We start from the raw sequence: 57671 nt of genomic DNA, 5'->3' as shown, positions 1-57671 counted from the left end.
CGCGGACTCCACCAGCGCCTCGGGGGTGGCCTTGCCGTACTTCTCCATGAGCCGCTTGTCCAGCGAACCGGCGTTGACGCCGATGCGGATCGGCACGCCGGCGTCGCCCGCGGCCTTGGCGATCTCGCCGACCTTGTCGTCGAACTTCTTGATGTTGCCCGGGTTCACGCGCACCGCGGCGCAGCCCGCGTCGATCGCCGCGAACACGTACTTGGGCTGGAAGTGGATGTCGGCGATGACCGGGATCTGCGACTTCTTCGCGATGATCGGCAGCGCCTCGGCGTCGTCGGCGCTGGGCACCGCGACGCGCACGATCTGGCAACCCGACGCGGTCAGCTCAGCGATCTGCTGGAGCGTGGCGTTGACGTCGGCGGTCAGCGTCGTGGTCATCGACTGGACGGACACCGGGGCGTCCCCGCCGACGGGGACGTTGCCGACCATGATCTGCCGCGATTTGCGCCGCCGCGCCAGCGGACGCGGTGGGGCAGCGGGCATTCCAAGATCGACGGACACGCGGTTTCACCTCGCCGGCCGCCGGGGTCGGCCGGCGGCGTCGTTTCGGGGTCAGAAGGACCAGGCGGCCACGCCGGGGCGCGGCGCCGTAACGGCGACGCGGGAGCTCGCCTCTGCGTCATCCGTTCGACTGCAAGGCTACCCGCTGCCGCCGGGAATCCGTGCCGGGATGACCAGGTTCAGGGCTTTACGGCCTGGAGGCTCCCGGCGGCACGCCGCGGTCACTGGATCAGCCGCACCGGGTTGAAGATGTCGGCGACCAGCAACATCAGGCTGAAGCACAGGAAGCACACCACGACGACGTAAGCGAAGGGCATCAACTGGGCGACGTCGAAGGGACCGGGATCGGGCCGTTTGAACAACTTGGCCCAGCCGCGGCGGACCCACTCCCACAGCGCGCCGAAGATGTGCCCGCCGTCGAGCGGCAGCAGCGGCAGCATGTTGAAGGCGAAGAGGAAGAGGTTGACGCTGGCCAGCATGTTCACCATGAACGCGATCCGGTCCATGACCGGGATGGGCTGGGCCAGGATCTCGCCCCCGATGCGGGAGGCCCCCACGATGCCCACCGGGGAGTCGACCTCGCGTTCGGCGCCGAGGAAGGCCGCCTGGAAGACGTCGGGCACCTTCGAGGGAAGCGTGATGATCGCCTCTCCGACGCCGATCGCCATGTCCCCCATGCGCGTGGCGGTCTGGGCCAGGCTGAGCGACTGGCGCTCGCTGGTGGGCTCGAACCCGAGGAACCCGGCCGGGACGGTCTCGGGTACGGCGCGCCCCTGCTCGTCGAGGACGGGGTCGCCGTTCTCGTCGAGCTTGAGGATCGTGTCACCGTTGGCGTCGCGGGCCACCACCCGGTTCTCGATGAGGTTGGCCGACAGGTCGATCCGCTCGCCGTCGCGCTCGACGGTGATGGTGGCCGGGCCGATGGTGTCGCGGATCTCGGAGCTGACGGCCTGCCAGGTGGGGGTCTCCTGGCCGTCGATCGCGACGATGCGGTCGCCGGGCAGCAGGCCGGCCTGCGCGGCGGGGGTGGGCTCGGCACCCTCGGCGCAGTCGCGTTCGGCGCTGTCGGCGGCCACCACGCACTCCTGGACCGCGCCGACGACGTTGGTCGGCTGCTGCACGCCGATGCCCATCATGGCGATGCAGAACAGCACGACCGCCAGGATCAGGTTCATCCCCGGGCCGGCCGCCATGACGATGAGCCGCTTCCAGGGGGCGCGCTGGTAGAACTGGCGGTTCTCGTCGCCCGGTTCCATCTCGACGTAGGACGCCTCGCGGGCGTCCTCGATCATGGCCCGCCAGCGCGACATCGGCTTGGCGGGGACGGCGTCGCCCTCCATCGCATCGGCGGTGGCCTCGACCCGCTTACGCGGCGGGATCATCCCCACCATGCGGACATATCCGCCCAGGGGAACGAGTTTGATCCCGTACTCGGTGTCCCCCCACTTCCGCGACCACAGCGTCTTGCCGAACCCGACCATGTACTGGGTGCAGCGGATGCCGAACATCTTGGCCGTGGCCAGGTGGCCTAGTTCGTGCCAGGCGATGGACAGCAGCAGCCCGAGGGCGAACACCACGATCCCGAGTGTGGTCAGTAAGGCGACCATGCGCGACTCCTCAAGCGGACTGAGCGATCAGCTCCCTGGCCCGGACCCGCGCCCACTCATCGGCCGCGTAGACGTCCTCCAGGGTCGGGACCGGCGTGGCCCCCGCCTCCCGATGCTCCGAGACTACCCGGGCCACCGTGTCCACGATCGAGGGGAAAGCGAGCCGTCCGCCGAGGAACGCGGCGACCGCCTCCTCGTTGGCGGCGTTGTAGACCGCCGGCGCGGTCCCTCCGACGGCCCCGACCTGGCAGGCGAGCTCCACCGCGGGGAAGGCCGTGCCGTCCAGGGGTTCGAACGTCCAGGTCTGGGCCGTGGTCCAGTCGATGGCCGGGCCCGCGCCGGGCACCCGCCGGCCGTCGTCCAGCCCGTGGGCGATCGGGATGCGCATGTCGGGCGGCCCCGCCTGGGCCAGGGTGGAACCGTCGCTGTACTCCACCATCGAATGGATCATCGACTGCGGGTGGACGACGACCTCGATACGCTCGAACGGCACGTCGAACAGCAGGTGCGCCTCGATGACCTCCAGCCCCTTGTTGACCAGCGTCGCGGAGTTGACGGTGATGACCGGGCCCATGCTCCAGGTGGGATGGTTCAGCGCGTCGGCCGGCGTGACGGAGGCGAGCTCGGCGCGCGAGCGTCCACGGAACGGCCCGCCGCTGGCCGTGATGACCAGCCGGCGCACGTCCCCCAGGTCCGCCTCGACCCGCCCCTGGGCCAGGCTGGTCAGCTCGGCGTCGGGCACGCGCGGGAAGCACTGGGCCAGCGCGTAGTGCTCGGAGTCGACCGGGACGATCTGCCCGGGCCGGGCCGCCGCGCGGACCAGCGGGCCGCCGATGATGAGCGACTCCTTGTTGGCCAGCGCGAGCCGGCGTCCGGCCCGCAGCGCGGCCAGCGTCGACTCCAGGCCGAGGGCGCCGGTGATGCCGTTGAGGACGACGTCACACTCCCATGCGGCCAGCTCGGCCACGCCCTCGGGGCCGGCGAGGACCTTGGCGCCGCTGCCGTGATCGGCGAGGGCGCGGGCGACGGCGCCGACCGCCCGTGGGTCGGCGACGGCGACGGCCTCGACGCCCAGCGCGGCGGCCTGCTGGGCGAGCAGGTCGGGGCGTCCGCCGCCGGCGGCCAGGCCGACGACCCGGAAACGGCCGGGGTTGCGGGTGACGATGTCGACGGCCTGGGTGCCGATGGAGCCGGTGGAGCCCAGGATGACGATGTCGCGCGGGCGAGGGATGGTCATGTCGTCGTCGAGACGTTCGGCGGTATGCACGTCTCCCATTGTCGCCCACCCCGGGGTCCTTCCCCCTCCTCTCCGGTGAGAAGCGCCGGAGTATAGGGGAATCAGCCCTCGAAGTCACTGTTCAACGCGGCTGCGACCGGCCAGGCTGGAAAGGTGCCTCCTGCCCTGCGACGGTCCGCGAAGTCCCCCATCGGCCGGACGACGTTGGTGACGCTCGTCTGCGCGTTCCTCGTCGCGGGGACGGCCTCGCCCGCTGCGGCCCACGCCCCGGCGCCGGCGAGCAGCGATCTCCCCTGCCTGGAAAGCCCCATCGTCGTGGAGCTGCCGCCCGAGGTCATGGACGCCAGCTCCGAGCGGGTGCGCTCGGGGACGGCCGAACCCCGCCCGCGCGCCCTGGGCCCGTTGGGGGAGCTCCTCTTGTTCCTCTCGCCACGGGAGTGCGACACGCCTGGCTGAGCCGGGCGGCCATCCGGGATTCCCGGGCCGTCCCGAGAGCGCTCCCAGGGACGGGAAGGGGCCGGCGCGACATCCACGAACACGACAACACAAACACAGGGTGATCAATCGATCACGCAAAGTATGGCAGAATCGCGAGCCATGACTTCCACCCTCGCTTCCAAGGTCCTGGGCCCACTCGCGGGGGCCGTCCTCATCACCACCGGCGTCACCACCGGGGCGCCCGCCTCCGCGGCCGACGCCGTCCCGCCCGCCGAGGGCGTCGTCCACCAGACGGCCGCGGCCGAGCCCTCCGGTCGGCGGACGACACTCGCCTACTGGACACCCGAGCGCATGGCCGACGCCGTTCCCCTGGGAGAGGTGCTGAGCGGAGCCCTCGGCGGCGCGACGCCCGGACGTCACCCCGCCGCCGCCGCGGCCCAGTCCACCGGGACACCCTGGGAGGGGGGCGGCCTGGTCACCTCCACCACCGGCAAGGTGTTCTTGACGCTGGACGGCAGCGACTTCACCTGCTCGGCCTCCGTGGTGCGGGCCGACAACCGCGACACCGTCGTGACCGCCGGGCACTGCCTCAAGGACGGCACCGGCTCGTGGGCCCGCAACTGGGTCTTCGTGCCCGCCTATGACGACGGCGCCGAACCCCACGGCCGCTTCCCCGCGCGCGAACTCCTCGTGCCGCCCGAGTGGGCGCGGCAGGCCGACGACAGCTACGACTTCGGCATGGCCGTGCTCGGCCCCAACAGCGAGGGCGCCCACGTCGCCGATGAGACCGGCACCCAGCGCATCGCGTTCGGCACCGGCAACAGCGCCGAGGTCCACGCCTTCGGCTACCCCTCGGAACGCCCCTACGACGGCTCGCGCCTGCACTACTGCGCCGGCCCCACCCGGCCCGACCGGCAGGGCACGACCGCCGCGGGGATGGCCTGCCGGATGACCGAGGGCTCCAGCGGCGGCCCCTGGCTGTCGGACTTCGACAGCTCGACCGGCACCGGCACGATCACCTCGGTGATCAGCTTCAAGTACTCCGACGACGCCGGCACCCAGTACGGTCCCCGCCTGGACGACGCGGCCGAACGGCTCTACCACAAGGCCCAGTCCCTGTAGTCCGCGGACCCCGGACACGCGAGGACCCGGGAGGGGCGACTCCCGGGTCCCGCACCGTCCCCCGCGGGGAGATCGACGGCGCCCCTATCAGAGGGTGACGCCCGTCATGACCATGACGCGCTCGTAGGTGAGGTCGTCCATCGCGGCGCGGACGCCCTCCTTGCCGACGCCGGACTTCTTCACCCCGCCGTAGGGCATCTGGTCGGCGCGGAAGGACGGGACGTCGCCGATGATGACGCCGCCGACCTTGAGCTCGCGGTGGGCCCGGAAGGCCACCTGGAGGTCGCGGGTGAACACGCCCGCCTGAAGCCCGAAGTCGCTGTCGTTGACCAGCGAGAACGCCTCGTCCACGCCGGAGACGCGCTGGAGGACCAGGACCGGCCCGAAGATCTCCTCGCGCACCACCTTGGCGTCGCCGGGGACCTCGGCCAGGACCGTCGGCGCGACGGTCACCCCCTCGCGCGTGCCGCCGGTGAGCAGCCTGCCCCCGGCCCGCACGGCCTCCTCGACCCAGTCCGCGACGCGGATCGCGGCGGCCTCGTCGATGAGCGGGCCCACCTCGGTCGCCTCGTCGGCGGGGTCGCCGGTGGGCAGCGCCTCGACCCGCTCGACCAGCTTGGCGGTGAACTCGTCGTAGACGGACTCGTCCACGATGACCCGCTGCACGCCGATGCAGACCTGGCCGGCGGAGTTGTTGCCGAACAGGGCGACACGCTCGGCCGCCCAGTCCAGGTCGGCGTCGCCCAGGACGACGGCCGCCGCGTTGCCGCCCAGCTCCAGCGTCACGTGCTTGTGCGGGGCGCGCTTTTGCAGCTCCCAGCCGAACTGGCCGCCGGTGAAGGAGATGACCGGCAGCCGCTCGTCGGTGATCAGGGAGGAGGCGCGCTCGTTGGGCATCGGCAGGACCGAGACCATGCCGCGCGGCAGGTCCGTCTCGGCCAGGATCTCGCCGAGCACCAGCGCCGACACCGGCGTGGCCGGAGCGGGCTTGAGGATGATGGGCGCGCCCACCGCGATCGCCGGGGCGATCTTGTGCGCGACCAGGTTGAGCGGGAAGTTGAAGGGGGAGATGCCGAGCACGGCGCCCTTGGGGACCCGGCGGACCATCGCGATCCGGCCGGTGCCGGCGGCGTCGGTGTCGAGCCGCTGTAGCTCCCCGCTGTCGCGGCGGGCCTCCTCGGCCGCCCAGCGGAACACCGACACGGCGCGTCCGACCTCGCCCCGGGCCCACTTGATGGGCTTGCCGTTCTCGGCCGTGATGATCTGCGCGATCTCCTCGGTGCGTTCGGCCAGCCGCCGGGACACGTGCAGCAGCGCCTCGGCGCGCACGTAGGCGGGCAGCGCGGCGGCCTCGTCGAGGACCGCGTGGGCGGCCGCGACGGCCTCCTCGATCTGGGCCTCGGTGGGGACCGAGACCGTCGCCACGACCCGACCGTCGTAGGGGTGGGTCACCGTGATCTCACTGTCGCCGGTCGCGGCGGTGCCGGCCAGCCAAAACGGACGCGTAGACATGTCTGTGACGCTACTGCCCGCACCCACGGAGTCCTTTGTCCGGTTCGTCCCATCCGGGCGGGACGGCTACTCCATCCCGGCCAAAGGGCGGCCGCCGCGGGGACGGCCGCCCCGCCCTCACTCCGCCGTCGAGGCGGCGCGGACGCCACGCCACCACCGCAGGACCCGGCCGAGAAGGTCCACGGGCTCCTCCCCGCCGTCCACCTCGGCGTAGCCCCCCTCAGCGTCGTCCTCATCGGCCGCCGGCGACCGCGGCGGCGCCTCGACCGCGGGAAAGCGCACCGGGAGCGACACCAGGCCGCGCACGAACAACTCCTCGCGCCAGCGCAGCTCCTCGGCCGGGACCGCGAGCCGGACCCCGGGCAGCCGCTCCAACAGGCGCTCCACGCCGACGCGGACGATCCGCAGCGCCAGCGACTGGGCGGGACAGCGGTGCGTCCCCACCCCCCACATCAGGTGCGCGCTGTTGTGCCCGGGGGGCAGAGCGGACTCGGCCGGCACCGCGCCGGCCCCCAGGCGGGGGTCGGCGTGGGCCGCGGCGAAACCGATGATGAGCGGCTCGCCCTCGGCGACGAGGGTGCCGTCGATCTCGACGTCGCGCGTGGGAAAACGCGCGGCGAGCATCTGCAAGGGGGGCTCGCTCCAGGCCACATGGTCGATGACCTCGTCCAGCAGCAGACCACCCGAGGCGTGGTCGCGCCCGATGCGGGAATCGGCCAGCAGCGCGCGCAGGACGTTGCCGAGCAGGTTGGCCGTCGGCTCGTGGCCGGCGCCGGCGAGGACGATGAGCTGGTCGGCCATCTCCGCGTCGCTCAGGGCCGCCTCGTGGGCCATCATCCGGCTCGGCAGGTCGTCGCCGGGGCGGACGCGCTTGCGCTGCACGAGCCCGACGAAGTAGTCGCGCATCCGGGCCACCGCCTCGGCCCCGACCGTGCCGTCGCTGGCCCACAGGCTGGCGGACAGGTGGCCGAGGGCGTGACCGTAGACGTCGCCGAGGCCGAACAGGCGGTTGACCAGCAGCGCCGGCAGCGGGGTGGTGTAGTCCCTGACGAGATCGGCCTCGCCCCGCTCGCAGAAGGCGTCGATGAGGTGGTCGGCGATCTCGGTGATGTCGCGGCGCACGCGCGCCTCGGGCACCTGGGCCAGGGCGTCGGCGATGGGGGCGATCAGCCGGGCGTGCTCGGCCCCGTCGGCGTACAGCGCGCTGGAGCGGTAGGCCATGGTCGGGCGCAGACCCGAGCCGAGCTTGCGCCGGCCGTCACGGATCTCGTTCCAGCGGCGGGTGTCACGCGAGTAGGTGGCCCAGTCCCGCAGGACTTCCAGGTTCTCCTCGTAACCGAGGAGGAGCCAGGCGGTCAGGTCCGGCTCCAGGCGGATCGGCGCGATCTGCCCGTACCGGGAACGCAGGTCCGCCCACAGCCTCGCACGCTCGGCGCTGGACACCTCGTAGATGGGCACGGGGGAGGATTCCAGGGGGCAACCGGAGGGAGCGGAGGGATCAAGGCTCACGAGACACGTCCTGAGGCAACGGGAAGGGGACGACGCGGTGAGAGTGAGACTAGCCTCACTCCGGCGTCCATGAGGAGAAGACGCGGAGCAATCATCCCGTCACTCTTCGCAGACAAGCGGGGCGGAACCGGATAGGTTACCGATGCGCGAGATCTCTTTGTCGCTTCTTAAGTCGATAGGAGAGGTACGTCCATGCCGATCGCCTCCCGCCCTTCCGCCCCCCGCGGGGCGCTCCCCGTCTTCCTCGCCCTCCTCACCGCGATCGGGGTGGCCGGCCCGCTCGCCGCCCCCGCCCACGCCTCCCCCACCGCCCCGGCAGCGGCCCCCGCCACGCCCGCAGCCTTCCCCCCTCCCCCCGGCGGGGTCGCCGACCTGCGCGCCGACATCGACACACTGCTGCGCCACTCGTCCCTGGAGGGGGCCGACTCCGGGGTCGTCGTGCGCGGCCTGGGCCGCGACGACCTCCTCTACGCCCACGCGGCCCGATCCCCCCTCGTGCCCGCGTCCACCACCAAGCTGCTGACCGCCGCCGCGGCGCTGGAGGTGCTCGGCCCCGACCACCGGTTCACCACCACCGTGGAGGCCGGCACCGCCCCCTCACGCGGGGTCGTCAAGGGCGACCTGTACCTGGTCGGCACCGGAGACCCCACCCTGACCCCGGCCGCCTACGACGAACTCGCCGCCGACATCGCCGCGGCCGGCGTCCACGAGGTCACCGGCGACCTCGTCGCCGATGACACCCGCTTCGACGACCAACGGCTGGTCGACGACTGGGAGGCCGACGACGAGCCCTACTACTACGCCGCCCAGATCTCGGCGCTGACCGTGGCCGCCAACGAGGACTACGACACCGGCGTCACCGAGGTGACCGTACGCCCCGGCCCGGCCGAGGGCGCCCCGGTGGCCGTCGACGTCGGACCGGCCACCGGCTACCTCGACGTCGACTCCGACGCCCGCACCGGCGCCGCCGGAAGCCCCGACACGCTGGAGGTGACCCGCGCCCCCGGAACGAACACCCTGACCGTCACCGGCTCGCTGCCGGCCGACGGCGCGGCGTTCTCGGGCCTGCGCACCGTGCACGAGCCCACCGACTACGCCGCGCACGTGTTCGCCCAGGCCCTCGCCGACCACGGGGTCGAGGTCCACGGCACGATCACGCGAGGCACGGCCCCCGCGGCAACGGCCGAACTCGCCCGACGCGAGTCGATGGAGCTGGCGGACCTGCTCGTCCCCTTCATGAAGCTGTCCAACAACGGGCACGCCGAGATCCTGGTCAAGGCCATCGGCCACGAGGCGGCGGGAGAGGGGAGCTGGGCGGCCGGACTCGCCGAGGTCGAGGCCGCGGCCGCCGGGATCGGGGTCAAACCGCGCGGGCTGCACCTCAACGACGGATCCGGGCTGTCGCGTTCGAACCGCATGACCGCCGCCTTCGTGGTGGAGCTGCTCGCGCAGGCCCGTGACGAGCCGTGGTTCGACGTCTGGCGCGCCTCCCTGCCCGTCGCCGGACACCCCGACCGCATGACCGGCGGGACGCTGGCCGGCCGCATGCGCGGCACCGCCGCCGAGGGCAACGTCCGGGCCAAGACGGGCACGCTCACCGGGGTCAGCGCGCTGTCGGGCTACGTCACCGCCGCCAACGGCGAGGAGCTGGCCTTCGCGGTCGTCAACAACGGCTACCCGGGGGCCGCCCCGCGTGGCGTGCAGGACGCGATCGCCGTCCGCCTGGCCGAGTTCTCGCGCTCCGGCCCCGTCCCCTCGTCGCTGTTCCCGGTGCCGCCCCAGGGGCCGTGGGACGGTGGGCGCCACGCAACGGAGGACCTGGAGTGCTCCTGGGCCGGCGCCTGCTGACCCGCGGCGCCGGAGCCGTTCCCCTCCCGTGGGCGGGACCACGGGAGGTCACCAGGTCTCGGCGACCACTTCCACCCTGCGGTCGGCCGCGCGGTCGCGGGGGGCTCCGGGGCCGCCCGCGGGCTGGTCGGAGCCGTGCGCGCTCACCTCGAACGTGACGTCGGTCCTGGTGAGCGCGTCGCGCAGGAGCGATTCGACCGTGCGCGCCCGCTCCATGGAGACGGTCCGGTTCACCTCGTCGGGACCGGTGTTGTCGGCGTGCCCGGCGACGCGCACCAGGGAGGCCCCCTCGGCCGAGGCCCGGGCGGCGAACTCCCGCAGCTCGCGTCTTTGGTCCGCGGCGAGCGTGGTGTGGCCGCTGGCGAACCACACGGTGGTGTCGGCGGCGATCGCGGGACCCGCGACCGCCGCCACCGCGCTGGGAACCCGCTCGGCTTGCTCGGCCGGCACCGTGACGGTACGGGCCGGGGGCTCGGCGGCGACCGGCTCGGTCAAGGTGGCGGGCCCGATGGCCAGCACCAGATAGGTCGTGACGAGCATCCCGATCAGGGGCAGTGTCGGGGCGAAGGGCCACAGGGCGGGCTCGCTCCACAACGGGACCCCCGCCACCGCGTGGGAGGCGGATCGGGGCCGGTGGGCTCGCTGTCGTCTCTTCTTCTTCTCGCGTCCTGCCACGCGAGGAAGAATAGAAAGAACGACGACCTCTTCCGGCCACTTTCGTGAAAAGGTTGCGCCGTAATCGGAGTCAGTGTTTTACCGTTTTGCGAATTGTCGGAATTCCTCCGCCCCCAACGCGCTTTTCCGCTCCCGGCGTACCTTTTCGGTCCGACGCAAAGCGAGGATCGCTCACAGCGTCGCCCCCGCCCCTCGGCCTCCCAGCGCCTCGTTGACACAGCGCAGGACCGGCGGGGCGGCCACCCGCCGCGCGTCCAGCCCGCTCACCCCCTCCACCACGAACGTGTGGCTCTCGCCCGGCAGCAGGGTGACCAGCGCGTCGCTCACCCGCGCCGCGCCGTCCAGCCGATCCGCGAAGAGCGTGACGTCGCGGAGCAGGGAACGCGCCGTGACCGACACCCGCGTCACGCCGTCGCCCACCTCCGTCCCGACCTCGTAGTCCGGCTCGGGCAGGGCCAGCTCCACGTCCTCGGCAAAGAACCACCAGGCCCGGTCGGTCTCCTCCCCCGCCACGACATCGACGGTGACCAGCTCCCGCGCCGGATCCCCGGCCCGCGCCACCGCGTCGGGCACGGCCAGGCGCAGCACCCCGCGCGGACCGATCCGGAACCCGGCCTCGGCCTCGGCCACGACCGCGCCGTCCAGGCCGCGGCGGGCCATGCGCACCCGGCCCTCCCAGCGCAGGGCGGTGTCGTTGCACACCACCACGCTCAGTCCCGCGCGGCCCGGATCCGCCTGCACGGTGACCAGCCGGTCCCGGTAGGCCCGGCGCAGCGCGTACCACAGCGGCTTGGGCCGGCCCGCGCCGTCAACCGCCGACCAGGAGGTCACCGGCCAGCAGTCGTTGAGCTGCCAGACCACCGCGCCCGTGCACAGCGGCCACTGGGCCCGGAAGTGCTCCACCCCCAGGCTGATGGCCCTGGCCTGGTTGACCTGGGTGAGGTAGTGCCAGTCGTCGAACCCCTTGACGGCCCCGAAGTGGGGGGCCAGCCCGCGGGCGAGCTTGCCGTCGCCGTCCTCGGCCTTCTGGTGGTGGCGGACGCCGGGCGAATCGGGGGCCAGTGGGTCGTCGCCGACCGCGGCCCGCAACGTGGCGTGGGCCGGGGGCGCCTGGAAGCCGAACTCGGCCACGAAACGCGGCCGGTAGTCGAGGTAGCCGGTGTAGTCGCGCCGGTTCCACACGTCCCAGATGTGCATGGGGCCGTGGTCCGGGTCGTTGGGGTGCACGTCGGAGCGCCCCGAGTAGGGGCTGCCCGGCCAGTACGGCCGGGTCGGGTCCAGCTCGGCCACGATCCTCGGCAACAGGTCCAGGTAGTACCCCTCCCCCCAGCTGCGGCCCGCCAGTTCCTCCTTCCACCCCCAGTCCTCGTGACCCCAGATGTTCTCGTTGTTGCCGTTCCACAGGACCAGGGAGGGGTGGGCGGCCAGGCGGACCACCACCTCGCGCGCCTCGGCCTCGACCTCCCCGGCGATCGGCTCCTCCTCGGGATAGGCCGCGCAGGCGAACAGGAAGTCCTGCCAGACCAGCACCCCCCGCTCGTCGCACAGCTCGTAGAAGTCCGAGCTCTCGTAGCGGCCCCCGCCCCAGATCCGCAGCAGGTTCATGTTCGCCCCGACCGCCTGGTCGATCCGCTCGGCGTAGCGTTCGCGGGTGACCCGGGCGGGGAAGCAGTCGTCGGGGATCCAGTTGGCGCCCTTGACCAGGACCGTCTCACCGTTGATCCGGAACGCGAACGGGGTCCCGTGGGCGTCGGGGCGGGTGTCGAGCTCCACCGTGCGAAACCCGACGCGCCGCCGCCACGTGTCGAGCTCGCCGCCGTCCCCGCCCAGGGACAGTTCCAGGTCATACAGCGGCTGGTCGCCGTGGCCGCGCGGCCACCACAGCCGCGGGGCCGGCACCTCCACCTCGACCTCGGCCCGGTTCCTCCCCGGCGCGACGGCGACCTCGCGCTCCTGCCCCGCGATGCGCGCGGTCAGGGTCAGCGGCACCCCGCCCCCCGCGTCGCTGCGCTCCACCTCGACGTGCAGGCGCACCAACCCCACGGCGCGCCCGCCGGGGCGGGAGGCGACCGTGATCTCGGGGCGGACCCCGGCCAGGCGCGCGGTGCTCCAGGCGTGCAGGCCGATGGGCTGCCAGATCCCCGCGGTCACGAGGGTGGGCCCCCAGTCCCAGCCGAAGTTGCAGGCCATCTTGCGGATGAACTGGAAGGGTTCGGCGTAGGCGGCCGGCCGGTGCCCGAGCCGCTCGCGCAGCCCCTCGGCGTAGCGGTAGGCGGAGCCGAAGGTGACGGCCAGCTCGCGGGCGCCGGCGCGCACCCCGGCCGTGACGTCGAACCGGTAGGAGCGGTGCATGTTGGCGGTGCGGCCCACCAGCCGCCCGTCCAGGCGCAGTTCGGCGACCGTGTCGAGCCCCGCGCAGACGAGGTCGATCCGTTCGGCCCGCGCCAGGGCGGCGACGTCCTCGACCCCGGGCAGAACGGTCGTGTAACACCAGTCCGAGCGGCCGATCCAGCCGAGCCGGGTCTCGTTGTCGTCGAGGTAGGGGTCGTCGATGAGGCTCGCGGCGAGCAGGTCGGTGTGCACGCACCCGGGCACCGTCGCGGGGACACCGCCCGGCGCGGTCACCGCCGCGGCCAGCTCCTCGGGGGGATGCGCGGGCGCGACGGCCCGCACGGTCCAGTTCCGGTCGAGGGGGACGTGGTCTGCCATGGCACTCCAGACGTCGAAGACGGGCGGGAAGGGACGCCGCGCCCCGGGGGCGCGGGGCGCGACGTCACGGTCTGCTCCTCAGGCGCGGGGGTCGGGACGGCACGGGCCGCCCTCGCCGTCCCCCGCGCACCCCACGAAGTGGCCCGCCTCGACCTCCACCAGCGTCGCGGAGCCGTCACCGGCGCCGGCACGGCCGTGGACCGGGCAGCCGCCGTCGTCGGCGGGCAGTTCCGCGTCGGCCTGCGCCCACGTCCGGTGCAGCCGCGGGACAGAGGAGAGCAGGCGCCGCGTGTAGGGGTGCAGCGGGTTGGTGAAGACCCGGTCGGCCGGCCCCGACTCGGCGATCGCCCCCCGCCGCAGGATCACCGCCGTGTCGCTGACGTAGTTGCCCAGCGACAGGTCGTGGGTGACGAACAGGATCCCCATGCCGCGGGCCTTGAGGTCGGCCAGCAGGTTGAGCACGTCGATCCGGGTGGAGGCGTCGAGCATGCTGATGACCTCGTCGGCGACCAGCAGCCGGATGTCCAGGAGCAGCGCCCGGGCGATGAGGATCCGCTGGAGCTGCCCCCCGCTGAGCTGGTGCGGGTACTTGCCGAGGACCTGGGCCGGGTCCAGGCGGACGACCCGCAGGGACTCCTCGATCCGGCGCCGCCACTCGGCCTCGCCCACCTCCGGGAAGTACTCGGCCCTGATCAGGGCGAAGACCCGGTCGGCCGGGAAGACCGGGTTGAAGGAGCTGAACGGGTCCTGGAAGACGCCCTGCACCCGGCGGTAGTACTCCTTGTGCGCGCGATGCCCGCGCAGCCCCGCCACATCGGTGCCCTCGAAGGTGATCGCACCGCCGGTGATGGAGGTCAGGCCGAGCACCATCTTGCCGATCGTGCTCTTGCCGCTCCCGCTCTCGCCGATGAGCGCGACCACCTGGCCCGACCGCACCTCGAAACCGACGTCGCGGACGGCGTGCAGCCGCTCCCGGCCGAAGGAGCCGACCCGGTAGACCTTGGAGACCCGATCGAGCCTGAGCATCCGCCTCACCCCGCCTTCCAGCAGGCGGCCCAGTGGCCGCGGTCGACCTCGACGAACGGTGGTTCCTGGTCGCACTTGTCGAAGGCCAGAGGGCAGCGCTCCCGGAACCGGCACCCCCTCGGAGGGTCGAGCAGCCCCGGCGGGCTGCCCGGGATCCCCTCCAGCCGCCGCTCGGCGTGGGTGACGCCGACCTCGGGCAGCGAGGAGATGAGCATGCGGGTGTAGGGATGGCGGGGACCGTTCACGACCGCTTCGGCGGTCCCCTTCTCGACCGGTTTCCCGGCGTACATCACCATGATCGTGTCGGCGATCTGGTTGACCAGCGAGATGTCGTGGGACACGAAGATCATGCCGGCCAGGTAGCCGCGGTCCCGGAATTCCACCAGGGTCTGGGCGACCGCGCGCTGGGTGGACACGTCCAGCGCCGAGGTGACCTCGTCGGCGATCAGCAGCGACGGGTCGAGCAGGGTGGACAGCACCATGACCACGCGCTGCTTCATGCCGCCCGACAGCTCGATCGGGTAGCGCCGCAGCACCTGCCCGGACAGGCCGACCAGATCCAGGCGGCGGAGCAGTTCGGCCCGCACCGACGCGGGACGCACCCCGCGCGACTCCAGGAGCTCGTCGATCATCCGGCCGATCCTGCGGGTCGGGTTGAGCGCGCTCATCGCATACTGCGGGATCAGCGACACCCGGTGGTAGCGGAAAGGCGTCATCGCCGCCTGGTCGCCGATCGGCAGCTCCTCGCCGTCCAACCGGACGGTGCCACGGACGTGACGCATCCGCGAGTCCATGCGGATGAGGCTCTTGCCCAGGGTGGACTTGCCGCTGCCGGACTCGCCGACCAGGCCCATGATCTCGCCGTCGGCCATGGTGAACCCCACGCCCTCCAGGGCGTGGACGTCACCGCGCAACGTCCGGTAGTGGACGGTGAGGTCGGATACTTCGAGGCTCACGCCGCTCACGTCTCCCTCAGTCGCGGGTTGAAGACCTCGTCCAGGCCGACGTTCATGATGTACAGCGACCCGACGATGGCCGTGATGCCGAGGCCCGGCGGCACGAACCACCACCACATGCCCAATTGCAGGGCGCTCCAGCTCACCGCGCTGTGCATCATCAGGCCGAGCGAGACCCCCTGGGTCGGCCCCAGGCCGATGAAGTCCAGCCCCGCGGCGATGAGGATCGCCCCGCCGAACAGCAGGATGAAGGTCATGAACAGGTAGGAGCTCATGTTGGGCGCGATCTCCCGGAAGATGATCGCGTGCGCGCGCCGCCCGCTCAGCCTGGCCAGGTCGACGAAGTCTCGGGTGGCCAGCGAGAGGGTCTGGGCCCGGATGGCGCGGGCCGCCCACGGCCACGACGTCAAGCCGATGAACAGCGACTGCACCAGGATCCCGCGGGCCTCCAGGTAGGCGGCGGCGATGATCAGGACCACCATGGCCGGCAGCACCAGCACGATGTTGGTGATCATGTTGAGGACCTCGTCGACCAGCCCGCCCCGGTAACCGGCCACGAAGCCGACCACCATGCCCACAAGCGCCGCGATCCCGCCGCCGAGCAGGCCGACCAGGAAGGTCGAGCGCAGCCCGTGGACGAACTGGGCGAAGACGTCCTGGCCGAAGTTGGTGGTACCGAACCAGAACTCCGCGGAGGGCGGCTGGGCCTGGGGGCCGACATAGGCGTTGGGGCTGCCCCCCAGGAAGGGCGGGACCGCGAGGGCGGCGACCAGGAGCACCGCGACGACCACCGCCCCGGCCAGGAGCTTGGGGTTGCGCAGGGCGAAGTAGACGGTCTCGTTCCCGCGGCGCGGCGCCCCGACCGCGGCGGCCTCGCCCGGGCCGGCGCCCACGCCCTCTCCGGGCACCGGCCCGCCCGGGACCTGCTGCGCGCTCATGCGGCACCTCCCTGCATCTGGACCCGCACCCGCGGGTCCACCAGGACGTAGACGACGTCGATCACGAAGTTGGCGATCAGCACCCCGAGGACGATGAACAGGAAGGCGCCCTGGAGCAGGAAGAAGTCACGGTTGTTCAACGCCTCGAGGATGAGGTTGCCCAGTCCCGGATAGGAGAAGACGATCTCGGTGAGCAGGGCGCCGGCCACGATCGTGCCGAGCTGCAACGCCAGGCCGGTGAGCTGGGGCAGCAGCGCGTTACGGAAGGCGTAGCGGCGGACCAGGCGACGCGGCGCGCCCAGGGCCTCCAGATAGCTGGAGTAGTCCGCCTCCAACTCGTAGATGATCATGTTGCGCATTCCGATCGCCCACCCGCCGAACGCGACGAGGAACAGCGAGAGGAACGGCAGGAACCAGTGCAGCACCAGGCTGGAGACGAAGGCCCACGACAGCGACGGCTGCAACGCGAACCCGTAGGCCCCCGCGGTCGGGAAGATCCCCGCGACGATCCCCAGGCTCCAGGCGAGCAGGATCCCCAGCCACATGTAGGGCGTGGCGGTGAGGAGGTAGCCCACCGGCAGCACCGTGTTGTCCAGCCACCTGCTGCGCGCGGCGAACGCGCCGAACTTGTTGCCGGCGATCCAGCTCAGCAGGATCGCCGGGACGAGCAGCCCGAGGGTGTAGGGGACGGCCCCCAGGATCACCTCCGAGACCGGGGTGGGAAACAGCCACACGCTGGTGCCCAGGTCACCGCGGAGCAGGGAGCCCCAGAAGTTGAGGTACTGCTGCCACACGGGAAGGTCCAGGCCGAACAGCGAGGAGTAGTAGGCGCGCATCGCCTCCAGGGCCTCGGCGTTTCCCACCGACGCCCGGGCCAGCATGCTGCGCACGGGGTCCCCCGGCATGAACCGCGGGATCATCCAGTTGATCGTCACCGCCACGAAGAAGGTCAGGGCGTAGACGAAGAGCTTCCTGCCGAAGTAACGCCACACGGGGTCCTCCTGGAAACGCGGTCCACGGCCCCGCTCCCGTCCCCCGAGGGGGTGGGGGACGGGAGCGGAACGGGGCGGGCGCCCCGGCCGCGGCGACCGCGGCGGGTCAGGCCGCCGGCTCGATCTCGGTGAGGGTCAGGATCGCGCCGAGCTGGTTGTAACCGCGCCACGTGGTCGGCATGTGGTCGGGCGTGTCCTCGGCGGAGGAGGGCCAGTTGGTCCAGGTCCCGTTGTTGACCTGCGACCACAGGCCGTTGTACCAGAGGGGGATCGCCGGCATCTCGGTGAGCTGGATCTCCTGGAGCCGGGAGATGATCTCCCGCATCCCCTCGCGGTCCTCCACCGGTGTGCGGGCCAGTTCCTCCACCAGCTCCCACGCCTCCTCGTTCTCGTAGCGGCCGAAGTTGACCGTGGTCTGCCGTTCCTGGATCGGCAGGCGGAAGAGGTAGTCGTAGTAGACCCACGGGGTGTTGCTGATCTGGCGCTCGTTGTTGATGAGCATGTCGAAGTCGCCGCTCTCCCGGGCGTCCTGCAACGCCGCGTCGTCGGGGAAGTCGGCGTTGAGGTTGATGCCGACCTCCTTGGCGCCCTCGCTGATGATGCGGATCGCCTCCATCCAGTCGGTCCAGCCGGAGGGGACGATGATCGTCAGGTCGATCGGGTCGCCGTCGGGGGTCTCCACCATGCCGTCGCCGTCGGTGTCGGAGTAGCCGGCCTCCTCCAGGATGCTCCTGGCCTCGTCGGGGTCGTGGGAGAAGCCGTGCTCCTCGACGAGGGCGGTGTCGATGTAGTCGTCCCAGTTGGGGAGCAGGCCGGTGGGGTCGGCCGCCTCGACCAGGTTGCTGTAGGGCCCCTCGACGATGCGCTGCATGTCGATGGAGTGCGCCAGCGCCCGCCGGAACCGCGCGTCGTCCATCGGCGCGCGCTCCAGGTTCATCACCAGCCAGGCGGTGTTGGCCGCGAGCATGTAAGGGGGCTCGGGGTAGTAGCTGGTGATCTGCGGGTTGCCGGTGATGGTCCGGTCGACGCCGGGCAGGAAGTTGTTGCTGATGTCGATGTCGTTCTGGGTGAGCAGCCCCAGCGCGGTGTCGTTGCTGGAGTTGACGATGTCGACGATGTAGGTGGGCTTGACGTCGAGGTCGAGCAGGTCCCGGGCCCACCAGTTCTCGTTCTCGGCCCAGACCATGCGGTCCTCGTCATGGGTCTCGTAGAGGTAGGGGCCGGTGCCGACGGGGTTCTCGTTGGCCCCGGAGCTCACCTCCTCCTCGGACCTGTCGGCCCACAGGTGTTCGGGCACGATCGCGTTCATGTAGATCCAGTTGGCCCACTCCTGGTGGCGCGGCTCGGAGAAGGTGAGGCGGACGGTGTGGTCGTCGACGGCCTCGACCTCCTCCAGCCAGTTCCACAGGTTGCTGTAGGGGACCGAGTCCATCTGCCCGAGCTCGATGGTGAAGACGACGTCGTCGGCGGTGAACGCCTCGCCGTCGGACCATTGGACGCCTTCGCGCAACCGCAGTTCGTAGGTGTCCTCGCCGGTCCACTCCCCGCTCTCGGCCAGCCAGGGGATGTACTCGTCGGCGAGCGGGTCGTAGAGGAAGAGGGTCTCGTAGGCGTAGCCCACGGTGCCGGTGGCATACGTCCAGTTCATGATGGGGTTCCAGTTGGAGGGCGGCCCCCACTGGGTCCCGGTGGTGTAGAGGGTCTCGTTCCTGGGGTAGGCGCCGGCGCCTCCCCCGCCACCGCCGCCGCCGGTGCAGGCCGTGGCCGCCATGCCGACGGCCAGGAGCGCGGCCGCCAGTCTCGTCCGATTCAGCATTTCGGCTCTCCCTCCTCCGCGCCGGGGTGGGCGGGAGGTTCTTCAGGGGGCAGGAGACCGGCCCGTCCCCCGGTTCGACGCCGGCGTGCCTGCTCCCCAACCGCGGTCCGAGTTCGTGTGGTCACTCCGCCACCAACGTCTTGAGAGCGCTCCCATATGGTCGGTGGAACTTCGACTTAAGCGGATAAGTTGAAGTGAGTGAAACATGGGGCCGCAACCGCGTCAATGCACCCGCGGCCCCTCGTTACCCCTCTGTAACCCCCCTGGTCCGCGCGAGGGGCCCGGTGCTGCCGCGGGGGACGAACTCCGCCGCCGGAGTGGCCTGGTCGGCCACCCGCCGCCCGGCCACGGCCTCGATGATCATCCGGGCCGCCCGCCGGCCGTGTTCCGCGACGTCGCGGCCGACCGCCGTCAACGCGGGACGCACCAGCCGGCACAGCACCGAATCGTCCCAGGCGACAACGGACAGGTCGGCCGGGACCGCCACCCCCATCTCCTGGGCCACCCCGAGCCCGGCCACCGCCATCAGGTCGTTGTCGTAGACCAGCGCGGTGGGCCGCTCCCGGGCGGCCAGCAGCCTGCGGGTGGCCGTGGTCCCCCCCTCGCCGGTGTAGTCGGTGTGCACGATCTCGGCCGTCTCCACCCCGAACTCCGCCGCCGCCGCGACAAAGGCGGCGGAGCGCGACGCGGTGTGCGCGAACTCCGCGGGGCCGGCCACCCGGACGATCCGGCGGTGCCCGAGGGCCCTCAGGTACTGCACCACCTCGCGCATCGCGGCACCGTCGTCGGAGTACAGGCAGGCAAGCCCCCCGGCGCCCTCGGGGCCGCCGACCACGATCGCCGGCAACCCCAGCTCGGTGACGGCCGACACCCGCACGTCGTCCACGCGCAGGTCGAGGAGGAGCACCCCGTCCACCCTGCGCTCGGCCGACCAGCGGCGGTAGGTGGCGATCTCGGTGTCGATGTCCTCGCAGACCTGGAACAACAGGGCCGTGCCGCTCAAGGCGAGCTCGCTTTGCACACCGGAGATCAGCTGCATGAAGAACGGTTCGACGCCGAGGACCTGGGCCGGGCGGTCGACGATCAGGCCGATCGCGCCGACCCGCCCCTCCGAGAGGGCGCGCGCCGCCGTGCTGGGCGCCCACCCCATCTCGGCCGCGATGGCCAGGATGCGGGCGCGCGTGGGCGCGGAGACCCCGGGCCGCCCGTTGAGGGCGTAGGAGACCGCCCCCGTGGACACGCCGGCCGCCTTGGCGATGTCGACGATCGTTGGGCGCCGCGCCCTCACCATTGACGGACTCCGCTCAGTTAATCGTTTAAGTACATGTCCAGAGTAGCAAGTCCCGGTTCGTCCGGTTCCCCTCCACGCGGCCGGCCGGCGCCACCGCGTGGTGACGCCGGCCGGCCGCCCTCCCTCACACCTCGACGCGCACCCGCGCGCAGCCCTCGGCGACCTCGATGAGGACCCCCTCGGCGGTGGGGACCGCCCGGGCCTCGCCCTCGGTCACCCGCGCCGCCGCCACCCCCACCAGCACCGCCTTCCAGGCGGGCAGACGTTCGGCGTCAGCGCGGAGGGTCACGACACCGTTCCCGGCGTCGGTGTGGAAGACCGCGGCCACCCCGCCCCGGGCGTCGGGGATCACCGTGCGCCGCCGCGTCCCGGAGTCGGCCGCGCCGTAGACGCGCAGGGTCACCCCGTCGAGGTAGTCGTAGTCGGGCCGGTCCTGCACCGCCCCGACCGGCAGCACCGCCCCCGGGCGGACCAGCAGCGGCAGCGACCCGTGGTCGTGGGTCTCGCGCCGCCACGCCGGTCCCCGCACGGTCGCCCCGCTCATCAGGTGGGTCCACTCGCCCTCGGGGACGTAGTACTCCACCACCCCCTCCGCGTCGAACACGGGGGCGACCAGGAGGTCGTCACCGAGCATGTACTGGGTGTCGAGGTGGTGGCAGGTGGGATCGTCGGGGAACTCCAGCAGCATCGCCCGCATCATCGGCGTGCCCTGCTCGTGCGCCTGGACCGCCGCCCGGTACAGGTAGGGCATCAACCGGCACTTCAACCGGGTGAACGTCCGGGCCACCTCGACCGACTCCTCGTCGAAGGCCCACGGCACCCGGTAGGAGCGGCTCCCGTGCAGCCTGCTGTGCGAGGACAGCAGGCCGAAGGCGAGCCACCGCTTGAACAGGCCCGGGTCCGGGGTCCCCTCGAACCCGCCGATGTCGTGACTCCAGAACCCGAACCCCGACAGCCCCAGCGACAGCCCGCCGCGCAGGCTCTCGGCCATCGCCCCGTAGGTGGAGGCGCAGTCGCCACCCCAGTGGACCGGGAACCGCTGTCCCCCCGCCGTCGCCGAACGGGCGAACAGCACCGCCTCCCCCTCACCGCGCACCTCGCGCAGCAGCTCGAACACCGTCTCGTTGTAGAGGTGGGTGTAGCGGTTGTGCATGCCCTCGGGGTCGGAGCCGTCGGCCCAGCGCACGTCGGTGGGGATCCGCTCGCCGAAGTCGGTCTTGAAGGCGTCGACGCCCATGTCGAGCAGGACGCGCAGCTTGTCGGCGTACCAGCGGCGCGCCGGCGCGCTGGTGAAGTCCACCAGCGCCATCCCCGCCTGCCACATGTCCCACTGCCAGACGGTGCCGTCGGGTCTGCGCACGAGGTGCCCCAGCCGCGCCCCCTCCTCGAACAGGGCCGACCGCTGGGCGATGTAGGGATTGATCCACACGCACACGCGCAACCCGCGCTCCTTCAGGCGGGCCAGCATCCCCTCGGGGTCCGGGAAGACCTCGGGATCCCACACGAAGTCGCACCAGTGGAACTCGCGCATCCAGAAGCAGTCGAAGTGGAAGACGCTGAGCGGGATGTCGCGCTCGGCCATCCCGTCGACGAAGGAGTTGACGGTCGCCTCGTCGTAGGAGGTGGTGAACGAGGTGGACAGCCACAGCCCGAAGGACCACGGCGGCGGCAGGGCCGGCCGGCCGGTGAGCGCGGTGTAGCGGGCCAGCACCTCCTTGGGGGTCGCGCCGTGGATGACGTAGTAGCGCAGCGCCTGGTCCTCGACGCTGAACTGGACCCGGCCCACCGCCTCCGAGCCCACCTCGAAGGAGACCAGGCCGGGATGGTCGACGAAGACGCCGTAGCCGCGGTTGGACAGGTAGAAGGGGACGTTCTTGTAGGCCTGTTCGCTGCTGGTGCCGCCGTCGGCCTGCCAGATGTCGACGGTCTGACCGTTGCGGACGAGCGGGGTGAACCGCTCGCCCATGCCGTAGACGAGCTCGCGCACCCCCAGGGAGAGCTGGGCCAGCATGTGGTGGGCGCCGTCGGCGGTCTCCACGAACCCGGTTCCGCGCTCCTCGACACTGGTGAGCGTGCGCCCGCCCGCCCGGAATTCCAGCCGCCAGGGCCCCTCGGTGGCCACCCTGAGGGACAGCTCCCCGCTGTCCAGCTCGACCACGCCGTCCTCCCGGCGGACGCTCGGGGCCACGGCCGGATCGGCGGTCACGTCGAAGGCCGGATGGGGGCGCACCCCTCCGGCCAGGTGGACCACCTGCACCCCGATCACCCCGGGGGCCGGCGACCAGCAGTCGACGGTGAGCAGTGGCGCGTTGAGGGTGTCGCCGCGGTGGGTGACCGCGCGGACGGGAGCGTGGAGGGTGATCCTGTCGTCGAGGACGCGCACGTCGCGGACCTCGCGCGCGTAGTGCGCGCGCGTTCCCGCGCGCATCTGCCAGAACCCGTCGGTGAACTTCATCGGCCGCCTCCGTGGGGGTCGCGAATGGCGCCGCACGGGCGGGACGCCCGTGCGGCGGGACCGGTCGTTGCGATGGGTGGTGGACGCCTAGGGGGCCGTGGTGACCCCGTGCCGGGCCTTGTGGCGGGCGATGAGATCCCTGAACCAGTGGTAGCTGTCCTTGGGGACGCGCTCCAGGGTGTCGTAGTCGACCCGGATCAGGCCGAAACGCCGTTCGTAGCCGTAGGCCCACTCGAAGTTGTCCATGAGGGACCACACGAAGTGGCCCCGCACGTCCACCCCGGCCCGGATCGCCGCGGCGACGGCGTCGAGGTGGTCGCGGATGTAGTCGATGCGGTCGCTGTCGTGGACCCGGCCATCGGCCTCCACCCGGTCGTCCTCGGCCGAACCGTTCTCGGTGATGTAGATGGGGGGCAGGCCCGGGTAACGACGGTGCAGGTCGACGAGCAGGTCGGTGAACGACGAGGGGACCACGGGCCAGTCCATGGTGGTGTGGCGGGCCTCGGCGAAACGCACCTCCTCGACTCCGATGTCGGTCGCCGTGCGCAGGGCGGGGTCGGCCTCCTGGTGCGGGGCGTCGCGCAGCATGACCGGCCGGTAGAAGTTGACGCCGAGGAAGTCGAGCGGCTGGGAGATGGTCTCCAGGTCCCCCTCCACCCGGTAGGAGCCGTCGGCGAGCCGCCCCCACGTCTCGGCCTCGTTGACGGGGTAACGGGCGTTGAACAGGGGGTCCAGCCAGACCCGGTTGTGCAGGGTCTCGGCCCGGTCCACGGCCGCGTGGTCGGCGGGGGAGTCGCTGGCCGGGACGAGCCGGTCCAGGTTGAGGGTGATGCCGACCTCGACCGGCCGGCCGTGGACCTGGGCGGAGGCGCGCAGCTCCCGGACGGCCAGGCCGTGGGCGAGCAGGAGGTGGTGGGCCGTGGCCAGCGCCGGTGTCCCCTCCCGGGTTCCGGGGGCGTGGCGCCCCACGGCGTGGCCGACGAAGGAGGAGCAGAACGGCTCGTTCAGGGTGATCCAGCGCCGCACCCGGTCGCCGAGCCGGTCGGCGGTGGCCCGGGTGTAGGCGGCGAAGTGCTCGGCGGTCGGCCGGACCCGCCAGCCGCCCCGGTCCTCCAGCGCCTGTGGCAGGTCCCAGTGGTAGAGCGTGACGACGGGCTCGATGCCCGCCTCCAGCAGGGCGTCGACGAGCCGGTCGTAGAAGGCGAGCCCCTCGGGGTTGACGGGACCGTCGCCGCCGGGCACGACCCGCGGCCAGGCGACGGAGAACCGGTAGGCGTCCACGCCCAGCTCCCGCAGCAGCGCGACGTCCTCACGGTAACGGTGGTAGTGGTCGCAGGCGACGTCACCGGTCTCCCCCCGGGCCACCCTGCCGGGGATGCGGCAGTAGGTGTCCCAGATCGAGGGGCCGCGGCCGTCCTCCTTGACGGCCCCCTCGATCTGGTAGGAGGCGGTGGCCGTTCCGAAGAGGAAGTCGGCCGGCAGGTCGGGCAGGTCTGCTGTCATGTGTTGTCCTCGCTGTCTGTGCTGACTGGTACTGGGTCGGGGCCCGCGGTGCGGGGGAGGCGGCCCGGGTTCCGGTGCCGGGGCTACTTGATCGAGCCCCCGGAGATCCCGGCGGCCACGTACTTCTGCGCGACGACGAGCAGCACCGCCGCGGGGATCGAGGAGAGGGTCGCCACCGCCATCACCGCTCCCCAGTCGCCGACGTGGGCGCCGATGTACTCGTAGATGCCGAGCGTCACCGGCTTGACCGCGTCGGTGGTGTTGAGCGTCAGGGCGAACAGGAAGTCGCTCCAGGCGAACAGGAACGTGAACAGCCCGCCGGTGATCAGGGCGTTGCGGCTCATCGGCACGACGACGCGCAGCAGGGTGCGCATCCGCCCTGCCCCGTCGACCATCGCGGCCTCCACGACCTCGCCGGGGATGGAGACCATGAACGCGCGCAGCAGGACGATGGTGAAGGGGATGCCCAGGGAGGCGTCGGCGAGGATGAGGCCGAGGTAGGAGTTGACCAGGTTCAGTTCGACGTAGGCGTTGTACAGGGCGTTGGCCACGACGATGCCGGGCACCATCTGGGTGATGAGGGTGCCGAAGACGACGGTGCGGGTGCCTGGGAGCCGGAAGCGGGCCAGCGCGTAGGCCGCCGGTGTGGCGACGACCAGGCACACCGCGACCGCGCCCAGCGCCACCAGCAGGCTGGTGAGCAGGTTGCCGGCCTGCGACTCCCAGGCGCGGCGGAAGTTCCCCAGGTCCAGGGTCCGCGGAAACCAGCTCAGCTCCGCCGCCGAGGTCCCCGGTTGCAGGGCCGTGTTGACCATCCAGTACAGCGGGAACAGCAGGATCACCAGGATCACGGTGCCCAGGACGAGGCTGCCCGCCCCGGCGCGGTCGATCCCGCGCGTTCCCCCGCGGCGCCGCCGCCCGGGCCGTGCCGCCGTGAGCGCGCTCATCTCCGCTCCTCCAGTCCGTCGCGGTTGGCCCGCAGGTAGATCACCGCGAAGACCATGCTGATGAGGATCAGGACGTTGCCGACGACGGCGCCCTGGCCGAAGTCCAGTTGCAGGAAGGACAGCTGGTAGGTGTAGGTGCCCAGCGTCTCGGTGGCGTGGGCCGGTCCCCCGTTGGTGAGGGCCAGGATCAGGTCGAGGATCTTGACGGTGGACATGAAGCCCAGGACCAGCACCACGGTCACCACCGGCTTCATCATCGGCAGGATGACGCCGAAGAAGGCGCGGAAGGGGCCGGCGCCGTCCAGCAGCGCCGCCTCGCGCACCTCGCGCGGGATCTCCTGGAGCCCGCCGTAGAGGATCACCATGTTGAACGGGATCCCGATCCAGATGTTGACCAGGATCACCGAGATCAGCGCGTGGTCGGGGCTGCTCAGCCAGGGGATGGCCGAGGAGACCACGCCCAGCCCCTGAAGGGCCTCGTTGACCACGCCGGTCTCCTGGTCGAGGACGCGCCGCCACACCGTTCCGGCCACCACCATGGGGATCAGCCAGGGCAGCAGGAGCAGCGAGCGCATGACGCCCGAGAGCGGGAAGCGCCGGGAGAAGAACAGGGCCAGCGCCATGCCGATGGTGAACTGTCCGACCAGCGACCCCACCGTGAACAGCAGGGTGTGCCACAGGGAGGAGGCGAACAGCTCGTCGGTGAGGACCGCCCACCAGTTCTCCAGGCCGGTGAAGGGGGCCTCTCCGGTGAAGTAGGTGGCGGGCGTGTAGTCCTGGAAGCTCATCACGACGTTGCGGACGAGCGGGTAGCCGAAGAAGACCAGCATGTAGAGCACGGCCGGGGCGACGAAGAGCCACTGGGCGAGCCGTCCGCGCCGTCCGGGTCCGGCCCCCACCCCCTGGGAGCGCTCCCGCACAGCAGGTGCCGATGTCCTGTTGACCATCATCGTCATGACCGGCTCCTCAGCTCCGACTCGACCTGGGCCTGGGCCCGGGCGAGCGCGTCGGCCGGGGAGGCCTCACCGGTCAGGGCCGCCTGAAGGGCGGTGCCGATCGCCTGGGAGTAGACGTTCCAGTCGGTCCCCACGTTCTGGGTGCGGCTGCGCGCGGTCTGCACCTGGTCGACGAAGGCCGCCAGCTGGGGCACCTCCTCGCGGTAGCGCTCGGCGGCCTCGGCGTCGACCGGGACATTGCTGCCCTTGGTGGACCAGTCCAGCTGCGCCTCGGGGGTGGTCAGACAGGCCACGAGGCGGGCGGCCAGCTCCTCGCGTTCGGGGTTCTCGCTGTTGCGGGGGATGGTGTAGGTCTCTCCCCCGATGGGCGCCACCGGCGTGGCACCGGCCTCGGGGACCGGGATCTCCACCACGGCCCACTCCAGGTCGGGGTGCTCCCGCAGGACCGGCATCTGCCAGGGGCCGTTGACCATCATCGCCGCGTTGCCCGCGATGAACTGGTCGTTGACGTCGGCCTGGGTCCAGTTCACCGCCGAGCGCGACGCCAGACCGTCGTCCAGCAGCGACGTGACGAACTCCAGCGCCTCCACCGCCTCGGGGGCGTCGAGGTCGCGCTCGTCGCCCCCGTTGGACCACAGCCAGGGCAGGAACTGATAGACCCCGTCCTCGGTGGCCAGGGCGCTGATCGCCAGTCCGTAACGGTCGCCCTCGGTCAGCGCCGCCGCCGTCTCACGCAACTCGGCCCAGGTCCGCGGCGGTTCCACCCCGGCCTCCGCCAGGATGTCGACGTTGTAGAACAGGCCCAGGGAGTTCACCGAGCGGGCGGCACCGTAGTAGACGCCCTCGTGGCTGCCGAAGGAGATCGCGCCCTCCGACAGCGTCGCGGTGGACAGCCCCAGCTCCTCCAGGGGTACCAACCCTCCCGTCTCGGCGAACTGCGGCAGGTCGGAACCGTCGATGATGAGCACGTCGGGCAGCGACCCCGAGGAGGCCATGCGCAACGCCTTGGGGACCAACTGGTCGGCGGGGACGCTGAGCTGCTGCACCTGGACGCCGTTCTCGGCGCCGCACCGGTCCATGACCTCCTGGTCCCAGGAGTGGTAGGGCTCGTCGGTGCCGGAATTCATGATCGTGTAGACGCCGGGATCGCGCTCGGCCGCGCATCCCGTCGCGAGGAGGGTGAGCGCCACCGTCGCCGCCGTGAGAGGTAAGGCGGGGGGTGGCCGGTGGGGTAGGAGTCTCATGGTGGGTCTCCGTCATCGAACCGGGCGGGCGGCCGGAAGGCCACCCGCCCACCGGGACAGGGGGCGGCGGATCGTGGGAGAGCTGGATCGAGAAACGGGAAAAGGGGTCAGGGAGCCGGCGCGACCGTGCCACCCCGGATGAGGCGGGGCGGGATCAGTTCGCGTCCGGCGGTGGGCCGGGAGGCCGCCGGGTCGGCGGCCAGCTCGACGGCCAGACGGGTCACGGCCACCGACATCTCCCGGACGGGCAGCTCGACACGGGTGGCGTCGATCCCACCGAGGTCCTCGGGGAAGTTGCCGACGGCCACGAGCGAGACGTCGCGGGGAACCTGGATCCCCCACGCCGCCAGGTGACGCAGGATGCCGGGGATCGCCGCCGGATGCTGGACGGCCAGCGCCGTGGGCGGATCCTCGGCGTCGAACAGCGCGTCCAGCCGGCGCAGCAGCTCGGCGGGATCGCTGCTGGAGGGGCACACCGGGACCGGCACGCCGAGCTCGGCGGAGGCCCGGCGCACACCGTCGATGCCGCGCACCGAATAGCTGCGACGGTCACGGATGTCCTCCTCGACCGTCGCGAGGTAGTGGATGTCACGGTGCCCCGCCTCATACAGCGCGCGCACCGAGACCGCGGCCGCCTCCTCCCAGTCGAGGTCGGCCCACGCGACGGCGGACTCCTCGGCGGGACGGCCCAGGACCGCCACCGGGAAATCGAGCTCCCGCATGGCGTCGATGCGGGGGTCCTCCATCTCGACCCCCATGAGCACGGCGGCGTCGGCGAGCCTGCTGCGGGCGACCCGCTCCAGGCCGGCCCCGCCCGGACCGGCGTCGCGGCCGGTGATGAGCAGGACGTCGTAACCGTGCTCCCCCGCGGCCTCGCTGAGGCCGTACATGAACCGCCCGCCCACCGGGAGATACCCCCGGGAGGAGGACAGGGGCAGCGCCAGGGCGATGACGTTGGTCCGGGTGCTGCGCAGCGAACGCGCTCCGGCGTTGGGGTGGTAGCCGAGACGTTCGATGGCGGCGCGGACGGCCTCGCGGGTCTCCTCCGAGATCTTCCGGGAGCCGCTGAGCACGTAGGAAACCGTGCTCGGCGCCACCCCGGCGGCCCGGGCGACGTCCTTGATGGTGGCCATGGCTCCGCCTCCCCCTTGTCGAATCGATTCGACTCGATGCCGAGTTACGGCGTCGAATCGATTCACCATTGCGACGCATGTTAAGAACGGGTTTCCGCGCGGTCAATCCCCTCGCGGGCACGAGTTCGCTCCGGGTCCCCTCCGAACCCCTCCACTCGGCGGGCGCATACCCTGGAGGACGCCATGACCACCACCACCTCGACCCCCGCCCGCGGCGGGCAGCGCAGCGTTCTCGCCGAACACCAGTGGCGGCCCCTGGAGGAACGCCACCACGAGCGCGCGGACGCGCTGCTGGCGGGCCACCTCGACCGGCGCCGACGCGGCGTCGCCCACCCGGTCGAGGACTTCCTCTTCACCTACTACAGCCACAAGCCCGCGCACCTGCGCCGCTGGCACCCGGGACCCGGCGTCGTACTGCTGGGCGACGGCGCCCGCGACCGCCTCGACGGGCGCTGGTACCGCGAGGCCCCCGGCGGGGGAGTCGAACTCGACGTCGCCGCGTTCCGCGCCGCGCGGGCCACCCCGCTGCGGTTCGTCACCTCACTCCTGCGCGCGATCGACCGCCGCCCCGCCAACTTCGGCTGCTTCGGCCTGCACGAGTGGGCCATGGTCTACCGGCTCCCGCCCGAACAGGTACGGCACTCCGCCGTGCCGCTGCGCCTGGGGCCCGAGGGCACCGACCGCGTCGTCGAGGAGCACCGCATCCGCTGCTCCCACTTCGACGCCTTCCGCTTCTTCACCCCCGAGGCGCGGCCCCTCAACCAGCTGCACCCCACCCGCGACAGCCAGGTCGAACTGGACCAGCCGGGGTGCCTGCACGCCACCATGGACTACTACAAGTGGGCCTACAAGCTCGCCCCTGCGGTGCCGGGCGACCTCGTCCTGGACTGCTTCGAACTGGCCCGCGACGTGCGCGAACTCGACATGCGCGCCTCGCCCTACGACCTGTCCGCGCACGGCTACACCCCCGTCGCCATCGAGACACCCGAGGGCAAGGCCGAATACGTCACGGCGCAACGCTCATTCGCCGAACGCGGCGCCGCGCTACGCGCCCGGCTCCTCCAGATCTGCGAGACCCTGAACACGGCACCCGACCGGGACTGAGGCGTGCCGGGATCCCTCCAGGGATGATCAGCGGTTCGAGCCCCACCGCAACGATCGCGCGAACCTGTTGCTATCCCTCCAGGGATGATCAGCGACCGGCGGCCAGGCCGTCCAGCCAGGGGGAGGTGACGTTGCTATCCCTCCAAGGATGATCAGCAGCCAGTCCCGGCCGCTACACCCTGACCCCCATCACCGTGTTGCTATCCCTCCAGGGATGATCAGCGGCACCTGCCTGCGGCCCAGTGGGTGATCCACCCGGTGTTGCTATCCCTCCAGGGATGATCAGCGACTCGTGCCGTCCCTGAATGTCGGGGAGCCAGCCCAGTTGCTATCCCTCCAGGGATGATCAGCGGCCCGAGAGTAAAGTCCCAGGTCAGAGCCGCCTCGATGGTCACTTGGAGACCCATTTTCGCAGCGATCCGCCGGTAGTGCATCAGTGCAGGTGGAAGCGTTACGGTTCAGTCTTCCTCTCGCGATGTCGGCCCTCGCTCTCGACGAGAGCGCGCCGGCCGCGGACACCCCCGTCCCTCCCGGCGGGAGGCCCTCCGTCACCCGGCCGGGAGAGGCGTTGCGGAGCGGCATCGGAGGCGGCGGCCCCTGCTCCGGCGCGTCCGCGCGCTCAAAGGCGTCATCGCACCGTCCGGCCGGGCGAGGCCCTCGTCCGGACGGCCGTTCGGCGTCGTCGTTCACCGCTCGACGTCAGCGCTCACCGCGCCGGCCGGCGTCGCGTCCCCCCACCCCGCGGGGATGCGCTCCAGCACGCCGCCGCGGAACACGTCGTAGAGCCCGAGCGGCTCCAGGTGGACGTAGCCGATGTGGCAGTCGCACAGGGCCGCCGGGCACGATCGTGGGCGCAGCGCGGCGCGGAACGAGCCGTCGTAGAGGTTGCCCAGCTCCGTGGGGACGAAGTGGCAGCGGCGCACCCGCCCCTCGCCGTCCACCGACACGACGCTCTCCCCCGTCCGGCAGGGCAGGCCGCGCGATGCGTGGGCGTGCCTGCTGTGGTGGAACAGCGGGTCGATCCCCTGCCAGTCGGCGGCCTCGGCGTCGCTGTAGGCGTGGCCCTCGGCCGCGTTCACCCACACATAGACCTCGCCCGGCAGCTCGGCGCGCAGCCGGCGCGCGGCCTCCAGGTGCTCCGGCAGGCCCACGACGCCGACGCTGAAGCGGACCCCCAGGTCCAGCAGCTCCCGGCACTTGCCGAGGAACCGGTCGTGGGCGACCTGGCCGGGGTGGTAGGTGGTCCACAGCGCGGCCGTGGACCGGTCGCAGTCGGCCAGCCAGCCGGTGCGCCCGCTCAGGTTGGTCTGGATGGCCACCCGTTCCACGTGCGGCAGGTGGCTGAGGTCGACGATGGCGCGCCGGTACCACGACCGCACCAGCCCCTCGCCCCAGGGGGTGAACAGGACCGAGATGCGCGTGCCCGGCGCCGCGCGGCCCTGGTCGGCGACCCAGGCGGTGAAGCGTTCCAGCGCGGCCCGGTCGGCGCGCAACCGCTCCGGGGAGTCGCGCCGCTTGGCGAAGGGACAGTAGGGGCAGTCGTAGTCGCAGCTGGCCAACGGGCCGCGGTACAGGATCGTCAGGTGCTCGGGCAGGCTCATCGCGCGTCGTACCCCGCCATCGACGCGGTGACCCGCGGGGAGAAGAACAGGGGGCCGATCGCGTCGGAGTGGGCCAGTCCCTCGGCCGTGAGGAGCGGGCGCTCCCCCTCCGCGTCAGAGCCCGGGACCAGCCAGCCGCGCGCCGCCAGCTCCGCGAACTCCGCGGGGAAGTCCGCGGCGGGGTGGGAGGCGAACCTGTCGCGGTACAGGTCCGGGTCGACGCCTTCGGCGCGCAGCAGCGACTGGAGCAGGTGCCTGCGCCGGCGTTCCCCCTCGTCCAGCCGGAACCCGACCTCGGCCCGTTCGAACCCGGCGCGGTCCCGGGCGGTGTAGTCGGCCAGGATCGCCCGCACCGCGCCGACCCCCACCGCGTAGTCGAACGAGTAGTGCAGGTCCGCGGTGTAGGAGCGGGCGCCACAGCCCAGCCCCACCATCCCGTCGCTCTGGCAGCAGTAGTCGGGCCCCTGCGCGCGCGGCGCGTCCCCACGTTCGAACATCCGCATCGACACCTGGCGGTAGCCGTTGTCGAGCAGGTGGTCGCGCCCCTGCCGGTACAGGCTCAACCGGTGGTCGTCCCAGTCGCGGGCGCGACGGCCCAGGCCCGTCAGCGGCCGGACGTAGAGGGGGTAGAGGTAGAGCTCCTCGGGCTCGCGCTCCAGGGCCGTGTCCAGGGAGTAGCGCCAGGTCCGCGGGGTCTGGCCGTCGATGCCGTAGATGAGGTCGATGTTGAGCGCGGCGTCGGTGCGCGCGCGGATCGCGTCCAGGGCCCGGTCGACCTCGGCGCGGCGTTGGGGCCGCCCCGCCGCGTGGGCCTCGGCGTCGATGAAGCTCTGCACGCCGATGCTGACGCGGGACACGCCGTGCTCGGCGAGCACGTCGAGCCGGTCGGGGGTGGCCGTCGCGGGCGAGGTCTCCACCGAGGTGGGGATCGCCGCGAGGTCCGCGCCGAGCACCCGCCCGGCGATGTCGTACAGGCGGGCCAGCTCGTCGGCCGTCAGGTAGGTCGGCGTGCCGCCGCCCAGCGCGCCGCGCGCGTAGCGGGCGCCCGGGATCGCCTCGGCCACCGCCTCGGCCTGGCGTTCCAGGGCGTCGAGGTAGGCGGCGACCTGTTCGGCGGGCGGGGTGGAGCGGGTGAACAGGTTGCAGAACCCGCAGCGCATCTCGCAGAAGGGGACGTGCAGGTACAGCGAGAGCGCGTCGCGGGGCTCACCCGCCCACACCTCCCTCAGCCGCGGCCGGTCGGGCAGTGGCCGGTAGGCGGTCTTGTGCGGATAGGCGTAGACGTAGGAGCGGTAGGGGGAGTCCTCCCCGGGCTCGGAGGGGGCGAGGGGGGTGATGTCGAGCGAGGTCACGGGGCGGGGTCCTCCAGGGGGCGGTGGGGCAGCGTGAACTCGGCGTAGGGGACCGTCCAGACCGTCTCGTGGCCGATCCGGTGACCGGTGTGGCCGTCCTCGCCGTAGGCGGTGCCGTGGTCGGAGCACACGATGGCGAAGCAGTCTCGGCGCGAGGCCGCCGCGGCGAACAGCCGGGGGATGTGCCGGTCGACGTACTCCAGCGCCGCGGCGTGACTGGCCGGGGTGTCCCCGTCCGCCGCGGTCGCGCCGGGCAGGTGGAACCAGTTGGGCTGGTGCAGGGCCGCGACGTTGACCAGCAGGAACAGCCTGCGCTGAGCGGGGAGCGCGGTGACGACCTCCGCAGCGCGCGCCACCTGGTGCTCGAAGGAGCGCGGGTCGGCCACGCCGAAGGAGGGCTCCCAGTGGCTCTCGGCGAACATGTCCGGCAGCACCGAGCCCAGTGGGGAACGGCGGTTGAAGAAGCCCGTCCCGCCCACGCAGGCGGTGTGGTAGCCGGCCGCGGCCAGGCCCGAGACCAGGTCGGGGGCGTCGAACACCCAGGTGCGCTCCCCCGTGGTGGCGCTGCCGGGGAAGGCCGCGGCGAACAGGCGCGGGTGCGGGCCGGGAGCGGCCGGCGTGGGCAGGAACCCGGCCAGCATCGCCTGGTGGGAGGCGTAGGTGAAGCTCGCCGGGGCGTGCCGCCGCTCCCACCCCCCGCCGGGCAGCACCCTCGACAGGTTGGGGGTGCGCCCCTCCTCGGCCAGCCGTTGGGCCACGTCGTAGCGGAGCGTGTCCAACGTGACGAGCAGGATGTCGTGGGTGCCGACGATCGCGTTCATGTCGACGCTCGGCGTCACACCGGGCATGTCGCCTCCATCCGTTGCAGCGCGCGCACCTGCTCGGCGTAGGTGTCGCGGCCCTCGTGCAGCACCCCGGGCAGCAGGTCGCCGAAGGCGTTGACCTCGCACACCGCGAAGGACCGCAGCGACGGCGCCACCAGCAGGTCCACGCCGGCGTGCAGGGTGCCCGGGAAGCACGCGGCGGCCCGCTCGGCCACCGCCATCGCCCGCGCCCAGGCGTCCTCGCCCATCCGGGCGCGCAACGCGGTCAGGTCGCCCCGCGCGTTGCCCAGGTGCAGGTTGGTCATCGGGGAGCGCGACGCGCGGGCCACCACGTGGGTGGCCCGGCCCGCCACCACCAGCACCCGCAGGTCCACCGCGCGGCCCTGGTGGACGACCTTGGGCAGCCGGCGTTCGACGTGCACGCGCTCGGCGCACAGCGCGTCGACGAGTGTCGCGACGTCGGCCTCGGACTCGTAGGTGCGGATCACCAGGCTGTTGTACAGCTCCACCCCCGCCGCGGTGCGGACGAGGTCGGCGGAGGTGTCGGCGCGCACCCGGTCGCGTCCCGCCGTCAGGGCCACCACCCCCGACGCGGAGGAGCCGTGGGCGGGTTTGACGAACACCCGGCCCCACCCGCGCCGGGCCATGCCGGCGCGCAGGGCGGCGTAGTCCTCGACGGGACCGTCGAGCGCCGGCGGCACGGGGACGCCCGCGGCGGTGAGCAGCGCGTGGCAGCGCCGCTTGTCGGACATGGTGACGAGGTCGGCCGGGTCCTGGACCAGCCGGGCGCCGGGGGTGGCCGCCACCTCCGCGGCCAGCCGGTCCAGCGCGGCGCGAAAACCCGCGTGGAAGGCCGCCGACCCCTCGACGCGGTACAGGTCGGGCGGGTGCGGCAGGCCGCGCAGCAGCCGCGCCGTCTCGGGGTCCTCGCCCGGCGAGTCGACCCGCACCAGCGCTCCCGGCGGGACCTTCACCTCTCCGGCCGCCAGCCCCCGCCACGGCAGCACCACGGGGTCGGGGCGGCCCGCGGCGCGCAGCGCGGCGGTGAACAGGGCGAGCCGGCGCCCGCCGGGGACCGCGACCACCGCGACCGGGCGGGGCCGCGCAGAGGTCATTCGGTGACCTCCGGGTAGTAGTGGACCTGGCCGTCGTAGACGTCGGGCTGCTCGCGCTCGCTCAGGTCGATCTCGACCCCTGCCGCGGTGAACGCCTCCCGCAGCCTGTCCTCCATCTCCTCGGACAGGAAGTGGTGGTGCAGGTCGAGCCGCCGCAGTCCGCGGAAGACCGGCGCCTCCAGCAGGACGCGACCCCCGGTGTCGGTGAGCGTGCCCAGGGACAGGTCGAGGTCGGGCACCCGGCCGGTGACGGCCGCGTCGGCCAGCCGCGCCACCAGCTCGTCGGTCCACTCCGCGTTGCGCAGGCCCAGCCGCGACAGGCGGGGGAACGGCTCGGCGTCGAGCAGCGGGGCGAGGTCGGCGACGGTGCTGCTGCCGCCGTAGTACTCCGACCCGAACCACATCTCCAGGTGTTCCAGGGCCGGCAGGTCCGACCCCAGCACGCCCCGGACCACCTCGGCGGGCAGGCCGCCGGTCTGGAACACCAGGCTGCGCAGCTCGCCGTGGCGCGTGGCCGGGAACTCCAGGCTGGTGCTGCCGCGCACGACCAGTTCGCGCAGTCCGGGAAAGGCCGCGAGGAGCGGCGTGACGTCGGTCTGCTCGATCCAGGAGATCTCGGTCAGCTCCATGGTGAACTCGCCGAAGAACAGCGCCCGCAGCGCCGGGAAGCGCGCGGCGTGCTCGACCAGCAGGTCGCGGGGGACGCTCCCGGAGTCCTCGTACCCCTCCCCCCACGTGCCGATCACCAGCGCGGTGACCCTGGTGGTGTCCACGACCTCCAGGAAACGGGCGAAGTGCAAGGGGAATTTGGGATACCGGTCGTCCCACGGGTCGACGTCCAGGCGCCAGGCGACCGCGCCCGGATCCGCGACGGCCTCGGGCAGCGGTCCGTCCGGTGGGAGGTCGACCACCGGCAGGCCCCCGAACTCGGTGATCTTGTCGTAGATGTCCATGCGCCGCTCCTGGATCGCGAAATGTCCGGCCCGAGAAGACATATCAGTGGCACACGACATCTCCGCGCCCGCCGCGCGGGGCCCGCCGCGCCCCGCCGGGCGGACCGCCGGTTCCCGACCCTCTCCGCAGGTGGGAACATGGACGCCGGTGACGGCGCCGCCCTCACCCGCCGGAAGGCGACGAGGAGACGGGAGGGGACGGGTGGACGTCCAGGGGCTGGCCGGCCGGATCAGGGAGACGAGCTACGGGCCGGCGAGCGCGCAGGCGGTCGAACGTCAGGTCGCCGCCATCGCGCGGCGCCTCGGCGAGCTCGCCGCGGACTTCGGCTACGACGCCGACGACCTCACCCCGCCCCAGGCCGCGGCGTTGGAGGACAGCTACGTCGCCGAGCGGACCTTCCCGCACGTCGAGGCCGACGACATCCGCGAGATCCACGAGGCGCACGAGCCGGGCGCGATCCCGCACAACGACGACATCACCGTCTTGGCCGTCGATCCGGAGCTGTGGGAGGACTACGCGATCATGAGCGCCGGCGAGGCCCAGCGCCTCGGGTTCCGCGTGCTCTACCACGCCGCCCGGCTCGCCGAACGCCTCGACGGCGCCGAGCTCACCGACGACCTCGCCGAACGCATCGCCTGGGAGGTCACCAGCGAGGTCGCCCCGGGCTAGCCGCGCGGGACGGCACCGCGGCCGAGGGCCGGCGAGGGACGAACGTCATGTCGCGGGACGCAGCGGGGCGGCGTCGGCGGCGTCGCGGCCCGAGCGCCAGCCCGCGTGGTCGTGGACGCCGCGGACCCGGCTCGTCACCGTCTCCGGGAACATCGCGTCGGCGGCCTCGGCGACCGCGACGTCACGGGCGGCCAGCACCGGCAGCAGGTCCGCCTCCGGCGCCCGCTCCCGCGCCTCCTGGCACGCGGCGTCCGCGGCGGCGTCGAGCCGCTCGCCGATCCGCTGCGCGAAGGCCGCGAGGAACGACTGGCGGAAGGTCTTCGTGCGCTTGCGCCCGCCGGCGCGCTGGCGGGCCTCCGCGGCGACCATCGCGGTGTCGGCCTGCACCAGCAGCGAGGTGAACAGCAGCTCGACCGCCTCGACGTCCTCGGCGAACCCCACCACCGTGGACAGCCCCACCCCCTGGTCCCACACCGCGCGGCACCGGTTGGCGCCGGCCACCACGTCGAGCAGGACCGCCTTGGCGGTGTCGTAGGGGTCGTCGACCGGCAGGCGACGGCTCACCGGGCCCTCCCCCTGCGCGCCCTCCTCCACGGCCAGCAGCGCGTGGTCGATGCTGTGGCGGGCCATCAGCTCCTGGGCCCGCGCGGTCAGCGCCTCGGCCTCCTGCGGGAACTCCGTGGACTCGGCCTTGCGCAACAGGGCGCGCACCCGTTCCAGCATCCGGGAGGGCACCGCCGCGGCCCCGCGCGCCGCGGCCACCGGGGCCGGGCCGCGGCGTCCCCTGCCCGGCGGTGGGAGCAGCGTGGCCATCGCGGGAAGTCTCGACAGGGTGTGCAGGACCTCCAGGGCCGCTTCCACCCACTCGGCCCGGTAGGCGTTCTCCCGCGCGGCCCACCCGGCGACGTAGCCGTCGTCGTCCTCCCACCACACGGTCGCGCCCAGGGCCTCCAGCTGCGCGCTCCACCGCTCGTCCACGGTCGCGGGGTCATAGCGGCGCGCCTCGGCCGCGATCACGTCGGTGGCGAGACGGGCGTGGAGGGCGCCCTCGCCCCCGCCCTCCGTGTTCTCCCGGCGGACGTGGCGCACCAGCTCGGCCGGCTGCCAGCCGTTGGGCCAGGCGTAGGAGACGGTGCGGACCAGCCGGGTGAACAACGCGCGGTCGACGGCCCGGCACGCCGCCTCGTCGGGCCGGGCGACCAGCCGGTCGGACCGGCGGCGCGCGTCGTCGGAGTCACCGCGCGCCAGGGCGGCCAACGCGGCGGAGATCAGCTCGTCGGGGGAGGCGGCGTCCCCGTCGCGTTCCGCCCGCGGGGCCTCGCCCCCGGCACCGCCCCGGTTCCTGCCCGACCTGCCCACGTTCTCCTCCACGGCCCGCGACCGCCCCTCGTGACGGTCTGCTCCCGGTCCGGGCGCTCCCCGACCTGCTGCGGAGCGTACCCGGCCGTGGCGGTGGTCGGGGACGGTGTCCGTCCCAGCCCGCAGGACATCGAGGCGGTCATGTATAGCGGTTTCCAAACCGACCGTTATAGGGTCGGGGGACCAGTCTCACCCCTCCCCGCCGATCGTCACCCCTTTCCCTGCGACAGCACCAATACGAAATAAGGACAGAAGCACCGCACATTCCCCCCGCGTACACGAACGAGAATTGTGTATTCTCAGGCGGAGTTTTCACCTCCCCGTCGCGCGATTACTCCTCTCCGTAACCGGGAAATGAAACGAACACCGCACATCCAGACGGAGAAGAGGGAAGATGAAGCTGACCATGCTCTGCAAGGACCAGGGATCCGGCGGCGAGGGCTGCCCCAGCGTCTACCTTGCCGACACCGGGGAACTGGTGGTGCAGGGTGCGCAACTGTCCCACGACGACCTCTCCTCGCTGGAGAATCCACTTCCGGGCGAAACCGCCGTGCGTATCGCCCCCGAAATCGTCATCGAGGCCATCAGGCGGTACCAGGCTCGCGGATGACTGGAAATCACCATGGGACTGACATTCACCTCACTGGAGGAGAACAAATTCCAGCACCTGTTCGAGGAATTCTCCTACACCGCGTACCGGCTCGAGACGCTACAGACCTACGGCGTCCCCTATGAACTGGAGGAGTTCCGGCGTTTCCGCTCCGGCCAGTCACGCGGAGCGTTTCCGGGGATCTCACGCTGGATCGACCGCGTACGTAAGGGAGGCGGACAGGGAAAGGTCTTTCATCGCGTACACGTCGTATCCGAGCCGTTGTCGGATTACGTTCGCTTCGAATGCGCCTGGTCCTATCGGCACACGGTGCGCGCGGGAGAGGACGTGCGCATCCTCCCGGTCGACGCGACCGGATGGCCCGACGGCCTTCCCCGCAGCGACTATTGGCTCTTCGACTCCTCGGTCCTGGTGTGGATGGACTACGCCGCGGACGGAGCCTTCCGCTCCGCGGAGCTCGTCGACGACCCGGCCGCCGTCGTCCAGGCGAATCTCTGGCGTGACCGCGCCATACACCTGTCGATCCCTTTCACCCAGTACGAGCAGGGCTTCGACCCCATGTTCCTTCCCCGCTGACCTCGTCTCCGGAGCCATGGATGCCCCCCTCCCACGAAGAGGCGAACCGACTGACGATCAACGAGGCCGTGGGAGCCACAGGAGCGTCGATCCAGGCCGGGGTGGTCCACGGCGGCGTCCACGTGGAGCTCCCCAAAGGCTCCATCGCCGTGGCCCAGCGGCAGCTCCCCCTGGCCGTGTCCGTGTTCGTCGACCGCCGTTCCCACCTGGCGACGCTGGACTCCTTCACCAGCCCCCACGACGAGAAGGCCCCAAAAGTCACCGTGTCCGCCATCACGGGAGCCCCCGGGGTCGGCAAGACGGCGCTCGCGGTGCACTGGGCCCACCGGGCCCGGTCGCACTATGTGGACGGGGACCTCTACATCGACCTGCGGGGGTACGGCCCCGGCCCCCGGGTCGAACCGGGGCAGGCCCTCGGCGCGCTGCTCCTCTCCCTCCAGGTGCCCCCCGACCGGATCCCCCCCGACATCGACGGCCGGGCGGCGCTGTACCGCTCGGTCCTCACCGGTAAGAGGATGCTGATCCTGGTCGACAATGCCGCCAGCGCCGACCAGGTCCGTCCCCTCCTCCCCGGTTCGTCGGCCTGCCTGACGATCGTGACCAGTAGGAACGCCCTTCCCGGTCTTGTCGCCCGCGAAGGGGCCACACGAATGGTGCTCGAGGTGCTCTCCCTATCCGAATCTCTCGCCCTGCTCCGCCGCATCATCGGCGACGAGCGGATCGACTCCGACCCCGAGGCCGCGGAACGGCTTGTGGCGCTCTGCGCACACCTGCCCCTTGCCCTGCGCATCGCGGCCGAACGTGTCACCGGCCGCCCCCACGCCGGGCTGGCCGAGTTCGTGGCCGAACTCGAGAACGAGAGAGAGCGCCTGGACGCCCTGGAGGTCGAGGACGACGAGTTGAGCGACATACGGGCGGTCTTCGCAGCCTCCTACCACAACCTGGACCCCGCCGCCGCCCGTCTGTTCCGGCTGGCCGGATTGCATCCGGGACGCGAGATCGGGCTGCACGCCTGCGCCGCCCTGGCCGACCTCACGGTCCCGACCACGCGAAGGCTGCTGGAACGGCTCTCCCGAACCCACCTCCTCACCGTCACGGAGACCGGCCGGTACCGCTTTCACGACCTGCTCCGGCTCTACGCGCTGGAGCGCGCGGAACAGGACGAAGCAGAACAGGAACGCGAACTGGCGCTGCGCCGCCTGACGAACTGGTACCTCCACACGGCGGACAACGGTCACCGTGTCGTCCTCCCCTCCTTTCACACGGTTCCGCTGCCCGAGATGACGGGCGCCGGAGTCCCCTTGTCCTTCACCGGCGTGGACGAGGCGATGCGCTGGTTCGAGGACGAGCGGGGCAACCTGGTCGACGTTCTCCAGGCCGCGGTGGAGCGCGGCCAGCACGACCTGGCGTGGCGGCTCCCCGCCGTCATGTACGGGTTCTTCGAACTGCGCGGACATTGGACGCAATGGCGCGACATCCACCTGCTCGGGCTCAAGGCCGCCCGGGCGCTCGGAGACGACCTGGGCCAGGCGTGCAACCTGCTCGGCCTGGGAGACGCCAACTGGCTGCTCAAACGCTCCGACGAGGCGTGGGAGTGCTACCGAAGCGCCGTCGAGGTCGCGCGGCGCTGCGCAGACGGCTGGATCGAGGGGTTCGCCCTGCGTCAACTCGGTGTGCTCCTGATCGAGCGACAACGCCCGGACGAGGCGCTCGCCCTCACCGAACAGGCCCTCTCCGCGTTCCGGGCCGCCGGGGAACAGCGCGGCACCGGCATGGCGCTCCTCACCCTGGGCGACTCCCACCGCAAGCTGGGACAGTCCGCGCAGGCGATCCGCTGCCACCAGGACGCGGTGGAGGTGTTCCGCGGAATCGGGGACGAGTGGAGTACCGCCTGGGGACTGTGCGCGCTCGGCGAGACCGTCGCCGAAACGGGACGCTGGACGGAGTCACTCGACCACTACGCTCACGCCCTCGCCACCTTCCGCGCCTTCGGCAACCGGCGTAACGAGTTGCGGGCGCTCATCGGCCTGGCCGAGGCTCACGCCGCGCTGGGACGGATCGAGGAGTCCCGCGACCACTACCGTGTCGCCGCGGAGCTCATCGAAGAGCTCGGCGACGAGCAGACCGCCGACCTCAGAAGGCGCCTTCCCGGCCATGACGCTGACGGTCCGGCGCGGTCACCGCTCTCCCCTGGAGGGTCCGGGTGAGCCCCTCCCCCGACGTCGTGGTCGGCGCGGGCGACCTGGCCGCGCGCTACCACGCCGAAATCCGTCACCTCTACGACGAGGTGTTCCTCCGGCCTCCGTTCCTCTTTCAGGACGGCGCCGCCGAGGCGCACGAGGCGGAACTCCTCCGGCTACGGGCCGACGCCACGTTCACGGTCGCCGTGGGATCGGCCGGGGCGCGGATCGCCGGATTCGCCTACGGGCACCGCCTTCCCGTGGACCACCGCTGGTGGGGACGGTTCCCCACCCCACTGGACGAGGAGCTCACCCGCGAATGGGAGGGGCGTACGTTCGCGGTGGTCGATCTCGCGGTCCGTCCGGGCCTGCGCCGGCGCGGGTGGGCGACCCGCCTCCTCGGCGCCCTCCTCGCGAGCCGGGATGAGGAACGCGCCGTGCTCTCGGTGCAGCCCGACGCCACCGCCGCCCACGCGCTGTACCTGCGCACGGGGTGGCGGCTCGTCGGCCGGAAAGGGCCGATACCGGGAACCGTCCCGCCCTACTGGGACATCTACCTGAGGGAGCTCCCTCCCCCACGGCGCTGAGGAACCCGTGGCGGGTCGCCCGCCACGTCGCTCAGGGCAGCCTCCCCACGTGGGCCAGGGCCTGGCGCAGCAGCACGCCGTGCCCCCCGGTCATCTCCTGTTGGACGTCGGGGCCGGCCGCCTCCTCGGGAGTGAACCAGACCAGGTCGAGCGCGTCCTGGCGGGGCCGGCAGTCGCCGGCGACCGGGACGACGTAGGCCAGCGAGACGGCGTGCTGGCGGGGATCGTGGTAGGGGGTGATCCCGGGGGTGGGGAAGTACTCGGCGATCGTGAACGGCTGCGGCGAGGTGGGGATCCGCGGCAGCGCCATCGGCCCGAGATCCTTCTCCAGGTGACGTAGCAGCGCGTCGCGGATCCGCTCGTGGTAGAGGACGCGGCCCGAGACCAGGGCCCGGCTGATCGTGCCGTCCTCTCCGACACGCAACAGCAGACCGACGTGGGTCACCGTGCCGGTGTCGTCGACCCGCACCGGCACGGCGTCGACATAGAGGATCGGCATCCGATCGCGCGCCGCGTCCAGTTCCTCGCGGGAGAGCCAACCGGGCGTGGTGTCCGTTGCTTCGCTCATGTGGCCGTTCTACCGCATCGACCCTCCGCCGCACCTGAGACCCGCACCACGCCGTCCGGACATTCCCCTCTCCGAGGTCGACCGTCCCCGTCCCTGTGCGGCGCGCCCGAGAGCCGGACGCCCCTTCCCGCCGCTCACGGCCGAATTTCCCGTGTCCTCGGAAAGGAAATCAACAGGAAACGCGAAACGATTGATGGCGAAGTGCTCCTCCCAGCAGGATTTCAGTATGGCCTCACAGGAGAGATCGGCGCCTTGAAGCACCGGGGGTTCGTTCCATTCGCGGGCACCCTTCCGGGCCGGCCGAATCCCGCTATCGGCCCGAGGTGACCATGGCGCCGACGGTCGTGTCCACATACCACTTCCTGGTCCACCCCCGTCCCTGCGGCGCCTTCCCCACCAGGCCGGGCAGGCCTGCCGGAACACCGGTTCCGGCCTGCTGCCGGGCCTCACTCACAGGACCACACATGGCGCACGGCGCTGTCACCGCTCCGGCAAGGTCGGTGGGGGAGTCCGGTACCGCCTGTCGACGAGGACGGCACACCGCGGTCTCCTCAACTCTCCAAGGCCGCGACCGCCATTTCGGGGATCTTCGCAACGACCGCCTATTTCTTTTTCCTCCCCCAGCGAACCGGCCGTCCCACATCCGGGACGATCCACGGACCCGGAAACGGGAAGCGCCGGCCGGGTTCCGAAACGTCCCTGGGACCGGCCTCGTCGAGACGAAACCAATGGCTCCCCGCCCGGCCGGGGAGCCGGAACACTTGGGAGTGACATGACAGGGGACATCAGTACCTTCGGCTCCGAACTCCGCCGCCTGCGCAACGTCGCCGGCTGGACCCTTGGAGACCTCGCCGTGGCCGTCCACTACAGCAAGAGCCATCTGAGCAAGGTCGAGAACGGGCACAAGGCCCCGTCCGTGACGTTCGCGCGCGCCTGCGACAACGCGCTGGGGGCGAAGGGCGGCCTGGCCGCCCTGGTCCCCGCCCCCGCGCGCGCCGGCGTCGCGGCGGGCTCCCGTCCCCTGCCCGCCTCGGGTTCGCCGTCACTACCGACGGGTTTCCCCCCGGCCTCAGGTCAGGGCGCCTTCGACATCGGTTCGGCCGCGCTCCTCGGGTTGAGCCCCGCGGGCGCCCACCGCGAACCGCCGTTGCGCTCCCCCCGGGTCCTCGACACCTTCTCCGCCCTGTTCGACCAGCTCAGGCTGCTGGGGCAGCGCACCGGTCCGGCGCTCGTCCTGCCTTCCGTCCTCGCCCAGACGCACGCCCTCACGCAACTGGCGCGCAACGCCGAACCGGAGCTGCGCGTCGAGGCGCTCTTCCTCGCGTCCCGCTACGCCGAGTACGGCGGCTGGATGGCGCAGGAGTCCGGTGACGACCGTGCCGCGCTGTGGTGGACCGACCAGGCCGTGCAGATGGCGACCGCCGCCGGCGACCACGAGTTGCACTCCTACGCGCTGATCCGCCGCGCCTGCGTCACGATGTACGCCCACGACGGTCTCCAAACGGTCGAACTGGCGCAACGCGCCCGGTCCGAGGCCGTGTCGGCACGGGTCCGCGCCCTCGCCGCCGAACGTGAGGCCCAGGGTCACGCCCTCCTCGGCGACCATGACGACTGCATGAGGGCGCTGGACCTCGCCGCGTCCCTCGCCGACGGCGGCGGGACGACGGCCCCCGGCCGCCCGCCGCTCGGCACGTCGAGCGTGGAGGACCGTCTCCCCCTGGTCACCGGCTGGTGCCTGTACGACCTCGGTCTCGCGGCCGAGGCCGCCGCGACCCTGGACTCCGCGCTCGCCGGCGTCCCCGAAGGGGCGGTACGCGCCCGGGCCCGCTTCGGCGCTCGCCGGGCACTGGCCCACGCGAGCGCCGGGAACGTCGACCAGGCCTGTGCCCTGGCCACGGACCTGCTGGACGAGGTGGGCATGGTGGACTCGGCCACCATCGCCCATGACCTGCGCCAGCTGGCCCGCACCCTGACCCGCTGGCACGGTGATCCCGCGGTCCGCGACCTGTCCCCGCGGCTGGCCCTGGCCCTGCGCCGGCAACCGTTGTGAGGACGGGTGGGCCGGGCCGGCGGCCCGGCCCACCCGTCCGCTCACCAGAAGGGTGCAGGGCGTCCGACCCTCGGATCGCCGTCCTCGTCGTTTCCGTCGTCGGTGTGCCGCGGCGCCGCGCCCTCGTTCCTCCCCTGATCCGCGTCGAACCCGGGCAGGACGTCACCGGTGAGGTCGGGAACCCCGTGTTCGCGCCGGATCCGGTCGGCGGTCTCCTTATGGCCGTACTCGCGCAGCAGGGTCGCGAACCTGTCGACGAAGGACTCACGCTCCTCCGGCGGGACGGCCGCGATGAGGGCGTCCACCTCGTCCTCCGCACTCCGTCCGGGAGCGAGGAGGTCAGAGGGGGGTAGGTCCTCGGCCGACCAGCTCAGGCCGGAGACGGGTGCCGGCATCGCCCCCTCGTCGGGATCGTCTTCGCGGCCGGCCACCCTGGTCAGCCGGGTCAGCGGCTCGACCAGTTCCACCGCCTGGTGGATCGTGTCGGCGTCGCCGATCCTCTCGGCGTTGCGGGCCAGCCACCACACGAGGGCCCGGCCGGGGGTGGTGAAGACGTCGTCGCCGAAGTAGCGTCGCTGGTCGAGTTCGGCGCCGCGCTCCTGCTCCCGTATCTCCTGATCCTTGCGGATGGCGGAGAGCCGCCGCACGCGCTGCTCGTCCTCCTCGGGAAGGTTGATCGTGACGTTCTCGGCCCACACCTCCAGACCGCTGCCGGGGTCGTGCTCCGGCCGGCCGAGCGCGGCGGCCAGGCGGTGTCCCACCAGGCCGTGGTCGGCGGGGTCGTAGGCCCTGGTGAGCTCCCTGGCGCGACGCAACAGCAGATCGGCGGCCAGGGCCTCCTCGTTCGCGTGCTCCCCTCGTCCTCCGCCGCGCCGGCCCACCGTCGCGGAGAAGAGGAACAGGTAGTCGACCTTCGCGCTGGGCAACGGCACGTTCTCGATCGTGTGCCGCGGTATCTGATCGGGTGTCTCCACGGCTTCGGCCACCTCCCTGTCGTCGTCCACCGGTCCCAGCGGGAACGGGGCGGGGCTCAGCGTCCCCGAGACCACCGCGGCGCCTCCCAGCAGCAGGAGCAACAGCGGGCCCCACAGCAGCGTCCACCAGCCCAGATGGTGGATCATGGCCGCGATGACGACGACGGCGACCACCAGGACCGCCGGAATGCTCCAGGCCGCGCGCTTCGTCACGGCGTCCTCCACTCTTTCTCTCCCGGGCCGGTACCGCGCGGACGCAGGCCCTGGTACTCGTCGATCCTTCTGAAGAGCCCGAGCGCGATCTTGCGCTCGGGCGTTCCCTCTGCCGTGCGGAGGGTCCACTCACGGACGGCCGCATAGAGCCGATTGGACCGGCCCGTCCGGTGGGCGGCCTCGGCCAGGAGCTCCAGCAGGTCTCTCGGTGCCTCCCCCGCCGCGCAGGCGTCCAGCCAGCGCCGCGCGTGATGGCGGATCGTCTCCTCCCCCTTCTTCCCGAAGAGGGCGGCGAGGCCGGCGGTGAGATCGGCGCGCACCTGTGGGTCCGCGACGAACGGCCGGCCGCGGTAGGTCCCCTGTAAGCGGGCCGGATCGGCGACGGGGGTGAGGAGGGCGAGATCGGCCTTCCAGGTCCTCCTGCCGAGCCCGTCGACCACCCGGTTCAACAGCAGCCGCCGCGACCAGGGGCGGGAGGCGACCCGCAGGAGCTCCTCGGTGGCGTCCTCACGGACCCCGGGATCCTCGTGGCGCGCCAGGTGGTGCAGGCGCACCACCGCCTCGTCGGGCCAGCCGGAGGCGATGGCGTCGGCGGACACCATGATGAGGACATGGGCGAGCGCGGGAGGCAGGGAGGGGCGGGAGGCCCACACGCGGACCTGCTGGCGGACCTCCCGGGCGGCCGAGCCGTCCGCCAGTGCCTGGTTGAGCAGGAACACCGCCTGCGGGGACAGCGACACCCGCCCGCCCCGCTCACCCCTGCACCACGCCTCGACCTGGGCGAACAGTTCCCGGATCCGGCCCGTGCGCAGACACTGGGCCGCGAAGCGCCCCGCCAGCTCGTCACGTTGGGCGCCGGTGATCTCCAGTCCCCGCATACAGGCGCCGATCCACATACGGAACGGTTGGCCCAGCTCGGGATAGTCGTCCCAGAATCGGTTGCGGAGCGCCTCGGCATGGCCGAGGCGCTCGAAGGTGACGGTTCGGTCGGGGCCCACCCGGATCCCCAGTTCGTCGAACCTCCGGCCGAGCCTGCTGCGCTCCAGGTAAGGGGTTTCGGGATCGGGGAGCCTCAGCTCCCTCCCCAAGAGTTCCGCGGCGGCGAAGACGACGTCACCGCGGAAGCCGTCGAACATCGCCGCCGCCAGGAGAAGAGCCCGTTCTCGCACGTCGGTGGTCTTGTCGATCTGCTCGGCCGCGTGAACGCCGCGATCGCTGAGCGCTATCCGCGCCTGGGCGAGGCATCCGGCGAGGGAGCCCGCGCCGGGGGCCTGCCGGGCCGTCTCCACCATGCGCACCAGTTCGGCGATCTCCCCCGGTGCCGCGCCGGCGGCCCATTCCTGGACGCCGGATCGATGGAGATCGGTCTCGGTGAACGGGATGGCGTGGAGATCCAGATGTCCGCGCAGGACCTCTCGTCCGTCGGGACGTTCGAGGTGGACGACGAGGGCCCGGAAGTCCTGGTACAGCGCCTCCTCCTGGTCCCGGGGAAGCACGACGACGAGCCGGGCGCGGTGCCGCTGTACCGCGTGCCGGTAGCCCTCCAGGACCGGTTGGACCTGCTCCAGAAGCCCCCGTCCGGCGGGACCGGTCAGGTCGAGGAGCAACCGGTCGCCACGCTGGAGGTTGCGCTCGTCCAGGAGGAGCCCGGGGTCGACGCTGTTGTGGACGGCGTCATCGGGGAGTTCCCGGAAACGGGAGTCCACGTCGCGGTCGGCCAGCCGGTGCAGCAGCATCATGGCGGCGGCCCGGCGGCCACTGCCGGGCTCGGCGGTGACGATCACGCTGTGCTCGTCACCGCCGAGGACGTCGCGGGCCTTCGCGTAACCGGGGCCTTCGACGAAGCACCTGTCGAGGCGGCGTACCTGCTCGTCGGTGATCAGACGTGTCCGGACCCTCCGCCGCAGCCTTCCCCGCTCGTCGATCTCGTAGACGGAACCCAGGTGGAGGTGGGTGTTGTACTGGTCCCCGCTGCCGGTGTGCGCCGCTCCCCGCACTTCACCGATGTCGGCCGCGACGGAGACGGAGGGGTCCACGGCAGGGGCCGGTCCGGGCCTTTCCCCTCCGTACTCCGCCGTCACCGTCCCTCCTCGTCCTCGTTCCGGCGTCGGTCGAAGCGCTGGTGGACGTCTCCGTGCTGGTCGCCGGCGACGTAGTTCACCCCTTCATTGCCGTGGAACGAGGGGCCGTTGTACCAGGGACCGTGCACCTGCGGGCCGTTGATCTGGGTTCCGCTCCCGGTGTGCAGGGGGCCGTTGGCGGTGCCGATGACGGTTCCGTGGTTGACCCCGACGTCTCCGGTCCCGCTGTGGCGGTGGAAGTCGCGCCCCTGTTGGCTGAGGCCGTGGTTGCCGCCGACGTGGTTGTGGACCGCGGTCCCACCGGTGGCGCGGTCTCCCGGACCGCGTTGCGGGGGAACCCGCTCCGACGGAGAGGCCGCGTCCAGGTCGTGGCGCAGGCCGGGAACCGCGTCGGCGACCGCCTTGACCAGCCGGCCGATGTCGGCCTCGGCGTTGCGGTGGTTGAACCTGAGGTACTGACACCGTTCGATCTGGGCGATCTCCCCGGGCAGGACCCCTGCGGGGATCCGCCGAGCGGCTCCGACCAGGACGGGGACGACGGGAATGCCGTGGGCGAACGCCTCGGCGATCTCCCGGCGTGTCCAGTCATCGGGGTCCTCCAGTGCCCGGCCGCCACGCCCGTCCCCCGCCTCCAGCCATCCGCTTCCGATGACGGCGAGGAGCAGGTCGCTGCGGTGAACCCCGTTGAGGAGTTCCCGGTGGAAGTCCCGCCCCGGGGCGATCGACTTGCTGGCGCGAAAGACCGACCTGCTGCCGAAGTGGCGCGAGAGCTCGCGTTCGATCAGTGTCGCGGTGGCCTCCTCGTCCCCTGTGCGGTAGTTGACGAAGATCTGGGGCACGCTTTTCTCCCTCGTTCTCGGGTCTTCTGGCGGTGGGGCGGATCCACGGAGTCCCGGAACACGCGAATTTGAAAACGTTTCACGATCCTGTTTCCGACGGGAACCGACCGAACGCGATTCTTCCGCATTCGCCCCACCGGAAAATCCGTCCGCCGCCATTCCCCTCCCCCCTTCTGACGGGACAACAGGAAACAGGAAAGCGAACGCGGAAAGTTTCACACCTCCACCCATGAGAGCAGCTCACGGCCTTCCCCGATCTCGCGACGGCCCCACCGCGCACGCACCCGCGCCTCCTCTCCCCTCCCCTTTCCTTCACTCCTCCGGCACCCCCTCCTACCTGCACAGACAGGACGACGACGGAAATCCGGACGTCTGAAAAAGGGACCTCTATTCAGGCACCAGGTTCCGAAAACCCGGTTCACCGACCTCGTCCCCATCAGCGAAGAAGTCCGCCCACCCTTTTCCGCCTCTACCATCTCCGCGTATCCCGTCGTGAGCCTGTATCCGAAATGGCAGGAACGAAGGAATTCCCATGTCCGTCACCGCCTCCCCACGTCCACGCCGGCGGCCGCCACTGCGGCCACCGCTCCCAGATGAGGTGACCCCGCTCCTGTGCGCGACGGCGTTCGCCCGGCCCGACCGGATCAGACCCGTCACGGACTGGCTCCTCGCCCAGGGCAGGGCCTGCCTCGAACGGCTCACCGAGCGGCTGCGGCGGAACAACCGGCTGTTCCGGCTGCTGCTGCTGCCCGAACGGGAACGGGAGCTCTTCTCCCTCCGGGACGAGGAGGAACCCGATCCCGACGTACTGGTCGGCGACGCCTACGCCCGTTGGGTCCTGCGCCGGATCGCGCGCAGCGACCGGCCGCTGCCCGTCATCGGGTTCGACCAGGACGCGGTGATCGCCTCCTGCGAGACCGGAGCACGGCTGGGGGCCGTCCGGCGGGCGCTGCTGTGCTCCGCGGCGCTCCTCGCCTGGGGCGCGGCGGAGCTGGACGTCCTTCCCACCGCCGGCCTCCTCGTCGTCTTCCCCGCCCTGCTGTGGGGGATCTTCCTCTTCGACCGGATCACCGCCCAGCGGTCGATGAACCGTGTCTTGGAACGCGCCCCGTCGTCCCTCGGCGGGCCGGGCAGAACGCCACCGGACGAGTCCGGAGTCGCGGCGCTGCCCTACATATCGGACAGGGGACGGCGCCGGTTCCTGGAGGAGGACCGGTTCCTCGGCGCGGGCCTGGAGGTGTGGAATCCGGCCTCCATCAGCGTCGACGTCACCAAGGGCGGCCCCGGCGTCACGCCCGGGGAGACCCCTCACCGCGACGATGCCATCCTGGCCCTCCTGGGGATGATGTACGGCGGTGGCCGGCGCGACCCGAAAGGCTTCACGCTGACCGAGCTGTACGAGCGGGTGGCCCGCGACCTGGAGCGCGAGGTCCGTTTCGAGGACATGCCCGACGACCACCTTCCCGTGGACGTGGCCGGCATCTGGGGGACCTCCGCCGTCTCGTGGGAACGCATCGACGACCCCACCTGGCGGAGTCTTCCCTCAGTGACCGACGGGGTCGCACCAGGCGACACCGCCCCCGATCCCCGGCTGCTGCGCCCCTACCTGTGGGCCAGGATCAAGGGCTGGTCGGGGTCGCTCGTGGTCTCCGTCCTCGTGCGTTTCACCCGCCGGGAGGAGCACCTGCACGTCATCGTCATCCCGCAGGTGGTGGCACCCCTGGTGGACGTGGTCTCACGGCTGCGCCCGGTACCGCTCCGCCATCCCCTGTGGCTGCTCCTCACCGCCCTCCAGGCGGCGGGTGACGTGGGCGCGCTGTTCGCGCCCTTGCTGCGCCCCCGCCGGCGCCCACGCCCCGAGATCGACACGGGGAGGGGACCGGTCGGCCTGCGCGAGGCCTACAGCAAACGTCGCGTCGACGACATGCACATGAAGCACGACACCCGGCAGTACGCGAGCCTCCTCCAACGCCGCGTCTTCGACTCGGTCGAGCGGTTCCTCGACGAACACGACATCGACACCGGCGAATACCGCGAGGCCACCACGAACGCGATCGTCAACTTCGGCGTCATGGGATCGGACCAGCAGTTCAACGGCCAGGTCCAGATCACCCCCTTCGGCGACCACAACACCCAGCAACAACAGGGAGAGGGAACATGAGCGAGCACGGCGACCGGCTCTCCGTCAACTACGGGGTGACGGCGGGGACGATCAACGGTCCGGTCCAGAACAACCCCTTCGGGACGGGCAACGTCCAGGTCAACCACGCCCCCGCCGGCCAAGCCGATCCCATTGCGGCGGTCCGGGAGCGGGCCGGACGGCTGCGCCGCGATCTCGACGGTCTTGCCCGCGCCGGCGACCGGGACGCCGCGATCGCCCTCGAGGACCTGACCGTCCTCCTCGACCGGCTCGGCGCCCCGCAGATCGACCACCGGGCACTGGAGGCGGCCGCCGACCGCCTGTACCACCGTTGCGCTGTCATCGGTACCGAGGTCTCCGCGGCCCCGCTCCGGGAGACGATCAGGGCGGTCACCGGGAACCGGCGCGTCGACTGACGGACCCGAGAGCGTGGTCGTGACGACATCCCAGACCCCGGAAAACGAGGAGCCGGCCCGTGCCGTGGCCCGGACGGGCCCCGTAAGCCCCCGGTCGAACAGGCCAACCTCAAATATGCATAATTACCGCCATGAAGGCATACGTCGGAGTTACCGACGGTAAGTGGTACGACTTTCTCGCGGAGCGCGTCACCCGGTTCGGGATCCGAGAGATCAACTTCTGGCGCCCGTCGGGCAAGGGCGCCTTCCGCGTCCTCTCACCCGGAGATCTCTTCTTCTTCAAGACGCACTTTCCCCACAACAAGGTGGTCGGAGGAGGTGTCTACAGCGGGTTCGCCCGGCTCAGGGTCTCCGAGGCCTGGAACCTGCTGGGGGAGGGAAACGGGGCTCCCAGCATCGACCTGATGCGGGAACGGATCAGCTCCTATCGCAAGGAGCCGATCGGGGACGGCGAGGATCCGGTGATCGGCTGCATACTCCTGCGCGACCCTTTCTTCTTTCCCGCCGGACTGGCGGCGGACCCTCCGCCCGGCTTCGCCCCGAACCTCGTTCAGGGAAAGGGATACGACCTCTCCCTGAACCCGGGTCACGCGGACTACTTCGACAGGCTGTGCAAAGAGGCGGAGGGGCTCGTCCCGAAGGACGGCGATTCCGCCCCCTGGAAACGCCCCGGCCCCGTCTACGGCGCGCCCCGGCCGGTCACACCTCGGCTGGGGCAGCAGGCGTTCAAAGCGGTCATCCTGAACACCTACGACGGACGCTGCGCCGTTTCGGGGAGCCGGATACAGCCCACCCTCCAGGCGGCGCACATCCGCCCTCTTCCCGCCGGGGGTGAACATCGCGCGGACAACGGCATCCTGCTGCGCTCCGACATCCACACGTTGTTCGACCGCGGGTACCTCGGCCTGGACGAGGAACACCGTCTTCTGGTCAGCCATCGTCTACGAAAGGATTTCGACGGTACCGCCTGTTTCTACGAGAAGGCCGGCCAACAGGTCCTCCTCCCCGAGCGCCGCTCCGACCATCCCAACCGGGAGTTCACCTCATGGCACCGAAGGAACGTCTTCCTCACCTCCTGAGGCGTCGTTCCCGCCATCCTGCGTGAACTCTAGAACCGGCAGGAACATCGATGACCGAGAACCCTCTTTCCCCTCCTTCTCCCCATCTCTGCATCTGCGCGTTCTACGGAGACCGAGAAGGGGATCAGCACCACCTGAAGATGGTTCACCGTTTTCTCGAGTCCTCCGGGGCCATCCCGACGGGGGATGTGGTATCGGCACCGAGAAACGTCGAGTTCGTGATGACCTCTGACATCGAGGAGAGATGGCAGGCCCGGATCTCCTCAGAACAGGCATCCCCTGACCTCCTACATGGAGGCTCCCCCGATTCCCGCCCCGTGAAGGTCGGTTTCACACTGGAGCCGTTCGGCCTCGTGGTCGCCACATTCGGCCCGGCCTCCCGTGGCCCGCACCCGATATGCCTGCTCACGGATCCGTCCGCGCTCGGCCTTCCAGAGGGTGTCCGCGACGAGGAAGAGGACGAAGTCCGCGTTGTCCTTGATGCGCAGACTCTGTGAGGAGACCGACCCCCTCTACGCATCGATCGGGATCGAAACCGGACTTCCCGCTCCCATCGATTTCGATGCCCGGCGCACCTATTTCGCGATCCACGACGTCTTCATATCTCAACGAATATTGGAACACACCCCTCAGGCATCGTGGCCGCGGAACGCCGCCTCGACCTCCAGACCATGGGATTCGGGCGTCTACTTTCCCTCTTCCGGAGTTTTCGGAGAAAGGGGCGACGCCGATTCCCCCTCGGCCGCGGAAATGGGAGATTTCCTGCGGCGGCTCCTGCGACCGTGTGAACCGATATCCGGACGCGAGCCCACAGGACCGGGAGAGTGCGACCGAGCCGGCCGGCGACCCTCATGACCACCTCCTTCACCCCACCGATGGGACGAACGTGGAAACCGCGTGGGACGCGCCCCCTCGCGCCGGGCGGCCGCCACCGGGCTTCCCGTGGCGAGGGCCACGCCGGTCCCGGTTCACGATTCCGGGGGGTGTGGATGGGCGACACCTACAGAGACGGCTGGTGATGCCGCTCAGTAATACGCCCCGGACCGGTCGGCTGGGGCCCCTGCGTCACAGCGGTCTCACGGGGAATCAAGCGACCGGGAGCTTCTGGGCTCGATCGATAAGGTCGTAGAGGGGACGGGAGGGCCGTCTCCCGTGAGGAACCTCCTTGGAGGGCATCATCGCCGGGATGAACCCCGAAGGAGAATCCAGGACGGGCGCATCGCCCCAGACAGGCCGATCCGTATCGACGTTTTGGGTGAGGACTGATAATCCGATGTCCATGATCGATGTGACCGACTCTGACTTCCGTGTGTGTCAGATCGGTTTCGACACGCTGCTCGAAATCCAGCTGGAGGCGGAGCAACGAGGTTGGGCGACTCGGTGGACTTCGGTGGACGCGCTCCGTAGCCAGGTCAAGGAGGGAAGCGTCGTCCTTCAGTCGCTGATGCGTGAAGAGAGAGGGGGGTCGTGCGGGCCTACCGATGCCTTCTCCTGTTCTCGACGATGGACGACGGAGATGCCGGAGGAGTCGCCACGATCGATCTCGATCCGGCGAGATACGAATCGTTGGATCGGCTTGATCGAGACCCGGTCGTCCGGAAGGCTCTGGCCCGAATGTTCTCCCTTGCGGTGGGCGGGATTTCGATGGTCTCGAAGAAGTAGCGCACTCTCCTGGTCTGCGGGCAGACTTGAGGTAGCGGCGATCGGGACGACGGCTTCTTGGCGGTCCGGTCTCCAGTGGCCCGCACCCGATGAGGACGCAGGCGATAACGGAGATGGCCCCGAAGCCGGAGACTCGCGCTCCCGGCGCGCGTTCAACCGCGGCAGGACCCCGGCCGGGCGAGCGAGGCGCGCACCGATTCCGGGTTCACACGGCCACCGGCGCCGGTTTCCCGCCGAAGGGGAGCCGGACATCGCAGTCCCACAGGACATGACGTCCACGATCCCCGGCAGGTGCCCATGTCCATAACCTTGCCCTTCTCCGCTTCCGGCCGCTACTGGATTCAAGGATGGAGCTTCCCCCAGTCCCCTTTACTGATCACCGGCCCCCACCCGGGAAACCCAGAGAAAAGGATTGATTTACTTTTCCACCGGACCGACCAGCTGCATCTTCCTACCGAGTTCGAAGGAATATTCGTATCCCAGGCCACCTTCAGGGAGATCAGGAGACTGTTCCCTGACGCCTCTCCTCCCGATGGTCCAAGCGTCAGCTTCTTTCGGATAGCGTCATCGGGAAGCATCGGGTATGTGGCCGCGCATTGGTGCCGGATATCGGAGGTCGACAGGTCGACGCCGGTGCGGGATTACCACGACAGACTGATCCTTATCGACGAATTCGAGGTATCCCGAAAACATGAAGCATAGAGAGATCCGACCGGAAGCCGACTTACCCGAACTCGCGTTCCAGGTAAAGTTCTACACCCCCAGGAGAAGGTCTCTGATCATCAGCGCCTCCCCCAGGGAGAACAACCTTCGTCCCAGAGTGGACCTCCTCTTCCGGGAGGTCGAAGAGATGTCCCTGCTCAACTTCATGAAGGGCATATCCGTCTACTCGGAAGAGATGCCCGAAAGAGAGGCGGTCAAGTACATTCTCAGGTCACGGAAGAGAGAAGAACACGTCATCGCGCAGAGCCTCGACGTCGACGTATCGAGAACGGCCGAGTTCTTCCGCGACAAGTGGGGGGTGATGAACTTTCTTTCCGAGGCTCCTCCCGACGGAGGCTGGTCCGTGTACCCCGAGCTGAAGAACCGTCCACCGGAAGATTAAGGTCTCTCGCGCCACGCTTTTCGACGAGCGCCGGGAAGGAGCCGGAACGCTGAATACCCACCACGCCTCCAGAGACTCGTCGAAGACCTGAAGGACGTCCCCGCCTGGCGGGATCTGATCATTTCCTGGGAACGCGAGAAAAAGTAAAGGGGAGTACGGACTGGAGAACGCTCCCTGCTATGCCCCATCAGACTTGCTGGACCACCTCGTCCGAACAGGTCTGGCCGGAGCGGCAGAAGCCCTCCCCTGGCTGTCGATCGGTTTCTCCGGATCTCAGCTCTCTTATCAGCTCTCAGGACGGCTCGACTGGTCAGGAAACGGCAGGACAGACGTCGTAGAAGCGGTACATCGGATTCATCGAAGCCCGCAGGACTGATGGCGGGCCCGGGAAACCGGGACTTTCCCTCCGCAGCGGACGACGGGGCAGCGCCGGCTAAGAGGCCTCGGTCCCGCGCTCCGGCGTGGGGAAACGCCTCTCGTTGATGGCGACCTTGTCCCGCAGGGCCTGCTCCAGGTCCACCCCCAGCACGTCGGCGAGACGCAGCAGGTAGCTGAGGACGTCGGCCATCTCCAGGCGCACCGCCTCGGCCTTGGCCGGGTCGTCCATGACCCGCCGCGACTCCTCCTCGGTCAGCCACTGGAACTCCGCGGCGAGCTCGCCCGCCTCGCCCGTCAGGGCCATCGCCAGGTTCTTTGGGGTGTGGTAGGGCTCCCAGTCGCGCCGGTCGGCGAAGTCGGCCAGAAGCTCCTGCAACGTCGAGATGCTCACCGTCGAGAAGTACCATCCGGACGGTCCGGAAGCGAACCCGGGCCGCTCCCGCTCCGTCCGCGCGCGTGATCCCGAGGGCCCTCCATCCCCGGTGCCGGGGAAACGGACACGTCGCTCCCTCGACCGCCCCGTCGTCCCGTGGTCAGCCCAACGGCGGGACCCGCTCGGCCTCCGGCGGCGCAGGCGGCGGGGTTCCCTGACCGAACGGGCTGCCCGGCAGGGACTCGCGGCCGTGCGCGGTGGTCCACTCCGTCAGGACCGGGCCGGCCGGGACGATCCCCGACGGGTTGATCTCGTGGTGGACCACGTAGTAGTGCCGTTTGATGTGGTCGAAGTCGATGGTGTCGCCGAACCCGGGGGTCTGGAACAGGTCACGGGCGTAGGCCCACAGCACCGGCATCTCGGTCAGCTTGTTCCGGTTGCACTTGAAGTGACCGTGGTAGACCGCGTCGAAGCGGACCAGGGTGACGAACAGGTTGATGTCGGCGATGGTGATGGAATCGCCGACGAGGTAGCGGCGGTTCTCCAGGCGTTCGCTCAGCGCGTCCAGGCGGTCGAACAGGGCGGTGAAGGCCCGCTCGTACTTGGTCTGGTCCCTGGTGAAGCCGCACATGTACACGCCGTTGTTGACGTCGCGGAAGATGTCCTCGGCGATCGCGTCGATCTCGTCGCGTAGTTCTCGCGGGTACAGGTCGGGGGCGCCGGCACGGTGCAGCGCCGCCCATTCGGTGGCCAGCTCGGCGGGGATGTTCGGGTAGTCGTTGGTGACGAGCCTCCCGCTGGGGACGTCCACGATCGCCGGCACGCTCACCCCGCCCGTGTAGCCGGGTTCGCGCGCCAGGTAGGCCTCGGCCAGGAACCGGATTCCCAGCACCGGGTCGCGTCCGTCCGGGTCGAGCGTGAACCGCCAGCTCCGCTCGTCCTGGATGGGGTCGGCGACGGCCAGCGAGATCGCGGACTCCAACCCGAGCAGCCGGCGCGCGATCAAGGCCCGGTTCGCCCACGGGCAGGCGCGGCTGACCACCAGCCGGTACCGTCCCGCCTCCACCGGCCATCCGCTCGAACCGTCGGCGGTGATCCGGTCGGTGAAGTGGCTCAGCGACCGTTTGAACTCCTTCTTCTCTTCCGCCATGTCCCTCTCCTCGTCCTTGGTCCCGGGGCGTGGTGCCCGGCCGGTCTCTCGGCCTCGGGGCACCATCGCCTCATCGATCATCCCCCCGCCTGTAGGCGGGGGAAAGACCGCCCCACCGGGACCGGCTCGCATCCCGACGGTCGGGCGGGGACGCCTCGGAGGACGAGTCCGCCCCAGCGGCGGCGAGTGTGCCCTGAGGCGGCCACCGGTGATAGGCGGTGGTGTGTGCGCGATGCGCGGTGCCGGGCCGCCGGCTGCCGGCCAGGACGCCGGGAAAGGGTTCTGGTACAACGCGCGGGAGAGCCCGCGGAGCGCGGTCCAGCCCGGCGGGTTCAGGGATGGGCGAAGCGGATGCGTTCCATGACGTCGATGACGTAGTGAACGAGACCGATTCCGCTGGTTCCGGCGAAGACCATCGGATCGAGACCGAGCCGCGGGTCGAATCCCTCGCTGTGGAAGATGACCGGAAGCCTGACCTGGTTCTTCCTGAAGAGTTCGACCATGTCGATACCGGCCCGCTCGTCTCCGTCCCTGGCGATGTCGCTGATCACCATGTCGTAGGAGTTCCGGTCGGCCTTCTCCAGGGCCTGCGAGGTGGACGTCACCTGGTCGACCCGCATCCCAAGCTCCTCGAAGAGACGGACGAGGTAACGGTTGTTCCCGGGAACATCGTCCACCCACAGGATCCGGCCGCCCTTCAGGAGGGAAGCGGCGTGTTCCAGACGGGCCACCACGGAACTGCCCTCTGCCCCGGCCAGCGGCGACGCCTGGCCTGCGTGGACGGGACCGCGGCCTGGCGCGTGCTCCGCGGCTTTCTCCAGGAGCTCCTCGGCCTCTCCCAGCGTCAGCTCCACGCCGAGCCCCCTGATCTCGGAGACGCGGGGCAGGATCTCCTGCAACAGCGGCCTGCGAAGGGTCAGGAAGACGAGGAGCGCGAAACCGACCCACAGCGCGGTCGGCAACGCGTCCAGGAGGCCGACCCACACGAATTCCGGCACGAGAGGCTCCTCGTACGTTCTGTTTCATGGCCGAAGCCAGAGTAGACCTTCACTCGCTCCGGCCGGATTGGTGTGCCCGCTCCTCAAGCACAAAAAAGGGGGGTTCCCAGAACGGGAACCCCCCACACACACGGGAGACCGAACCCCCCACACGGAGGATCCGGCCTCAACCGAAAAGATGCCCGGCGGCGACCTACTCTCCCACCCCAACACGGAGGCAGTACCATCGGCGCTGGGAGGCTTAACGACCGGGTTCGGAATGGGACCGGGTGTTTCCCTCCCGCCAT

Annotated in this window: 47 protein-coding genes, 1 rRNA gene and 1 CRISPR repeat array (1 of these 49 running past the window's edge); of the genes, 15 read left to right on the top strand and 33 right to left on the bottom strand. The window is 71.1% G+C overall.

Features of this window, described 5'->3' with window-relative positions; genetic code table 11:
• The 3 genes from ispG to dxr all read right to left on the bottom strand — a co-directional run.
• On the bottom strand, positions 1–513 hold the 5' end (the start) of the coding sequence (gene ispG / locus ACYVHU_RS25440) for a flavodoxin/ferredoxin-dependent (E)-4-hydroxy-3-methylbut-2-enyl-diphosphate synthase (RefSeq protein WP_498949696.1). 648 nt of this gene lie to the left of the window's left edge; only the first 513 of its 1161 coding nucleotides appear in the window; its start codon is at positions 511–513; its stop codon lies off the left edge, out of view.
• A 221-nt stretch (positions 514–734) separates the two neighbouring features.
• Positions 735–2120: a M50 family metallopeptidase gene (locus ACYVHU_RS25435; protein ID WP_498949694.1), complete on the bottom strand. Its 1386-nt coding sequence runs from the start codon at positions 2118–2120 to the stop codon at positions 735–737.
• A 10-nt stretch (positions 2121–2130) separates the two neighbouring features.
• Complete coding sequence (gene dxr / locus ACYVHU_RS25430) at positions 2131–3357, bottom strand: 1-deoxy-D-xylulose-5-phosphate reductoisomerase (RefSeq protein WP_078764025.1); 1227 nt, start codon at positions 3355–3357, stop codon at positions 2131–2133.
• 153 nt (positions 3358–3510) lie between these two features.
• Between dxr and ACYVHU_RS25425 the strand changes: the two genes are divergently transcribed.
• Both ACYVHU_RS25425 and ACYVHU_RS25420 read left to right on the top strand, forming a co-directional pair.
• The gene (locus ACYVHU_RS25425) at positions 3511–3813 is read left to right on the top strand and encodes a hypothetical protein (protein ID WP_144390296.1); all 303 of its coding nucleotides are present in this window, start codon (positions 3511–3513) and stop codon (positions 3811–3813) included.
• A 141-nt stretch (positions 3814–3954) separates the two neighbouring features.
• A complete protein-coding gene (locus ACYVHU_RS25420) occupies positions 3955–4917 on the top strand; it encodes a trypsin-like serine peptidase (protein WP_078764014.1) in 963 nt (320 codons plus the stop codon).
• Positions 4918–5004: 87 nt separating this feature from the next.
• On the opposite strand, the gene ACYVHU_RS25415 is transcribed toward ACYVHU_RS25420, so the two are convergent.
• Together ACYVHU_RS25415 and ACYVHU_RS25410 are read right to left on the bottom strand one after the other, a co-directional pair.
• Positions 5005–6429 carry an aldehyde dehydrogenase family protein gene (locus ACYVHU_RS25415; protein WP_078764013.1) on the bottom strand — a complete coding sequence of 475 codons (1425 nt, stop codon included), beginning with the start codon at positions 6427–6429 and terminating at the stop codon, positions 5005–5007.
• Positions 6430–6546: 117 nt separating this feature from the next.
• Positions 6547–7938: a cytochrome P450 family protein gene (locus ACYVHU_RS25410; protein WP_078764012.1), complete on the bottom strand. Its 1392-nt coding sequence runs from the start codon at positions 7936–7938 to the stop codon at positions 6547–6549.
• A 192-nt stretch (positions 7939–8130) separates the two neighbouring features.
• Here ACYVHU_RS25410 and dacB point away from each other — a divergent pair, with 192 nt between their 5' ends.
• Positions 8131–9786, top strand: coding sequence for a D-alanyl-D-alanine carboxypeptidase/D-alanyl-D-alanine endopeptidase (gene dacB / locus ACYVHU_RS25405; protein WP_078764011.1), 1656 nt, complete (start codon positions 8131–8133; stop codon positions 9784–9786).
• A gap of 48 nt (positions 9787–9834) precedes the next feature.
• Here dacB and ACYVHU_RS25400 read toward each other — a convergent pair whose 3' ends face one another.
• From ACYVHU_RS25400 to ACYVHU_RS25335, 14 genes are all read right to left on the bottom strand, one after another.
• Positions 9835–10461 carry an OmpA family protein gene (locus ACYVHU_RS25400; protein ID WP_432936513.1) on the bottom strand — a complete coding sequence of 209 codons (627 nt, stop codon included), beginning with the start codon at positions 10459–10461 and terminating at the stop codon, positions 9835–9837.
• A 171-nt stretch (positions 10462–10632) separates the two neighbouring features.
• Positions 10633–13170 carry a glycoside hydrolase family 2 protein gene (locus ACYVHU_RS25395; RefSeq protein ID WP_498949693.1) on the bottom strand — a complete coding sequence of 846 codons (2538 nt, stop codon included), beginning with the start codon at positions 13168–13170 and terminating at the stop codon, positions 10633–10635.
• Positions 13171–13248: 78 nt separating this feature from the next.
• Positions 13249–14196, bottom strand: coding sequence for an ABC transporter ATP-binding protein (locus tag ACYVHU_RS25390; protein ID WP_078764008.1), 948 nt, complete (start codon positions 14194–14196; stop codon positions 13249–13251).
• 5 nt (positions 14197–14201) lie between these two features.
• A complete protein-coding gene (locus tag ACYVHU_RS25385) occupies positions 14202–15152 on the bottom strand; it encodes an ABC transporter ATP-binding protein (protein WP_432936518.1) in 951 nt (316 codons plus the stop codon).
• Positions 15153–15157: 5 nt separating this feature from the next.
• The gene (locus tag ACYVHU_RS25380) at positions 15158–16090 is read right to left on the bottom strand and encodes an ABC transporter permease (protein ID WP_498949692.1); all 933 of its coding nucleotides are present in this window, start codon (positions 16088–16090) and stop codon (positions 15158–15160) included.
• Positions 16087–17082 carry an ABC transporter permease gene (locus ACYVHU_RS25375; RefSeq protein ID WP_498949691.1) on the bottom strand — a complete coding sequence of 332 codons (996 nt, stop codon included), beginning with the start codon at positions 17080–17082 and terminating at the stop codon, positions 16087–16089. The genes ACYVHU_RS25380 and ACYVHU_RS25375 overlap by 4 nt, the downstream gene beginning before the upstream one ends.
• A gap of 106 nt (positions 17083–17188) precedes the next feature.
• Positions 17189–18898 carry an ABC transporter substrate-binding protein gene (locus tag ACYVHU_RS25370; RefSeq protein ID WP_498949690.1) on the bottom strand — a complete coding sequence of 570 codons (1710 nt, stop codon included), beginning with the start codon at positions 18896–18898 and terminating at the stop codon, positions 17189–17191.
• Between the two features lie 244 nt (positions 18899–19142).
• Complete coding sequence (locus ACYVHU_RS25365) at positions 19143–20189, bottom strand: LacI family DNA-binding transcriptional regulator (protein WP_498949689.1); 1047 nt, start codon at positions 20187–20189, stop codon at positions 19143–19145.
• A gap of 124 nt (positions 20190–20313) precedes the next feature.
• Entirely contained in the window at positions 20314–22644 is a 2331-nt protein-coding gene (gene yicI, locus ACYVHU_RS25360) for an alpha-xylosidase (protein WP_498949688.1), read from the bottom strand.
• Positions 22645–22731: 87 nt separating this feature from the next.
• Positions 22732–24147: a beta-glucosidase gene (locus tag ACYVHU_RS25355; RefSeq protein ID WP_498949687.1), complete on the bottom strand. Its 1416-nt coding sequence runs from the start codon at positions 24145–24147 to the stop codon at positions 22732–22734.
• 83 nt (positions 24148–24230) lie between these two features.
• Positions 24231–25094, bottom strand: coding sequence for a carbohydrate ABC transporter permease (locus tag ACYVHU_RS25350; RefSeq protein WP_078764001.1), 864 nt, complete (start codon positions 25092–25094; stop codon positions 24231–24233).
• Positions 25091–25924 carry a carbohydrate ABC transporter permease gene (locus ACYVHU_RS25345; protein WP_235001194.1) on the bottom strand — a complete coding sequence of 278 codons (834 nt, stop codon included), beginning with the start codon at positions 25922–25924 and terminating at the stop codon, positions 25091–25093. The genes ACYVHU_RS25350 and ACYVHU_RS25345 overlap by 4 nt, the downstream gene beginning before the upstream one ends.
• 122 nt (positions 25925–26046) lie before the next feature.
• On the bottom strand, positions 26047–27294 hold the full coding sequence (locus ACYVHU_RS25340) for a sugar ABC transporter substrate-binding protein (RefSeq protein ID WP_078763999.1): 1248 nt from the start codon (positions 27292–27294) through the stop codon (positions 26047–26049).
• A 107-nt stretch (positions 27295–27401) separates the two neighbouring features.
• Positions 27402–28427 (bottom strand): LacI family DNA-binding transcriptional regulator, encoded by a 1026-nt coding sequence (locus tag ACYVHU_RS25335; RefSeq protein WP_078763998.1) that lies wholly within the window; start codon positions 28425–28427, stop codon positions 27402–27404.
• 183 nt (positions 28428–28610) lie between these two features.
• On the opposite strand from ACYVHU_RS25335, the gene ACYVHU_RS25330 reads away from it, so the two are divergent.
• Complete coding sequence (locus ACYVHU_RS25330; protein ID WP_078763997.1) at positions 28611–29531, top strand: 3-methyladenine DNA glycosylase; 921 nt, start codon at positions 28611–28613, stop codon at positions 29529–29531.
• A 5-nt stretch (positions 29532–29536) separates the two neighbouring features.
• Positions 29537–29883: a CRISPR direct-repeat array (repeat unit 28 nt; unit sequence GTTGCTATCCCTCCAGGGATGATCAGCG).
• A gap of 334 nt (positions 29884–30217) precedes the next feature.
• Here ACYVHU_RS25330 and ACYVHU_RS25325 read toward each other — a convergent pair.
• From ACYVHU_RS25325 to ACYVHU_RS25305, 5 genes are read right to left on the bottom strand one after another with little or no spacing between them, the layout of a single operon-like run.
• Positions 30218–31132, bottom strand: a complete 915-nt coding sequence (locus ACYVHU_RS25325; protein ID WP_078763996.1) for an STM4011 family radical SAM protein — start codon at positions 31130–31132, stop codon at positions 30218–30220.
• Complete coding sequence (locus ACYVHU_RS25320) at positions 31129–32484, bottom strand: STM4012 family radical SAM protein (RefSeq protein WP_078763995.1); 1356 nt, start codon at positions 32482–32484, stop codon at positions 31129–31131. The genes ACYVHU_RS25325 and ACYVHU_RS25320 overlap by 4 nt, the downstream gene beginning before the upstream one ends.
• On the bottom strand, positions 32481–33332 hold the full coding sequence (locus ACYVHU_RS25315; RefSeq protein ID WP_432936533.1) for an STM4013/SEN3800 family hydrolase: 852 nt from the start codon (positions 33330–33332) through the stop codon (positions 32481–32483). Before ACYVHU_RS25315 ends, ACYVHU_RS25320 begins: the two co-directional genes overlap by 4 nt.
• The gene (locus tag ACYVHU_RS25310; protein WP_078763994.1) at positions 33320–34423 is read right to left on the bottom strand and encodes an STM4014 family protein; all 1104 of its coding nucleotides are present in this window, start codon (positions 34421–34423) and stop codon (positions 33320–33322) included. Before ACYVHU_RS25310 ends, ACYVHU_RS25315 begins: the two co-directional genes overlap by 13 nt.
• Entirely contained in the window at positions 34420–35376 is a 957-nt protein-coding gene (locus tag ACYVHU_RS25305; RefSeq protein ID WP_078763993.1) for an STM4015 family protein, read from the bottom strand. Before ACYVHU_RS25305 ends, ACYVHU_RS25310 begins: the two co-directional genes overlap by 4 nt.
• A 202-nt stretch (positions 35377–35578) precedes the next feature.
• Between ACYVHU_RS25305 and ACYVHU_RS25300 the strand changes: the two genes are divergently transcribed.
• Entirely contained in the window at positions 35579–36046 is a 468-nt protein-coding gene (locus tag ACYVHU_RS25300; protein WP_078763992.1) for a hypothetical protein, read from the top strand.
• A gap of 45 nt (positions 36047–36091) precedes the next feature.
• Here the strand turns inward: ACYVHU_RS25300 and ACYVHU_RS25295 are convergent, their stop codons facing one another.
• Positions 36092–37405 carry a DUF2786 domain-containing protein gene (locus ACYVHU_RS25295; protein ID WP_498949685.1) on the bottom strand — a complete coding sequence of 438 codons (1314 nt, stop codon included), beginning with the start codon at positions 37403–37405 and terminating at the stop codon, positions 36092–36094.
• A 394-nt stretch (positions 37406–37799) separates the two neighbouring features.
• On the opposite strand from ACYVHU_RS25295, the gene ACYVHU_RS25290 reads away from it, so the two are divergent.
• Genes ACYVHU_RS25290 through ACYVHU_RS25275 form a run of 4 tightly spaced genes read left to right on the top strand, consistent with a single transcriptional unit; the run spans position 37800 to position 41358 of the window.
• Complete coding sequence (locus tag ACYVHU_RS25290; RefSeq protein WP_078763990.1) at positions 37800–38015, top strand: hypothetical protein; 216 nt, start codon at positions 37800–37802, stop codon at positions 38013–38015.
• A 12-nt stretch (positions 38016–38027) separates the two neighbouring features.
• On the top strand, positions 38028–38591 hold the full coding sequence (locus tag ACYVHU_RS25285; RefSeq protein WP_078763989.1) for a DUF6879 family protein: 564 nt from the start codon (positions 38028–38030) through the stop codon (positions 38589–38591).
• Positions 38592–38611: 20 nt separating this feature from the next.
• A complete protein-coding gene (locus tag ACYVHU_RS25280; RefSeq protein ID WP_078763988.1) occupies positions 38612–40798 on the top strand; it encodes an ATP-binding protein in 2187 nt (728 codons plus the stop codon).
• Positions 40795–41358, top strand: a complete 564-nt coding sequence (locus ACYVHU_RS25275; protein ID WP_078763987.1) for a GNAT family N-acetyltransferase — start codon at positions 40795–40797, stop codon at positions 41356–41358. Before ACYVHU_RS25280 ends, ACYVHU_RS25275 begins: the two co-directional genes overlap by 4 nt.
• Before the next feature lie 31 nt (positions 41359–41389).
• On the opposite strand, the gene ACYVHU_RS25270 is transcribed toward ACYVHU_RS25275, so the two are convergent.
• Entirely contained in the window at positions 41390–41926 is a 537-nt protein-coding gene (locus ACYVHU_RS25270) for an NUDIX hydrolase family protein (protein WP_078763986.1), read from the bottom strand.
• A 772-nt stretch (positions 41927–42698) separates the two neighbouring features.
• On the opposite strand from ACYVHU_RS25270, the gene ACYVHU_RS25265 reads away from it, so the two are divergent.
• The gene (locus tag ACYVHU_RS25265; protein ID WP_432936548.1) at positions 42699–43976 is read left to right on the top strand and encodes a helix-turn-helix domain-containing protein; all 1278 of its coding nucleotides are present in this window, start codon (positions 42699–42701) and stop codon (positions 43974–43976) included.
• Positions 43977–44017: 41 nt separating this feature from the next.
• On the opposite strand, the gene ACYVHU_RS25260 is transcribed toward ACYVHU_RS25265, so the two are convergent.
• From ACYVHU_RS25260 to ACYVHU_RS25250, 3 genes are read right to left on the bottom strand one after another with little or no spacing between them, the layout of a single operon-like run.
• Entirely contained in the window at positions 44018–45163 is a 1146-nt protein-coding gene (locus ACYVHU_RS25260; protein ID WP_144390293.1) for a hypothetical protein, read from the bottom strand.
• The gene (locus tag ACYVHU_RS25255; protein WP_498949684.1) at positions 45160–47244 is read right to left on the bottom strand and encodes a hypothetical protein; all 2085 of its coding nucleotides are present in this window, start codon (positions 47242–47244) and stop codon (positions 45160–45162) included. Before ACYVHU_RS25255 ends, ACYVHU_RS25260 begins: the two co-directional genes overlap by 4 nt.
• The gene (locus tag ACYVHU_RS25250) at positions 47241–48083 is read right to left on the bottom strand and encodes a toll/interleukin-1 receptor domain-containing protein (RefSeq protein WP_078763982.1); all 843 of its coding nucleotides are present in this window, start codon (positions 48081–48083) and stop codon (positions 47241–47243) included. Before ACYVHU_RS25250 ends, ACYVHU_RS25255 begins: the two co-directional genes overlap by 4 nt.
• Positions 48084–48615: 532 nt before the next feature.
• Here ACYVHU_RS25250 and ACYVHU_RS25245 point away from each other — a divergent pair.
• From ACYVHU_RS25245 to ACYVHU_RS25225, 5 genes are all read left to right on the top strand, one after another.
• Complete coding sequence (locus ACYVHU_RS25245) at positions 48616–50244, top strand: AbeC-like domain-containing protein (RefSeq protein ID WP_498949683.1); 1629 nt, start codon at positions 48616–48618, stop codon at positions 50242–50244.
• The gene (locus ACYVHU_RS25240) at positions 50241–50639 is read left to right on the top strand and encodes a hypothetical protein (RefSeq protein ID WP_078763980.1); all 399 of its coding nucleotides are present in this window, start codon (positions 50241–50243) and stop codon (positions 50637–50639) included. The genes ACYVHU_RS25245 and ACYVHU_RS25240 overlap by 4 nt, the downstream gene beginning before the upstream one ends.
• Before the next feature lie 131 nt (positions 50640–50770).
• Positions 50771–51718, top strand: coding sequence for an HNH endonuclease (locus ACYVHU_RS25235; RefSeq protein ID WP_498949682.1), 948 nt, complete (start codon positions 50771–50773; stop codon positions 51716–51718).
• Positions 51719–51768: 50 nt separating this feature from the next.
• Positions 51769–52215 (top strand): hypothetical protein, encoded by a 447-nt coding sequence (locus ACYVHU_RS25230; protein WP_498949680.1) that lies wholly within the window; start codon positions 51769–51771, stop codon positions 52213–52215.
• Positions 52216–54071: 1856 nt separating this feature from the next.
• Positions 54072–54485, top strand: coding sequence for a hypothetical protein (locus tag ACYVHU_RS25225; RefSeq protein ID WP_078763976.1), 414 nt, complete (start codon positions 54072–54074; stop codon positions 54483–54485).
• Positions 54486–54918: 433 nt separating this feature from the next.
• Here the strand turns inward: ACYVHU_RS25225 and ACYVHU_RS25220 are convergent, their stop codons facing one another.
• From ACYVHU_RS25220 to rrf, 4 genes are all read right to left on the bottom strand, one after another.
• A complete protein-coding gene (locus tag ACYVHU_RS25220) occupies positions 54919–55254 on the bottom strand; it encodes a nucleotide pyrophosphohydrolase (RefSeq protein WP_498949679.1) in 336 nt (111 codons plus the stop codon).
• A gap of 142 nt (positions 55255–55396) precedes the next feature.
• The gene (locus ACYVHU_RS25215; protein WP_498949678.1) at positions 55397–56386 is read right to left on the bottom strand and encodes a glutathione S-transferase family protein; all 990 of its coding nucleotides are present in this window, start codon (positions 56384–56386) and stop codon (positions 55397–55399) included.
• Positions 56387–56718: 332 nt separating this feature from the next.
• Entirely contained in the window at positions 56719–57384 is a 666-nt protein-coding gene (locus ACYVHU_RS25210) for a response regulator (RefSeq protein ID WP_498949677.1), read from the bottom strand.
• 180 nt (positions 57385–57564) lie between these two features.
• Positions 57565–57671, bottom strand: a 5S ribosomal RNA gene (rrf, locus tag ACYVHU_RS25205); the annotation flags it as partial.

The organism is Marinactinospora endophytica (genome assembly GCF_054780875.1).
The sequence above is the reverse complement of the archived record's forward strand: the minus strand, read 5'-3'. Positions and strand labels throughout refer to the sequence as shown.

Excerpts from the sequence above, each read along its gene's own strand:
- ACYVHU_RS25435 (WP_498949694.1), bottom strand. The coding sequence starts at position 2,120 with ATGGTCGCCTTACTGACCACACTCGGGATCGTGGTGTTCGCCCTCGGG.
- dxr (WP_078764025.1), bottom strand. The coding sequence starts at position 3,357 with ATGACCATCCCTCGCCCGCGCGACATCGTCATCCTGGGCTCCACCGGC.
- ACYVHU_RS25420 (WP_078764014.1), top strand. The coding sequence starts at position 3,955 with ATGACTTCCACCCTCGCTTCCAAGGTCCTGGGCCCACTCGCGGGGGCC.
- ACYVHU_RS25415 (WP_078764013.1), bottom strand. The coding sequence starts at position 6,429 with ATGTCTACGCGTCCGTTTTGGCTGGCCGGCACCGCCGCGACCGGCGAC.
- dacB (WP_078764011.1), top strand. The coding sequence starts at position 8,131 with ATGCCGATCGCCTCCCGCCCTTCCGCCCCCCGCGGGGCGCTCCCCGTC.
- ACYVHU_RS25395 (WP_498949693.1), bottom strand. The coding sequence starts at position 13,170 with ATGGCAGACCACGTCCCCCTCGACCGGAACTGGACCGTGCGGGCCGTC.
- ACYVHU_RS25390 (WP_078764008.1), bottom strand. The coding sequence starts at position 14,196 with ATGCTCAGGCTCGATCGGGTCTCCAAGGTCTACCGGGTCGGCTCCTTC.
- ACYVHU_RS25380 (WP_498949692.1), bottom strand. The coding sequence starts at position 16,090 with ATGAGCGCGCAGCAGGTCCCGGGCGGGCCGGTGCCCGGAGAGGGCGTG.
- ACYVHU_RS25370 (WP_498949690.1), bottom strand. The coding sequence starts at position 18,898 with ATGCTGAATCGGACGAGACTGGCGGCCGCGCTCCTGGCCGTCGGCATG.
- ACYVHU_RS25365 (WP_498949689.1), bottom strand. The coding sequence starts at position 20,189 with ATGGTGAGGGCGCGGCGCCCAACGATCGTCGACATCGCCAAGGCGGCC.
- yicI (WP_498949688.1), bottom strand. The coding sequence starts at position 22,644 with ATGAAGTTCACCGACGGGTTCTGGCAGATGCGCGCGGGAACGCGCGCG.
- ACYVHU_RS25355 (WP_498949687.1), bottom strand. The coding sequence starts at position 24,147 with ATGACAGCAGACCTGCCCGACCTGCCGGCCGACTTCCTCTTCGGAACG.
- ACYVHU_RS25350 (WP_078764001.1), bottom strand. The coding sequence starts at position 25,094 with ATGAGCGCGCTCACGGCGGCACGGCCCGGGCGGCGGCGCCGCGGGGGA.
- ACYVHU_RS25345 (WP_235001194.1), bottom strand. The coding sequence starts at position 25,924 with ATGCTGGTCTTCTTCGGCTACCCGCTCGTCCGCAACGTCGTGATGAGC.
- ACYVHU_RS25340 (WP_078763999.1), bottom strand. The coding sequence starts at position 27,294 with ATGAGACTCCTACCCCACCGGCCACCCCCCGCCTTACCTCTCACGGCG.
- ACYVHU_RS25335 (WP_078763998.1), bottom strand. The coding sequence starts at position 28,427 with ATGGCCACCATCAAGGACGTCGCCCGGGCCGCCGGGGTGGCGCCGAGC.
- ACYVHU_RS25330 (WP_078763997.1), top strand. The coding sequence starts at position 28,611 with ATGACCACCACCACCTCGACCCCCGCCCGCGGCGGGCAGCGCAGCGTT.
- ACYVHU_RS25325 (WP_078763996.1), bottom strand. The coding sequence starts at position 31,132 with ATGAGCCTGCCCGAGCACCTGACGATCCTGTACCGCGGCCCGTTGGCC.
- ACYVHU_RS25315 (WP_432936533.1), bottom strand. The coding sequence starts at position 33,332 with ATGCCCGGTGTGACGCCGAGCGTCGACATGAACGCGATCGTCGGCACC.
- ACYVHU_RS25310 (WP_078763994.1), bottom strand. The coding sequence starts at position 34,423 with ATGACCTCTGCGCGGCCCCGCCCGGTCGCGGTGGTCGCGGTCCCCGGC.
- ACYVHU_RS25305 (WP_078763993.1), bottom strand. The coding sequence starts at position 35,376 with ATGGACATCTACGACAAGATCACCGAGTTCGGGGGCCTGCCGGTGGTC.
- ACYVHU_RS25290 (WP_078763990.1), top strand. The coding sequence starts at position 37,800 with ATGAAGCTGACCATGCTCTGCAAGGACCAGGGATCCGGCGGCGAGGGC.
- ACYVHU_RS25285 (WP_078763989.1), top strand. The coding sequence starts at position 38,028 with ATGGGACTGACATTCACCTCACTGGAGGAGAACAAATTCCAGCACCTG.
- ACYVHU_RS25280 (WP_078763988.1), top strand. The coding sequence starts at position 38,612 with ATGCCCCCCTCCCACGAAGAGGCGAACCGACTGACGATCAACGAGGCC.
- ACYVHU_RS25270 (WP_078763986.1), bottom strand. The coding sequence starts at position 41,926 with ATGAGCGAAGCAACGGACACCACGCCCGGTTGGCTCTCCCGCGAGGAA.
- ACYVHU_RS25265 (WP_432936548.1), top strand. The coding sequence starts at position 42,699 with ATGACAGGGGACATCAGTACCTTCGGCTCCGAACTCCGCCGCCTGCGC.
- ACYVHU_RS25245 (WP_498949683.1), top strand. The coding sequence starts at position 48,616 with ATGTCCGTCACCGCCTCCCCACGTCCACGCCGGCGGCCGCCACTGCGG.
- ACYVHU_RS25240 (WP_078763980.1), top strand. The coding sequence starts at position 50,241 with ATGAGCGAGCACGGCGACCGGCTCTCCGTCAACTACGGGGTGACGGCG.
- ACYVHU_RS25235 (WP_498949682.1), top strand. The coding sequence starts at position 50,771 with ATGAAGGCATACGTCGGAGTTACCGACGGTAAGTGGTACGACTTTCTC.
- ACYVHU_RS25230 (WP_498949680.1), top strand. The coding sequence starts at position 51,769 with ATGACCGAGAACCCTCTTTCCCCTCCTTCTCCCCATCTCTGCATCTGC.
- ACYVHU_RS25225 (WP_078763976.1), top strand. The coding sequence starts at position 54,072 with ATGAAGCATAGAGAGATCCGACCGGAAGCCGACTTACCCGAACTCGCG.
- ACYVHU_RS25215 (WP_498949678.1), bottom strand. The coding sequence starts at position 56,386 with ATGGCGGAAGAGAAGAAGGAGTTCAAACGGTCGCTGAGCCACTTCACC.